The following is a 57,671-nucleotide window of genomic DNA, read 5'->3' on the forward strand; positions in this document are numbered from 1 at the left end:
TGGAACACTGAAGCTTCGCAACCTCAGCTTCCTCGGTTCAGACCAGATGGACAACCTCCTGAGACACCACACCTAGCCTCTAAGCCAAGCGCGGCACCGACGTCCCGGACGGCAGCGAAGGCGAACCCGGACGACAGCGAAACGTGGGCGGACGCAGCCGCCGCAAGCGAGGGCCCCGGGCGGCCGAGGGAAAGCGTTGCAGATGCCGAACGTGCAAGGGTTTGCCTCGCTGACCGCGCCCACGACGTCCCTCGACCCACTGCTCGGCTGGACCATTCACGACGCCATCTCGCTCCGTCAGCAGTTGAGGCAGCTTGGCGATGCTCTCGTGATCGAAGCGCAGGTCGCGCAGGGCTGCGCCGGGACGCGCCGCGCCTCCGATGCCGGTCTGGTGGTCGTGATGATCGTGATCGAAGGCCGGGAGCGCGGCGAGGACTCCACCGGCACGGTGCTGTTCGAACCCGGCGACGTGATCGTCTGGAACACGCGCGAGACGCTCGCCTTCGCCACGCTCAGTCCGCTGCGCAAGATGATGATCGCCTGCCCTGAAGCGGTGATCCGGAATTTTCACCCCGACCTGATCGGACGCGGCCGCCTGCATCTGCCCGGCCGACACGGCTTCGGCGCCGCCGTGTCCGGTTACTTCGAGGGCTTCGCCGGCACACTGGCCGAGATGGACGACAGCGAGGTCCATGCCGCTGTCGATGCCGGGCTCGAGATCGTCGCCAGGGCGGCCCGCCTGGTACGCCGCGACGCGGCACCGCGACGCGCATCCGCGCAGTTCGCGCGCATCATGAGCTACATCGACGCACAACTGCACGACCCCGATCTCGACAGCGCCGAGATCGCCGCCCACTTCGGACTATCCGTCCGCTCCGTACAATTGCTATTCGCCGAGCACGGCACCACGCCCTCGGAATGCATCCGCCAGCGCCGCCTCGACCGCTGCCGCCGCGACCTCGAAGCCGCGCGCCGAACCGAGAGCATTACCGACATCGCCCTGCGCTGGGGCTTCAACGACCCCTCGCATTTTAGCCGCCTCTTCCGCCGTCGATACGGCGTGCCCCCGCGCACGCTCGCGCGGAAGATGCCGAAGGGCTGACAGCCCGCAGCGATTTCATCTTCTCGCAACTGAACGGAATGGCTGGGATGGCCGGCTGGCGGAGAGAGTGGGATTCGAACCCACGGTACGGTTTCCCGCACACACGCTTTCCAAGCGTGCGCCTTAAGCCACTCGGCCATCTCTCCGGCGGCCCTCTCTTGGCGGGGTCGGCGGCGTTTTGCAAGCCGGGCGGGGGCTCAAGGGCTAAATTTCCCCCAAATCGCTGATAAAAATCATCAATCCGCCCTGGTCGCGGGCTCGATCGGGAGGCCGTGCCGCCCGGCCGGCCCATCATGAACCGGCCGGCCGGGCGGCACGACCACTGTTTTGCAGCCCGTCGGTCCGGCTGCCGACTGAGGGATTCGCGATGCCGTCATCCTCCCCTGCCCGTCTCGCCATCCTGCTGACGGCGGTGCTCAGCCTCGCCGCCGGCCCGGCCCGCGCCGATCAATGCACCAAGCAGGGCGTCGACGTGACCTGCGACGACGGCCGCAAGGGGGTCTGGCAGGGCGATGCGATCCTGTGGCCGGACGGGACGAAGTCGAGCCTGAAGCCGCACCCGTCCGTCATCGTCGGCAACAAGGCATCGGTGGTGGTGGGACCCGGCGTGTTCGTCGGACAGGGCAACGGGATGGTGCCGATGGACAATCCGAGCTCGCCGAACAAGCTGCGCTGCGCCGTGCTCGACGGCGTCTCCTACTGCCATTGAGCCTCGCCGCGCGGAGCGACGAGGAGCAAGTCCGGTTCAGTGATAGCGCGCGCCAGGCGACAGCATGCGGCCGGCCAGAAAACCCGCCGGAGTGGCAGGCAGGGGTTCGATCTCGACCTCGGCAGCGTCACCGTCCTGCAGCGCCTCGACGAAGTCGGCAAACCATTGCTGGATCGAATGGCGGCGCAGCTTCGTCATCATGATCTCATAGCGCATGCGGCGCTCGTTGAGCGGCATCGACAGCGCCATCGCGATCGTCCGCGCCATGCCGTCGATGTCATGCGGATTGACGATCAGCGCCGCATCGAGCTCGTTGGCGGCGCCGGCGAATTTCGACAGCACCAATACGCCGGGATCGACCGGGCTCTGCGCCGCGACATACTCCTTCGCCACGAGATTCATGCCGTCTTGCAGCGGCGTGACGACGCCGACCTGGGCGCTGCGATAGAGGCCGGCCAGCACGCCCTGACCATAGCCCTTGTTGAGGTAGCGGATCGGCGTCCAGTCGACCTCGCCATGGCGGCCATTGACCTCGCTGACGAGGCGCGCGACCTCGCTCTGCAGATTGCCATAGGCCTCGATCGATTCGCGCGACGGCGTTGCGATCTGCAGCAGCGACGCGGCGCGCAGCAGGCTCGGGTGCATCGTCCACATCCGGTCGAAGGCGTTGATGCGGTTGACCAGACCCTTGGAGTAATCGAGCCGGTCGACGCCGATGGCGAGCTTCTCGCCATTCAGGCTGCGGCGCAGCCGCGACACATCCGGATGCGCCACCGCCTTTGCCGCCTGCTGCGCAAACTTGTCGGCGTCGATGCCGATCGGGAACACGGCCAGACGTGTGCGGCCGTGCAGCGACCTGACCACGCCGTCACGCACCTGCAAGCCGAGATCGGCGCGGATGCAGGCGGTGAAACTCTCGCGATCATCCTCGGTCTGGAAGCCGATCAGATCATAGGCGAGCATCGCGGTGACGAGATCGCGGTGATTCGGCACGCTGTCGATGACGCTGCGCGCGGGCCACGGCGTATGCAGGAAGAAGCCGATCGGGCTCTTCACGCCCAGCGTGCGCAACTCCGCGCCGAGCGACAGGAAGTGATAGTCCTGGATCCAGAACAAGGTGTCCGGCTTCTGGAACCGGAGCAGCGCGCGCGCCACGAAGGCGTTGACCTCGCGATAGGAGCGATAATCATCATGCGAGACGCTGATCAGATCGCTGCGTGAATGCAGCGCCGGCCATAGCGCCGAATTGGCGAAGCCTTCGTAGTAGCCGGCATAATGCGCAGCCGGCAGATCCAGCAGCGCGAGCGCGCCTTCACCGATCTGCTCGATCTCCGCGATCGGTTCCGTCTGCGCGCCGTCGCGCACCCGACCCGAGGAACCCACCCATACTGCCCCCGATTTCTCCACAACGGGCAGCAATGCTGCCGCAAGTCCGCCGGTCATTGGCTCATTGGCTTTGCCACGGGCCACCCGATTCGAAACCACGACGAGGTTCACAGCTCCCTCCTGTTGGTCATGTCGGTTAACAGCTGTTCATCAATATGGTTCCGGGCCACCCTTTCAACCAATTGAAACCAAATTCGGGCATTCGCGCGGTGTAATCACAGCGTCAAATCAAGTCAGAACTGTTCTAATCAACAGCGACGCATTCAACATGCGACCGCTTGGCGAATGGAACTAACAATGTAGCGATGCGGAACCACTGCACGGATCGCTAGGTCGATGAATTAGTTCCACCGCCGGCGAGGCGCGCCAGGAATGCGCGCACGTCGTCCGGTGCGTCGAAATGTCCGTCGACGCCGAGCGCACGGCGGCCGACGGAGAACGAGAGGCCGGCGAAATCCGGCATGATCGCGAACACCGTCTCATCCGTAACGTCGTCGCCGATGAAGAACGGCTTGCGCCCCTTGAACGGTGCGTTCCGCATCAGCTCGCGCACGCCGCTCGCCTTGGTGAAGCCGGCATGCTTGATCTCGCACACACACTTGCCGGGCAGCACCTCGATCGGCGCCCCCGGCAACTCGGCGCGGATGCGCGACACTTCTTCGTAGATCGCCTTCTCAGCCTGCGGCGCGAGGCGATAATGCAGCGCCAGCGAGTAGCCCTTGTCCTCGAGCAGAATGCCGGGGCTGAGCCGGGCGATCGCAGCGAGCCTGCGCTTCAGCTCCTTGTCCAGCGGCGGCGCCTTGATGGCGTCCGCCTCGCCGCCGCCGCCGAGCCGCATCTCCGCGCCATGGCCGCCGACGGCGGGATAGACCTCCGGCGCGAAGATGAGATCGATGTCGTTGAGCGAGCGGCCCGAGACCAGCGCCAGCGCGCCGGAGGTTCGTTGCAGCAATGCGTTCAGGGTCTCGGCCAGGCCCGGCGGCACCCACACCTCGCGCGGCGTCGGCGCGAGATCGAGCAGGGTGCCGTCGATATCGAGCAGGATCGCCACCTCGCGAAGATGCGGCACGAGACTGGTGGGCGCCGGAACGATCTCGGCGGGCTCCGACGCAGGAGAAGCGATTAGATCGGAGTTTTCGGACATCATCAACTACTCCATGACAGCGAGCGGACGCGCCACCTGTTCGAGCGATTTGCGCTCGGCCGCGATGGCATAGCGCCAAGCGACGAGCGCCGCCACCAGCATCAGCGCGGCACCGAACAGATAGCCGCCGAACACCGCGCCGCGCGCCCCGCTGTCGAGCAGCGCGCCGAACAGCGCGGGGCCCGCGACGCCGCCGATCCCGGTGCCGATGGCGTAGAACAGCGCGATCGCGAGCGCGCGCACTTCCAGCGGAAAATTCTCCGACACGGTGAGATAGGCGGCGCTCGCCGCCGGCGACGCGAAGAAGAAGATCACCATCCAGGCCGCAGTCTGCGTCGCGGCGCTCAGCACGCCGATCGAGAACAGATAGCCGGTGAGCGCAAGCAGCACGCCGGAGACGCCATAGGTGAAGGTGATCATGGCGCGGCGCCCGAGCGTATCGAACAGGCGGCCGAGCAGCAGCGGCCCGAGCACGTTGCCGGCCGCGAAGGGCAGGATGTACCAGCCGACATGATCGGACTTGATGCCGTAGAAGTCGGTCAGCACCAGCGCGAAGGTGAAGAAGATCGCGTTGTAGAAGAACGCCTGGGCGATCATCAAGGTGAGCCCGACCAGGGAGCGCTGGCGATAAACTGAGAACAGCGTATGCGCGACCTCTCGTAACGGCGTGTGGCTACGCATCCGCAGCCGCATCCTCGGCAATTCCTTGGCGCGCGCCTCGCGGTCGTGGCCGGTGACGTCGCGCTCGATCTCCGCGACGATCCGATGCGCCTCTTCAGGATGGCCGTGAATCATCAGCCAGCGCGGACTTTCCGGAATCCACATCCGCATGACCAGCACGACGAGGCCGAGACAGGCGCCGATGCCGTAGGCCAGCCGCCAGCCGACATCCGGGCCGGTGACATCGGGATCGAGCAGCACGATGGCGCCGACCGCGCCGAGCGCGGCACCCAGCCAGAAGCTGCCGTTGATCATGAGATCGGTCCAGCCGCGATAGCGCGCCGGCACCAGCTCCTGGATCGTCGAGTTGATCGCGGTATACTCGCCGCCGATGCCGGCGCCGGTCAGGAAGCGAAACAGCGCGTAGGTCGCGATGTTCCAGGACAAGGCGGTGGCGGCCGTCGCGGACAGATAGAGCGCAAGCGTGATGAAGAACAGCTTTCGGCGGCCGATGCGGTCGGTCAGCCAGCCGAAGCCGAGCGCGCCGAGCACGGCGCCGGCGAGATAGGCGCTGTTGGCAAGCCCGATGTCGAGATTGGAGAAATGCAGCGCCGGGCTCTGCTTGAGCGCGCCCGACAAGGCGCCTGCCAGCGTCACCTCGAGCCCGTCGAGCACCCAGGTGATGCCGAGCGCCAGCACGACGCGGGTGTGAAAGGCGCTCCAGCGGAGATCGTCGAGCCGGGCGGGGATGTTGGTTTCGATGACGCGATCCCGGCCTGCCATGTCGCCCGGCGGAGCGCCGGATTGCGGCGCTGACGTGACGACGCGGAGGTTGGGACAGGATGCCTGTCGGAGTGCCATGGAATCCCAATGCGACGGCGCGGGTCGCACCGCATGCTCGACCGAGAGGATGAAGCAAATGCGGCAGCGAATGCCTGCCGCTGCGACTCAACGTCTCGTCGCGCGCAGGGTTCCCGGAGTGGGGCGGGGTTCGGCGCTCGACCCGCCTGGGGCCGCAGCGTTTCCTGGGTGAGGCCCAGGCGCGCCTCATTTCAGCTGTCGTCCCGGGCAAGCGAGCGAAGCGAGCGCGACCCGGCATCCATACCGCGTGATGCAAGATTGGGGCACGCGATCAATACCGCCCGCCACACATCTGCCGCGGCGTATAGATACCGGCGTTCGCCGGGATGACAGCGGAGGGTTTGGCCGCGGGCTCGCCAACGCACTTGCGAGCGGCGTGAAGACCAGCCTGTCGCCGCAAAACTCACGCCGCGCGGATGTTGGCCATGAAGCGGTTGAGCTCCGCGCGCAGCCGCGCGCTCTCCGAGGAGAGCGACTGGGCCGAGCGCAGCACCTCCTCCGAGGCTTCGCCGGTCTGGGTCGCGCCGCGATTGACCTGCGTGATGTCGGTGGCGGCGGCCTGCGTGCCCGCCGCGACGCTCTGCACGTTCCTGGCGATCTCCTGGGTCGCGCCGCCCTGCTGCTCGACCGCGGTGGCGATCGACGCGGCGATGGTCGAGATCTGACGGATCGTGCCGCCGATCTGCTTGATCGCGGTCACCGACTCCTGGGTCGCCGCCTGCATGCCGGAGATGTGGTTGGAGATGTCGTCGGTCGCCTTGGCGGTCTGCTCGGCCAGCGACTTGACCTCGGAAGCCACCACCGCAAACCCGCGGCCGGCATCGCCGGCGCGGGCCGCCTCGATGGTCGCGTTCAGGGCCAGCAGGTTGGTCTGCTCGGCGATCGCGGTGATCAGCTTGACGACGTCGCCGATCTCCTGCGCCGCACGCGACAGCTTGCCGATGCGCCCGTCGGTCTCCTCGGCCTGGGCCACGGCGGACTCCGCGATGCGGCTGGACTCGCGGACCTGGCGGCCGATCTCGTTGACCGAGGCCGACAGTTCGTCGGTCGCGCTCGCCACCGAGTGGATGCGGCCCGTGGCCTGGTCGGAGGTGCCGCTGACGCGGCTCGCCAGCGACTGCGTGGTCTCCGCGGTGCGCGTCAGGGTCGAGGCCGCCTGCTCGAGGTGCTCGGCCGAGGTCGAGACGTTGGACACGATCGAGCCGACGGCGGTCTCGAACTCGTCGGCGAAGCGGATGAGCTCGGCCCGCCGCGCGGCGCCCGCCGCCTTGTTCTGGGCGTCCTGCGTCGCAGCGTCGCGCTCGGCCTTGGCCACCGCCTGGACCTTGAACTCCTCGACCGCCGCCGCCATCTCGCCGATCTCATCGGCACGCCCGAGGCCGGGCAGCCGGACGTCGAAATTGCCCGAGGCGAGCTCGCGCATCGCCTTGCACATCGTGATCATCGGCTTGGAAATGCCGTTGCCGAGCATCAGCGCCAGCACGGCGCCGAGCGTCAGCCCGCCGATCGCCAGCATTGCGATCAGCCGCTCGATGTCCGCGATGGTGGTGTTGGTGGCGGCCTCGATGCGCTGCTGGTCGGAGGCGACCTCGGATTTCAGCCCGTTCGACAGCGCGATGATCTCGGTGCCGACGACGCTCATCTCCTGTTCGAGCTTGCCGAGCGCCTTCATGTTCTCCGACAGCTTGATGAAGGCGGCGCGGTACTGCTTGATCAGGTCGCCGAGCTCGGCGACACGCTGGGTGATCTTCTCGTCATTGGCATAGATCGTCACCAGCGAGGTTTCCAGGAAGCGCGTGCGCGCGATGGCGCCGTCGGCCGTCTTGGCATCGGGCTTGGCGATGTAGGTCCCGACCAGCGCGGACACGGTCAGGTACTGGCCGGTGAGGTCCTTGGCCGTGGTCTGCACCGACGGCAGGCCGGCCAGCGCGGCGGTGTCTGCCAGATCATCGAACTTGAAGCGGATCTTGTTGCCGATGAGGCCGATCTGGTCGGTCGCCAGCTTCGCGTTCTCGCGGGTCAGAGCAACGATGCTCGAGAATGTCTTGGCGAAGGCCTGAAACTGCGCCTGCAGCTTGCCGACCTGCGCCCGCCGCTCGGCGCCGGTCGCCACCATGGATTTGTCGATCGCGGCCTGGAGTGCCTGCTGGGCAGCGGTGGCCGCCGCCTCGTCGTCGGCTTTGCCGGTCAGGGCATAATAACGGGCGAGCGCCTGGTACGAGACCAGCTCGCGATCGATGGTGCGGGTGGTGTCGGCTTCGGCAACGCTGCCGCGATAGGCTGCCACCGCTGCGGCGACCCGCTCGAATCCCAGATAGGAGAAGCCGATGCTGGCAGCAGAGATCGCCAGCACAACGGCGAAGCCAAGGACGATCTTGCCGCGAAAACGCAGGGTCAGAAAATTGGCACGCCGCGACTGCGGCGCAAGCTGCGCAGACATTCCCACCCCCGACACGCCATTCTTTATATTGGCCAGAAACCAAGCCGCCCGGCGGCAACGCACCAGAGCGTGATCAAAACTACGTCACAATGGCTAAGGGGCGGTAAATGGACGGCATCGGCCTACGGCCTGCGCTTCACCTGCGCCGGTGCCGGCCTCGCGTGGCGCGCCACATGCGACCGGATCGCCGATGCCGCGCGCAAGACGTCGCAATGACATCGGAGACGAAAATTCGAGTTGCAAAGTCCTGAGGGCGCTGTTTCTAATCAGAATAAGAATAATTCATCGGGAGGTTACTCGTGTCGACAGTCAAACTGACGGTGAACGGCAAGGCGGTCTCGGTCGAGGCCGAGGATCGCACCCTGCTCGTTCACCTCCTGCGGGATCATCTGAACCTCACCGGCACCCATGTCGGCTGTGACACCAGCCAATGCGGCGCCTGCGTCGTCCATATCGACGGCCGTGCCGTGAAATCCTGCACCGTGCTGGCCGGCCAGGCCGCCGGCGCCAACGTCACCACCATCGAAGGCATCGCCAAGGGCGACGAGCTGCACCCGATGCAGGCGGCCTTCCGCGACAATCACGGCCTGCAATGCGGCTATTGCACGCCGGGGATGATCATGTCGGCCATCGATATTGTGCACCGCCACGGAGGCGAGCTCGACGAGAGCACGGTGCGTGAGGAGCTGGAAGGCAACATCTGCCGCTGCACCGGCTATCACAACATCGTCAAAGCCGTGCTCGACGCTGCCGGACGGATGAAGGTCGCGCAAGCTGCCGAATGAGGCCGGCGAGAGCCGCCGTTTACCGCAATACCGAGACCACGACCGCTGCGCGCGATGGCCGCGGCGGGACAACAGAACTCCGGTAGGGGAGAGATTCGCATGGGTATGGAAGGCATTGGCGCCAGCGTCGTCCGCAAGGAGGACAAGCGTTTCATCACCGGCAAGGGCCGTTACGTCGACGACGTCAAGCTGTTGGGCATGACCTTTGCCCATTTCATCCGCAGCCCGCACGCGCATGCCAAGGTCAAGAGCATCGACTCCTCGGCCGCCGAGGCGATGCCTGGCGTGGTCGCGGTGCTCACCGGCCGCCAGATCGTCGACGACAAGGTCGGCAACCTGATCTGCGGCTGGGCCATCACCTCCAAGGACGGCTCACCGATGAAGATGGGCGCATGGCCGGCGATGGCGCCGGAGACCGTGCGCTTCGTCGGCCAGGCCGTGGCCGTGGTGATCGCCGAAAGCAAGAACCTCGCACGTGACGCCGCCGAGGCAGTCGTGGTGGAGTACGAGGAGCTGCAGGCCGTCGCCGACATGCCCTCCGCGCTGAAGCCCGGCGCGCCGCAGCTTCACCCGGAAGCCCCCGGCAACGTCGTCTACGACTGGTCGATCGGCGACGAGGCCGCGGTCAACGCCGCCTTCGCCAAGGCCGCCAACGTCGTCACCCTGGAATTGACCAACAACCGGCTGGCACCGAACGCGATGGAGCCGCGCGCGGCGATCGCCGAGTACGATGCGGCCGAGGAGCATTTCACGCTCTATACGACGTCGCAGAACCCGCACGTCGCTCGCCTGGTGCTGTCGGCGTTCTACAACATCGCACCAGAACACAAGCTCCGCGTCATCGCGCCCGACGTCGGCGGCGGCTTCGGCTCCAAGATCTTCATCTATCCGGAAGAGATGGTCGCGCTGTGGGCCTCCAAGAAGGTCGGCCGTCCGGTGAAATGGACCGGCGACCGCACCGAGGCGTTCCTGACCGACGCGCACGGCCGCGACCACATCTCCAAGGCCGAGATGGCGTTCGATGCCGACAACAAGATCCTTGGCCTGCGGGTCAAGACCCACGCCAATTTCGGCGCCTACATGTCGCTGTTCTCGTCGTCGGTGCCGACCTATCTGTACGCGACCCTGCTGTCGGGCCAGTACAACATTCCGGCGATCTATGCCGAGGTGATGGGCGTCTACACCAACACCACGCCGGTCGACGCCTATCGTGGCGCCGGACGCCCGGAGGCGAGCTATCTGCTGGAGCGGCTGATCGAGACGGCGGCGCGCCAGTTGAAGGTCGATTCGGCCGATCTCCGGCGGAAGAACTTCATCACCCAGTTCCCGCACCAGACCCCGGTGATCATGGCCTACGACACCGGTGACTTCAACGCCTCGCTCGACGCGGCGATGAAGGCGATCGACTATGCCGGTTTCCCGGCCCGCAAGGCGGCGGCGAAGGCGCAGGGCAAGCTGCGCGGCCTCGGCCTGTCCTGCTACATCGAAGCCTGCGGCATCGCGCCGTCGAAGGCGGTCGGCAGCCTCGGCGCCGGCGTCGGCCTGTGGGAGTCCGCGGAGATCCGCGTCAACCCGGTCGGCACCATCGAGGTCCTCACCGGATCGCACAGCCACGGCCAGGGCCACGAGACCACCTTCTGCCAGCTGATCGCCGAACGCCTGGGCGTGCCGATCAGCCAGGTCTCGATCGTTCATGGCGACACCGACAAGGTGCAGTTCGGCATGGGCACCTACGGCTCGCGCTCGGCCGCCGTCGGTCTCACGGCGATCCTGAAGGCGATGGAGAAGGTCGAGGCCAAGGCCAAGAAGATCGCAGCCCACGCACTCGAAGCGTCGGAAGGCGACATCGTCATCGAGAACGGCGAGTTCAAGGTGACCGGCACCGACAAGTCGATCGCGCTGCCGATGGTCGCGCTCGCCGCCTACACCGCGCACAACCTGCCGGACGGCATGGAGCCCGGATTGAAGGAGACCGCCTTCTACGATCCGACCAACTTCACCTTCCCGGCCGGCACCTATATCTGCGAGCTCGAGGTCGATGAGGCCACCGGCAAGACGTCGTTCGTCAACTTCGTCGCGGCGGACGATTTCGGCCGGCTGATCAACCCGATGATCGTCGAGGGCCAGGTTCATGGCGGTCTGGTCCAGGGCATCGGCCAGGCACTGCTCGAGCACGCGATCTACGACAGCAACGGCCAGCCGGTCACCGCGTCCTTCATGGACTACGCGATGCCGCGCGCCGACGACGTGCCGTCGTTCAAGCTGAGCCACACCACGACCCTGTGCCCGGGCAATCCGCTCGGCGTGAAGGGCTGCGGCGAGGCCGGCGCGATCGGCGCATCCGCCGCCGTGATCAATGCGATCACGGATGCGATCGGCAACAACAAGCTCGAAATGCCGGCGACGCCCGACCGCGTCTGGCATGCGATCCACGGTTGATCATCGCTCCGGGGCGCGCGCAGGCGCGGCCCCGGAATGATCTCGATGAAAAATTCAGGGAGATTCCCATGTACGAGACGACCTACCATCGCGCCTCCTCGGTCGACGAAGCGGCGGCGCTGTTCGCCAAGGGCAGCGAAGCCAAGTTCCTGGCCGGCGGCCACACCCTGCTTCCGGTCATGAAACAGCGCCTCGCCAGCCCGTCCGATGTCATCGACATCGGCAAGATCAAGGACCTGATCGGCGTGCAGCTGTCCGGCGACACGCTCGTGATCAAGGCCGCGACCACCTATTACGACATCATGACCAGTGCCGACGTGAAGAAGGCGATCCCCGCGATCTCCTATCTCACCTCGGTGCTCGGCGATCCCGCCGTGCGTCACCGCGGCACCATCGGCGGCTCGATCGCCAACAACGATCCGGCCGCGGATTTCCCGGCGGCACTGATCTCGCTCGGCGCGACCGTAAAGACCAACAAGCGCACGATCTCGGCGGATGATTTCTTCAAGGGCCTGTTCACCACGGCGCTCGAGGACGGCGAGATCATCACCGAGGTGTCGTTCCCGGTGCCGGAGAAGGCGGGCTATGCCAAGATGCGCCACCCCGCGTCGCGCTTCGCGCTGACCGGCGTGTTCGTGACCAAGACGAAGGGCGGCGACGTCCGCGTCGCCGCCACTGGCGCCTCGCAGAGCGGCGTGATGCGCGTGGCCGCGATCGAGGCGGCGCTGAAGTCGAACTGGTCGGCCTCGGCGATCGACGGCGTCAGCATCCCGGCGAGCGGCCTGCTCAGCGACATCCACGGCTCGGCTGATTACCGCGCCAATCTGGTGAAGGTGATGGCGCAGCGCGCGGTGCAAGCCGCGGGCTGAGCGCGCGACGCTGAACATTCCGCAAAACGGCACAACAAATTCCACACGGCGCGCAGCGATGCGCGCCGTTTTGCTTTGCGGCATACGGCGCGCTTGCGTTGGCCGGATACACGCGGGACAATCGCGGATCAGGAAACGCATCGCGCGTGATGATGTCTGATTGATGCGGACAGCAGCCAAGCACACCCACCCTCCCCTGGAGGGGGAAGGTGAAGGTCGCCGCGACCATCTTTGTCCGATCGACCTCATCACGCGCCGAAGCACCGCAGGGACAAGACAACGTGCTCGACAAGACCGCCCCACAGACCGAGACCCGCGCCACCGGACCGCTCGCGGGCTTTCGCATCGTCGAGTTCGCCGGCATCGGACCGGGACCGTTCGCCTGCATGCTGCTGGCCGACATGGGCGCGGAAGTGGTGACGCTCGATCGCGTCGGCGCGCGCAAGACCATGAAGTCGGTCGCCGGTCGCGGCCGCAAGGTCATCGAGCTCGACCTCAAGGACAAGGCCGTCATTGCCGAGGTGCTCGACCTGCTCGCCGGTGCCGACGCGCTGATCGAAGGCTTTCGTCCCGGCGTGATGGAACGCCTTGGCCTCGGCCCCGACGTCGTGCTCGCGCGCAATCCCAAGCTGATCTATGGCCGCATGACCGGCTGGGGCCAGCAGGGACCGTTGGCGCAGGCGGCCGGCCACGACATCAACTACATCTCGATCACCGGCGCGCTGGCCGCGATCGGACCCAGGGAGCGGCCGGTGCCGCCACTCAACCTGGTCGGCGATTTCGGCGGCGGTGCGCTCTATCTCGTCGTCGGCGTGCTCGCCGCACTGCTCGAAGCCTCGAAGTCCGGCAAGGGGCAGGTGGTGGATACCGCGATGTGCGACGGCGCGGCCTCGCTGCTCGCGATGTTCTTCGACCTCACTGCGATGGGCCGCTGGACCGAGGGGCGCGAGCGCAACTTCCTCGACGGCGGCGCGCACTTCTACGGCGTCTACGAATGCGCCTGTGGCAAGTTCATCTCCATCGGCTCGATCGAGCCGCAGTTCTACGCGCTGCTGCGGCAGCATGCCGACCTGTCCGATCCCGCCTTCGACGCGCAGATGGACCCGCGCGCCTGGCCGGCGCTGAAGGAGAAGCTGGTCGCCGTGTTCAAGAGCAAGACGCGCGAGGAATGGTGCGCGATCATGGAGGGCACCGACATCTGTTTCGCGCCGGTGCTGACGATGTCGGAGGCACCGAAGCACGCGCACATGGCGGCGCGCGGCGTGTTCATCCAGCGGCATGGCGTGACGCAGCCGGCCCCGGCGCCGCGCTTCTCGCGCACGCCGTCGACGATACGGGAGCCGGAGGTGGTGGAGATTGGGGCTGTCGTGAGTGCGTGGAAGGCTGGCGGGTAAGCGATTGCGGCGCGGTCGCGCCGATCAACGCTGCGCGACAATCCCGATGCCAGTGAGTTGACGACGCCCGCGCCTCACCCTCGGTGTCGTCCCCGCGAACGCGGGGACCCATAACCACCGGCCGCAGTTTGGCGAAAATCGTCTGCGACTATGCCCTATCGATAGATCACGCGGTATGGGTCCCGGGTCGGCGCCCGACGCCGCTGGCGCGTCGTCGGGCTTGCCCGGGACGACAGTTGAGGGTTTGGCGACATCCTGCCTCCAATCACGCCGTCATTGCGAGCGCAGCGAAGCAATCCAGGGTGCGGACGGAAGTCTGGATTGCTTCGTCGCTCTGCTTCTCGCAATGACGGGCGCATCTCCTCCACCTACTCCGCCGCCTCCACCTTCAGCACGCCGCGGCGGATCTGGTCCTCTTCGATCGATTCGAACAGCGCCTTGAAGTTGCCTTCGCCAAAACCGTCGTCGCCCTTGCGCTGGATGAACTCGAAGAAGATCGGGCCGATCGCATTGGCCGAGAAGATCTGCAGCAGCACCTTGGTATGACCGCCTGCAACGACCCCCTCGCCATCGATCAGGATGCCGTTTCTCTTCAGACGGGCGAGGTCCTCGCCATGCTTGGGCAGCCTGCTATCGATGCGCTCGAAATAGGTGTCCGGGGGCGACGGCATGAACGGCAGGCCCGCGGTCCGCAGGCCCTCGACGGTCAAGTAGATGTCGCGGGCGCCGCAGGCGACGTGCTGGATGCCTTCGCCGCGATAGATCTTGAGATACTCCTCGATCTGCCCGGACTCGCCGGCATCCTCGTTGATCGGAATCCGAATCTTGCCGTCGGGGCTGGTCAGCGCGCGCGAGAACAATCCGGAGGCGCGGCCTTCGATGTCGAAGAAGCGGATCTGGCGGAAGTTGAACAGCTTCTCGTAGAAGCCGGCCCAGACATCCATGCGGCCGCGATGCACGTTGTGGGTCAGGTGATCGATGTAGTAGAGGCCGGCCCCGGTCGGGCGCGGGTTGCGCTCGCCGGTCCACTCGAATTCGAGATCGTAGGCCGAGCCCTTGGCGCCATAGCGATCGACCAGATACAGCAGGCTGCCGCCGATGCCCTTGAGCGCGGGCACATCGAGCGCCTTCCGTGATGCGGGCAGGTCGGCCGGCTCGGCGCCGAGCGCGATCGCCCGCGCATAGGCCGCCTTCGCATCGACGACGCGAAACGCCATCGATGGCGCGCACGGACCATGCGCGGCGACGAAATCGTGCCCGTGGCTGCCCGGCTCCTCATTGACGAGGTAGTTGATGTCGCCCTGACGATACAGCGTGATCGCCTTGCTCTTGTGCCGCGCCACCGCGGCAAAACCCATCAGCTTGAACAAGGCATGCAGCTCACCGGCATCCGGATGCGCATATTCGACGAACTCGAAGCCGTCGGTACCCATCGGGTTGTCGGCGGAGATAGTGGCGGGCGACGCATCGTGCGGAAACGGACCCATGGGGAGTTCTCCTTCGGCTTGATGCACCCATCATCTCCCGGATCGGGCGCACGGGGCATGCAAACCATTGTCATTCCTGAGAGAATATGCACGATCCGTGCACCATCAGAGGAAATGGCGCATGGTTTCTGTCGACACCTTCGATCTCCGCATCCTGGCTGCGCTGCAAAACGACGGCCGGCTCACCAACCAGGAGCTGGCCGATCTTGCCGGCCTGTCGGCCTCGCAGTGCTCGCGGCGGCGGATGCGGCTGGAGCAGGACGGCGTGATCGCGGGGTATCGCGCGCAGCTCGCCAGTCAGGCGCTCGGCTTCGAGCTGATCGCCTTCATCCAGATCACCTTGGCAACGCACTCGCCCGACAACGCGCAAAAGTTCCGCACGCTGGTGGACCGGGTCGACGACATCCAGGAGGCCTACGCGCTGACCGGCGATTCCGACTACCTACTCAAGGTCGTACTGCGCGATCTCAAGAGCCTGTCCGACGTCGTCAACAACGTGCTGATGCCGCACCAGAGCGTGGCGCATGTGCGCTCCTCGATCGTGCTCGATCGACTCAAGGAGAGCGCGAAGCTGCCGCTGGCGGCGCTCCCGCATGGCTGACGCCGCCGTGGCGCAAATCGAGGGAAATGCGTCATTCACCGTCATCGCTCGCTCTGCGACACTCGCCGGGTTTCAATTACCCGCGAGACGACCATGGCCCTGCAGCTTCGCCCCAACTGCGAGTACTGCGACAAGGACCTGCCACCGCAGGCGCAGGACGCGCGCATCTGCTCCTACGAATGCACCTTCTGCGCCGACTGTGTCGAGACGAAGCTGTTCAACGTCTGCCCGAACTGCGCCGGCGGCTTCGCGCCACGGCCGATCCGGCCCGCGCGAGAATGGCGGCCGGGCGTCTGCACGGTGAAGCAGGTGCCATCGGACAAGCGCGTGCATCTGAAATATGCGGCCGAGGACGTCGCGGCCTTCGTGGCTGGTATCAAGAGCGTGGCGCCGGAAGAGCGCTGATCTCTATCCCCGTCATTCCGGGGCGCGCGCAGCGCGAGCCCGGAATCCATACTCACGATCGAGATTTTGGATGGAAGGCTTAGCCACGGGCGGCTCGCGTCACCACATCCGCCTGTGGTTATGGATTCCGGGCTCGGCCCTGCGGGCCGCCCCGGAATGACGGCGGTGGGTGGAGTGGCTACTCGGCCGCGACGATCGTGCCTTCGACCTCGCCGAAGCCGACCCGATAGCCGTTGCCCTGGCACCAGCCGCGCATGACGAGGGAATCGCCATCTTCCAGGAACGTGCGCTTGATTCCACCAGGGAGCTCGACCGGCTCGGTGCCGTTCCAGCTGATCTCCAGCAGGCTGCCGCGCTGATGCTTCTCCGGACCGGAGATGGTGCCGCTCCCCAGGAGATCGCCGACGCTCATGGCGCATCCGGAGGAGGCGTGGTGCATCAGCTGCTGCACGCTCGACCAGTACATGTATTTGAAATTGGTCTGCGAGATGTCCTGCGCAGCGTTGCTGCCGGCAGCGCGCAGCGCCACGTCGAGTCCGAGATCGTAGTTCTGCGCAGACGCCTGCTGCAGATAGGGCAGCGGCGTCGGATCCTGCGCCGGCCCTTGAACGCGAAACGGCTCCAGCGCCTCCCGGGTCACCACCCAAGGGCTGATCGAGGTCGCGAAGACCTTGGCCTGGAACGGGCCCAGCGGCACATACTCCCACTGCTGGATATCGCGTGCGCTCCAATCGTTGAGCAGCACGAAGCCAAAGATCATCGCTTCCGCCTGCGCCTCGCTCAGCATCTCGCCGAGCGGCGACGACTGGCCGATGACGACGCCCATCTCGAGCTCGAAGTCGAGCCGCTTGCACGGCCCGAAGCTCGGCACCTCGGCGCTCGGCGGCTTCAGTTGCCCGCGCGGCCGGCGCACTTGGGTGCCCGACACCACCACGGTCGAGGCGCGGCCGTTGTAGCCGATCGGCATGTGCAGCCAGTTCGGCTGCAGCGCATTGTCCTTGCCGCGGAACATGACGCCGACATTGGTGGCGTGCTCCTTCGACGAATAGAAGTCGGTGTAGCCTGCAACGTGGAACGGCAGATGCAGCCTGACATCCTGGCGCGGCAGCAGCGCGCGGCTGCGCAATGGCTTGTCGTCGCGCAGACGTGGATTGTCATCGCGCAGCAGCGCGCTGATGGCCGCACGGGTCTTCGACCAAACGGCGGGGCCGAGCGCCATGAAGGCATTCAGCGAGGATTGCGCGAATACCTCGTAAGCCGGCGACAGATCGAGCAGGCCTTCATCCTCGAGCACGGCAAGATCGAGCACGACATCGCCGATGGCGACACCGACGCGGGGCTTCGGCGAATCGGCCGCGGAGAACACGCCGTAAGGCAGGTTCTGGATCGGGAAGTCGGAGGTCGGCTCGACCGGGATGAAGGAGCGGAGCGAAGGATCGTTGGGGTGAGGCAAGATGCGTCTCCAAACCACGTCGTCATGCCCGGGCTCGTCCCGGGCATCCACGTCGCAAGGCGTCAAGAAGGTCGTGGATGGCCGGGTCAAGCCTGGCCACGACGGTGTCGAAATAATTCGCTCTACGGCTTGGTCGGATCGAAACGCTTCTCCAGCCCGTTCCAGCAATCCGCGTAGTCGCTCTGCAGCGTGCCGGACTCCGCCGCATGCCTGGTGATGCGCTGCGGGAAGCGCGTCTCGAACATGAAGGCCATGGTGCCGGTGAGCTTAACCGGCTTCAACTCGCCATTGCTGGCATGATCAAACGCCTCGCGGTCCGGGCCATGCGGCAGCATGCAATTGTGCAGGCTCATGCCGCCGGGCACGAAGCCCTGCGGCTTGGCGTCATAGACGCCGTAGATCAGGCCCATGAACTCGGACATGATGTTCATGTGGTACCACGGCGGACGGAAGGTATTGTCGGCCACCATCCAGCGCTCGGGGAAGATCACGAAATCGATGTTGGCGGTCCCGGCGGTCTCCGACGGCGACGTCAGCACCGTGAAGATCGACGGATCGGGGTGATCGAAGCCGATGGCGCCGACCGGCGAGAAGGTGCGCAGGTCATATTTGTACGGCGCGTAGTTGCCGTGCCAGGCGACGACGTCGATCGGCGAATGCTTCAGCTCGGTCTTGAACAGCGCCCCGCCCCATTTGACGTAGAGCTCGGTCGGCGTGTCCTTGTCTTCATACGAAGCCACCGGCGTCAGGAAGTCGCGGGCATTGGCGAGGCAGTTGGCGCCGATGGGGCCGCGCTCCGGCAGGGTGAAGGCCCCGCCATAATTCTCGCAGAGATAGCCGCGCGCAGGGCCCGCCGGAATCTCGACCCGGAACTTGACCCCGCGCGGGATCACCACGATCTCGCCGGGCTCGGCGTCGATGCGGCCGAACTCGGTGACGAACAGCAGGCGTCCCTGCTGCAGCACGAACATCAGCTCGCCGTCGGCATCGTAGAAGTGCTGGTCGACCATCGACCTGGTGATGACGTAGACGTGCGTCGCCATGCCGGCCTGCGTCGCGGCGTCGCCCGCCGTCGTCATGGTCTGCACGCCCTGCAGGAACGTCACATCGCCGGACGGAATCGGCGCCGGATCCCAGCGCAGCTGCTGCACCGTGATTTCCTGCTCATGGCAGGGCGCGGTCCGCCACAGGCCGGCATCGACCTTCGCAAAGCGTCCGGAATGCTTCACCGAGGGCCGAATGCGATACAGCCAGGAGCGCTCGTTGGAGCCGCGCGGCGCGGTGAACGGCGAGCCAGACAGCTGCTCGGCGTAGAGCCCGTAGGCGCAGCGCTGCGGCGAGTTGCGGCCGATCGGAAGCGCGCCCGGCAGCGCCTCGGTCTCGAACGAATTGCCGAAGCCGGACATGTAGCCCGGCGTGACCTGTCCCGATGCGCGGTGCAACCGGTCAGGCGATGTGTTGATGTTCATCATCCTTCTCCTTGCAGGCGGGCCCACATCTCGCGGTCGCGCTCGGCGGTCCAGATCACGGGATCGTCGATGCCGCTGGCTTCGTCATAGGCGCGCGACACGTTGAACGGCAGGCAGTGCTCGTAGATGGCGAAGCTCGAGAATTTCGGATCCATCACTTCGCGCGTGGCGGCCATGGACTCCTTGAGGCTGCGCCCCCTGGCGACCGACATCTCGGCCGCGCCATACAGCGACGAGACGAAGTCGCGCGTCATCGCGATCGCCTCGCGCACCGTGGTCTCGCCCTTCAGCGCGTCGCCGCGGCCGGGCGCGATCGCCTTGGGATTGAAGTCGCGGATCTCGTTCAGGGTCGACGGCCATTCGCGCAAATAGGCGTCGCCGCAATAACAGGCCGAGTGATATTCGATGAGATCGCCGGAGAACATCACCTCGGCGTCCGGCACCCAGGCGACGATGTCACCGGACGTATGGCCCGCACCGAGCTGGATCAGTTGCACCTCGCGCTTGCCGAGATGGATCGTCATCTCGCCTTCGAAGGTGAGCGTCGGCCAGGTCAGGCCAGGAATGCTCTCGGCATCCTGGAATAGGCGCGGGAAGCGGCCGTATTCGGAGTCCCAGTCCTGCTGTCCCCGCTCCACGATCAGCCGGCGCGTCTCCTGCGACGCAACAATGCCCTGCGCGTGATAGGCCGAGGCGCCGAGCACGCGCACCGCGTGGTAGTGCGACAGCACGACATATTTGATCGGCTTGTCGGTCACCGTCCTGACGCGCTCGATCACCTTGTTGGCCATCGCCGGCGTCGCCTGGGCATCGAACACGATGCAGCCGTCGTCGCCGACGATGACCGCCGAATTCGGATCGCCCTCTGCAGTGAATGCATAGAGATCCGGGCCGATCTCCGAGAAGGTGACCTTCTTCTCGGCGAGATCCGTGGTCGATGCGAAACCTTTCGCCATCACTTCATTCCTTGTGTGCGCAGCAGCCTATTGCTGCTGCTGTTGTTGCTGTTGGCCGGCATCCGCCATGCTGCGTTTCGCCAGCGCGATCGCCTCGCCCAGCACACCGATGTCACCGATGTGATTGGCGAGGATCAGGACCAATGCCGCATCGAGGTCGGCGCTTTCGAGGTCCGAGAGGCCCCGATGGACTTCGACGATGGCGCGAAAGGCATCGTCGGGCTTGGCGAAATTGGAGGCGGTCGAGAGTGTCATCGTTGCGGCTCCTCAGCTCAGGCCGGAGGCGCGTGCGACCGCCGCCGCGATCGCGGCGCGGCGCGGATGCCGGAAGCGCGCCGCGACATAGCCGTCCGGACGCAGCAGATAGGATGTGCCGGGTTCGGCCCCGTAACGCTTGCCCGCGAAACCCTCGCCATCGGCAAGTCCATTCGGACCGCCGATGCTGACGACACCGACATCGTCGGGCACATCGATCGCCTCACCATTGGCAAAGGACAGCAGGGTGAAACGCCGGCCCTGAGCATTGAATGCATCGGTGAGATGAACGTGCCGTCCGTCTGCCGTCTCGAGCGGCGCATCCGGCATCGATGTTCCCGGACAAGGGCCACTGCGCCAAGCCTCGTCGTCTTCGGTCGACAGCGGCGTCTGGTAGACCGAGGGAACCGACAGCCGGCCGCCATTGACCATGCGCTTGCCGAATTCGGTGTCCCTGGCGAGCGCGAGCACCACCTTGCGCAGCCGCGCCTCCTGGTGCGAGTTCGGCGCCATGAAATCCGTCGCCCGCGTGGACTCGCGAATGTTTTCGTCGGCCGCTGCGCTTCGCTCCAGATGATAGGTTTCGAGCAGCGCCGCGGGCGAGGTACCGCGCAGCACGCGATCGAGCTTCCAGGCCAGGTTCTCGGCATCCTCCAGCCCCGAATTGGCACCGCGCGCGCCGAACGGCGAGACCTGATGGGCGGAATCGCCGGCAAAAACGACGCGACCATGAATGAAGCGCTCCATGCGCCGGCACTGGAATTTGTAGAGCGAGATCCATTCGAATTCGAACTGATCATGGCCGAGCATGCGCGCGATCCGTGGCCGCACATTCTCCGGCTGCTTCTCGACGTTGGGATCGGCATAGCGGCTGAGCTGCAGGTCGATGCGCCAGACATTGTCCGGCTGCCGGTGCAACAGCGCCGAGCGCCCGGCATGGAACGGCGGATCGAACCAGAACCAACGCTCGGTGGGGAATTCAGCCGTCATCCTGACGTCGGCGATCAGGAACTGATCCTCGAACACCTTGCCGGAAAAACCCGCGCCGACCATCTGGCGCAGCGACGAGCGCGCGCCGTCGCAGGCGATCACATATTGCGCCGACAGCCGATAGGGGCCATCCGGCGTCTCGATCGTCAGCACGACATGATCGTTGCGCTGCTCCAGCGCCGTCACCTTGTTGCGCCAGCGCAGCGAGATCTCCGGCAGCGCGTTGACGCGATCGACCAGATAGGCCTCGGCGTAGAACTGCTGCAGGTTGATGAAGGCCGGCCGCTTGTGCCCGGGCTCCGGCAGCAGATTGAACTGATAGAGCTCGGACGGACCGTGAAAGATGCGGCCGACGTTCCACACCACGCCCTTGTCGACCATCCGGTCGCCGACGCCGAGGCGATCCCAATATTCCAGCGAGCGCTTGGAGAAGCAGATCGCGCGCGAGCCCTCGCCGATACGGTCGGCATCATCGAGCACCACGACCGCATGGCCGCGCTGCGCAAGATCGATCGCGAACGACAGCCCGACGGGACCCGCACCCACGACGACGACCGGATGCGCGGCCGGCGTGGCCTGATCCTGGTCTTCGTGCCGACGATAGCCGAACTGAACCTTCGCCTGGCTCGCGCCCTGCCCCGGATTGGCTTGCACCATGGCTTGCTCGCCTTGTGGTTTTCTTGGACTTTCGAAACGACGACTTTCGAAGCGACCGACATTTCCTCGGGCGAGGCCATTCGGCCGTCTTGCCAGATAGTCTCACCTGCAACTATTCTAAAGCCGACGGCTTCGGCCGCGTCAACTCAAAAATCGGAGCGCGATCTTGGCGAAGCCATCCAGCGCGGCGTCCGGGCGGCAGGCGAAGCCGGTCGAGGATGACCGAAATGCCGCAGTGCCGCAGGAAGACGAGCGGCTCGACCTGTTCAAGTTCGCGCCATTCCGGCTCAACCGTCTGGCCGCCGAGGTCAGCGCGGCGCTCGCCATCGAATATCGGGAGCGCTATGGGCTCGACATTCCGGAATGGCGCGTGCTGGCGACGCTCGGCTTCCGCCGCGAGGCCTGCAGCGCGCAATATGTCGCGGCGTGCACCCGCACGCACAAATCGACCATCAGCCGGGCCGTGACGTCGTTGCTGGAGCGGCGGCTGATCGAGCGCGTCGAGAACGCCGAGGATCGCCGCGAGTTCCGTCTGCGCCTGACACGTAAGGGCAAGACGCTTTACGAGGAGCTGATCCCGCGTTTGCAGCAGCGCGAGCGCGAAATCATGGCATGCCTGTCGGCCGACGAGCGCAAGACGTTCGACCGCCTGATCGGCAAGATCGAGGAGAGCCTCGATCTGATCCAGACCAGCGAGGAGGCCGATGCGAAGCAGGCCTATTGAGCCGCGCTTCGTCGGGTGGGCAAAGCGCCGAAGGCGACCGGTGCCCACATCCTTCGTCAAACGACAGCGATGGGCACGGGGGCGCGCGAGACTGCCGTCGACGACGAGCAAGGCGCCGCGCGCCTTTGCCCGCCCTACTTGTTAGTCGCCGACGATCGCCGCCGCTCCTCGACTTCGACCACGTCGGCGCCCTCCCCACGCCAGCGCAAAATCTCCATCGCCAGCACCGGGTGATTGAAGCCCTTGAGATGCAGGTCGTCGATCGGCCTGGCATCGACCGACTGTTCGACCACGCCGAACACCCGGCGCGACACGATCACTTGTCCTGCCTTGGCCTCGTCGCATAGCCGCGAGGCGAGATTGGTGACGCTGCCGATCGCGGCGTATTCGAGCCGGTGCTCGAAGCCGACCTGGCCGAGCGTCGCATATCCCAGTGCGATGCCGACGCCGAACCCCAGGCTGTGGCCGCGATTTTTCCAGCGCTCCGTCAATTGGCCGATCTCGTCGCGCATTTCGAGCGCCATCTTCACCGCGCGCATGGTGTGATCCTCGAACGGGATCGGTGCATTGAACAGGATCATCACGCCGTCGCCGGCATAGCGATCGAGCGTGCCCTCATATTTGAAGATCAGCTTGCCGAGCGCGGCGTGATATTCACGCAGCACGTTCATCGCCTCTTCGGGCTCGGTCGTCTCGGTAAACGCGGTGAAGCCGCGCAGATCGCAGAACACCACCGTGACCTCGCGGCGGTGGCTTTCCAGCAGCGCATCATGGCCGTCCGACGACGCGATGATCTGCGCGACCTGCGGCGCCAGGAAGCGCTCCAGCCGTCTGATCCGCTCGATCTCCGCCAGTTGCTTCTCGACCCGCTCCTCGAGCGACTTGTTCCATTCGCGCAGCTGCTCGGTCTGCTCGGTGAGCTTTTCGGCCTGCTGCTGCACCGTCGCGTGGGTCAGCGCGAGCTCGCGGCCCTTCTGATCGACCTCGGTGAACAGTCGTGCGTTGCGCATCGCCAGCACGGCCTGGTTGGCAAACGTTCGCATCAGTCCGATCAGGTTCGGCGGGAACGTGCCGGCCGACCGCCGGAGCACCACGAGCGCGCCGAGCACGCCCTGCTGATCGACCAGCGGCGTGAACAGCACGGCGTGAAAGCCGGCGGCGACCGCGACGTCGCGCAGCGGGTGATCGGGCGCGTTTTCGAGCTCGGCGATCGCGATCGGCTCGCCGCTGCGCACGGAGTCGGAGAGCAGGCTCGTCCGCTCGTCGAGCACATTGTGCGGGCCGTCCCGGTCGACACCCTTGGCCTCCACCAGCCTGAAGCGGCGTTCGGCGGCCTCATAGGAATAGATCAGCACGGCGTCGGTCTTGGTGATCTCCAGCGCCCGGGCCGCCACCGTCGGCAGCACGGCATTGAGATCGAGCGAGGAGGCCACCGCGCGGCCGACCTCCTCGAGCACCTTCAGCTCATTGATCGACTGAGCCAGATCGCGCGTGCGTTCCTCGACCTTGGCTTCCAGCACGGCATAGGACTGCGCGAGCTGGCCGGCCATGCTGTTGAACTGATCGGCGAGCTCCTCCAGTTCGTCATGCGTCTTCACCTCGATGCGCTGAGCGAAATCGCCGGCGCCGAGCTTGCGCGCGCCGGCGCGCAACGCGGTGATCGGGACGAGCATGCGTCGCGCCAGCAGCGAGCCCGCGAGGATCGCAACGGCAAGACCGAGCGCAATCAACAGCGCACCGCGCAACAGCTGATCGCGGATCGGCGCCAATGCGTGCGCGGTAGACTGTTCGAAGAACACGGACCAGCCGAGCTTGGGGAGCGTCGCGACCGCCGAGAGCACGGCGTGCCCGGCGCTGTCCGTGCCGGAGGCCAGCGGCTGGCCATCCGGCGTGAGCACCGCCGCGACCTGCGGCAGCTTGGAGAGGTCCTGACCGACCGCCGGCCCCCTCGCCGAGCTCGCCAGCACCTGGCCGCGCGGATCCACCACGTAGGCGGTGCCGACCTTGCCGATCTGCGCCTCGGTCATGAAGTCTTCGAGAAAGTCGAGGTCGATGTCGGCCACGGTCACACCGGCATTGAAGCCGGAATGCGCGACCGAGATCGACATCGTCGGCTGCGCACCCTTGAAGGTCACAGCGGAGAAATTGCTGCCGTGCGTGACCGTGTCGGTGAAGCGCAGGTCGCGCGACAGATCGTTGCCCGAGGAGAACGCGATCGAGGTGCGTGAGACCCGGAGCTGCTCGCGACCCTGGCCGTCGAGCTGATAGAGCTGCCGCACGGCCGGCGCCTGGCTCAGCAGTTGCACATAGTCGGCGCGGCGGAGCTCCAGCGTATTGGCGCTCGCCCGCGTCACCCAGCTGATCTGTCGCTGCAGATCCGAGAGCGCCTGATCGATCCGCCGGGCGCTGGCGTCGGCCTTTTCGGCCATGGCGGCGGTCAGGCTCGCCTTGGTGGACTGATAGCTGATCCAGGTTTCGGTCGCGCCATTCACGGCCAGGACGAACACGACGAGCCCGACCAGCGACACGACGTATTTGGCGAACAGGCCCTGCCGCAACGACCAGCCTCTGTTCTCGACCTCGTTCATCCGGACCCCTCACGCGCGTCATCGCCGAGGTCAGCCTCGGACAAGCGCGTCCGCTGCCGTCCTCGCGGCAGCGACACCTCGGAGACGGGACCGCTCGAGTGCGAGACGGTCCGTCGCCGGCATCCGTTTAGCACAGAATGACAAGCAGAGCCGCGCGCAGTGCGCGCACCCGCACCGGCCGTTGTTTGCGCGGTTGGCCTTGAACCCCTCCACCGCTCGGAGGAGATCCCTCCGGATTCGGTTGCCTGCGGTTCTATATTACCTATTGAAGATTCGCTTCAGTACATCGTTCATCGGCTGGCTGTCCTGCGCGCCGTCCTGCCGAGGCTCGGCGGGGGCGGCCTCCGCCGGGCCCTGGCCGGCATCGCCCGAAGACAGCGGAACAGCGCCGCCCTGGGGCGCAACCAGCGTACGGCCGCGGCCCTTGGCCTGCGGCTGCGCGCCCTGCTGCAGCCCTTGCTGAATCAGATTGCCGATCGCCGATCCGAGATCACCGCCGAGCAGGTCGGATTGGCCGGCCGCCGGGGCCTGCGCGTTCGGAGCCACCGTCGATGGCGCGCCATTCGAACCGGCGTTGGGCGCAGCATTTCCGATGAGGCCGCCGATGCCGTTGATCAGATTGTTCAGCCCGGCTCCGTCTTTGCCGAACAGGCCTTGGCCCATCTGCTTGAGCCTGGCGTAGGCAGCATCCGGATTGTCGAGGATGCCGGCGATGTCGGGGTAGAAGCGCGGCTGACTCCAGGGGCCGTCGATGACGACGGGAATCCCAAGGCCGATCGGCTCCGAGGTGCGGCCCTGCCCCTCGGTCGTCATCACGAGCTTCGGCTCGACGCGCATCGCCAGCGCCCGATTGCCCAGATCGATCGTCCCCGCACCGGTGACCTTGACCAGCGGTCCGACCAGGTTGAGGTCACTGGTGGCGGCCTGCCCGCGCTCGACCTGGAACGAGGCCGAGAGCTGCGTGAGATCGGTCGTCAGCTCCTTCGAATCCTGCCATCCCGATAGCGGATTGGCCGTCAATGAGCGGATCATCTGCGCGACGTTGATGCCGCGGATCGCGCCGTCCTGGAACAGCAGGAACGCCGAACCGCTCAGGTTGCTCATGAGAGCCTGCTGGCTGGCGCCGCTGGAGCGCAAGGCCAGCTTGCCCTGCATCCGCGCATCGAGCTTGTCGAATCCGGCGACGCTCGAGAGCAGCGGCAGCGCGCGGATGCCGACGAGATCGCAGTGCATCGCATAGGCCGGATTGCCCGTGGAGGCGTCGATCACGACCTCGCCACTGGCCTGCCCGTCATAGGCGCCAAGATTGGCGACGGTCGCCTTCAGCAGGCCGCCGGCCAGCGAGGCTTCGAGATCAAGCGGACCGAGGCGAGCCCCGGAGAGAACGACATCCGTCGCCGACAGCTTCACGCGCGCATCGACGTAGTTGAGACCGCGCAAGTCGATTGCCGCCGTGCTCCATCCCGACACGCCGGCAGAGCCCTGCCCCGCAGGCGCCCCCAAGTCGAGCCGGCGAACGTCGAGATCGACCTTCACCAGCGGCTTGCTCGCGAGATCGACCGAGGCCCAGCCGTTGAAATCGCCATCGCCAAGCGTACCGCTGAGGCCGTTGATCATCACCACCGGGCCATTCAGCCGAACGTCGGCGCGGCCAGCAAGGACTCCGCGAAATGCATTGGCCATGTCGATCTTGAAGTCGACCGGCAGCGTCTGGCGGTCGATTGGCAGTGCAGGCGCCGCCGCTGTGACGTCGAACGTCACCGGGCGGCCGCCGGCACGGGCCGCGCCCGTGATCTTGACCTTGCCGTCGGACAGAGACGCCGTCGCGCCGATGCCCTCGAGCCGATTCTCGACGCGGTCGCGCGGGTTGGAGAGGATGACAGCGCCGTCCCTGACGGTGACCCGTTCGATCCGGACCGCAGGCACCGCTTCCGACTTCGCCGAGGCACGGCTGCGCGGCGCGTTGTCCCGCAGCCGTTCGCGCAGCAGCGGCAGATAGAGTGTGGGCTTGTCGATGATGATCTCGCCGATGTCGGGCCGGCCGGACCACAGGCTCGACAGCGCCACGTCGGCCTGCAGCGTGCCGATCGTCAGCCGATTGTTGCCGTCCCGCTCCTTCGGATCCTGCAGGGTGATGTCCGTCAGGGTCGCATGCAGCGACGGCCACAGGCTGACGCTTGCCGAGCCGGCGATGCTCAGGCGATAGCCGGTGTCACGCTCGACGCGGTCCTGGATGGCGACCGTGAGGAAGCTCGCCGGAAGTCCAAAAGCGAGCGCCAGAGCGAGCACGACGATGACGGCGCCAATCAAACCGCCTGCGATCTTCAATGCCTTCATGTCGATGTCCCAAGCGCAAGGCGCGAGCGGTCTCCACGGGTTAGCGTGCGGCAACGCCGACCCGGTTCAATCCGAATTTTTCTCGGAACGAAGACCGCTCCGAGAGCGACCAACATAGTCGTGAGCACGTGCGCCATTATGTGACTTATGACACACTTCCGCCCGGGCGGATTCTGTAACTCGGGCTTTGAACCACTGCCGAAGGTATAGTGATGAGCAAGCAGGCCGAATTTGCGGTCATTCTGAAGATGAACCCGATGTTCGCCGACCTCGGCGCGGACGAGCTGCAGCGAATCTCGAGCCTCTGCCACACCCAGCATCTGTCGTCGGGCGAGGTGCTGTTCCAGAAGGGCGATCCCGGCAATGCCCTGTTCGGGGTGCGGCGCGGCCAGATTCGCATCGAGACCGGCGCCACCGACGGCAGCCGACTGACCCTCAACTTCATGGGACCCGGCGATCTGTTCGGCGAGGTCGCCGTGCTCGACGGGCAGGAGCGCACGGCGGACGCCACGGCCGGTGAAGCGTCCGAGCTGTTCGTGCTTCGCCGCGAGGATTTCCTCAGCTTCCTGGAACGCGAGCCCAAGGTAGCGATCAGGATCATTCAGCTGCTGTGCCAGCGCATCCGCTGGCAGAGCGAGCGAATGGAGGAATCGGTGCTGCAGCCGCTGCCGGTCCGGCTGGCACGCCGGCTGTGCGCGCTGGCGGAGGATTTCGGCTCCGAGGTTCATATCTCGCAGGAACAGCTCGGCGTCTTCGTCGGCGCGGCGCGTGAAAGCGTGAACCGCCAGTTGCAGGCCTGGCGCAAGGACAAGATCCTGGATCTGCAACGCGGCCGCATCCTGCTGCATGACCTGACGAAGCTGAACACGATCGCACGCAACGAGTAGCAAGCCGGGCGCCCAGCTTCGTTCACCGCGAATTTGTCGATTGCGGGTCCGGTCCATGGCGGGAACCGCCCGTCGTGCATCGTTTGGTATCGGCATCGGCCAAACATGATCGCAATTGGGCCACCACGCCTCACAATTTGCGACATGAACTCTTTTTAACAATTCTAACAGGGTTCAATCCGGCGGCGGAGAGTTCCATTTGCTCGCGCGCGGCTGCGCGCGGGTGGAGCTTTGCGCGCCAGGCGAGCGTGGTTGGAAGTAAAGTCATGAGTCTTGCGTTGCCGGCGATCGCGATCGAGGCCAGTGGTTCGGTTGGCCGTTGGCGCAAAGCTCTCGCGGTCTGGATCGACGCCGTGGAGGATGGTTGGGCCGTTCCGGCCTTGATCGTCGGGTTCGTCGCGGTCTGGATGGTGTATTTCTCGATCGCCTATCTGGGAGGCGATCTCCACCAGGACGTGATCGAAACCTGGTCGCTCGGACGCAGCTTCGACTGGGGCTCGACCAAGCATCCGCCGCTGATGGGCTGGGCCGCGCGGGCCTGGACCACCGTGTTTCCGCTGACCAACTGGTCGTTCAACCTGCTGGCGCTGACCAACGCGGCGGTCGGCCTCTGGGCCGTCGACCTCATCACCCGGCGTTTCGCGCGCGGTGACAAACGTCTGGTCGTACTGCTGCTGCTCATGCTGCTGCCGGTCTATCAACTGCATGCGCAGCGCTTCAACGCCAACGCCGTGCTGCTGTCGAGCTGGCCGCTGGCGACGTGGTGCTTCCTGCGCTCGTTCGAGACGCGTCACGTCGGCTGGGCCATCGCGGCCGGCCTGACCGCGGCGCTCGCCATGCTCGGCAAGTACTACGCGGTCTTCCTGATCGCGGGCTTCGCGGTCGCAGCGTTGTGTCACGGCGAGCGTCGCGCCTATTTCACCTCGTCCGCGCCCTGGATCGCGGCGCTGTCCGGCCTGGCCGCGCTCGCACCTCACATCTATTGGCTCGCCACGACCGGCGCCCAGCCGTTCTCGCATGCGATCGAGCATCACGTCGGCAAGACCGCCGCGGCCGCCCTGGTCGAGGGCAGCGGCTTCCTGTTGGCGATGGCCGGCATCGCCGGTATCCCCGGCCTCATATGGCTCGCCATGACGCGGCCTCGCCCCACCCGCCTGCTGAACGATGCGCTCAGCCTCGAACCCGGGCTCCGGCTGCTGGCGACAATCAGCATCGGGACCGTTGTGTTCCCCACACTGGTCTCGGTCGTGTTCGGCACCGACATGCCGCCGCTGTGGGGCCTGCAGGGCGTCTTCCTGTTCGTCATCGTGATCGTGTGCGGCGCGAGCTATCACGCTCCCCGCGACATCACGATCAATCTCGCCGCGGCGACGATCGCGATCGCGGCATTCGCGGCCACCGTCGTGGCGCCCCTCCATGCATTGTACCGGAACTACGTTCCGTTGAACGAGGGCCGCAACTTCTATGAGCCGGCCGTGACCGAGCTCGACCGCCTGTGGCGGACGGCGTCGAACGGCGTCCTTCCCGCTGTCGGCGGCGACGACGGCCTTGCTTTTGCCGCCGCGTTCTACAGTCCCGACCATCCGCGCTATGAAATGGCGCTGGTGCACCCGCACGAGCTGCAGCCTCCGTCCAAAGTGCTGACCGCGCAGGGCTGGGCGGCGCTGTGCTACGACTCCGACATCTCCTGCATCTCGGGCATGCAAGCTGCGGCGGCGCAGGCGCGACGTTCGGTGCGGGCCGACTTCACGCTCCGGACCAAGCTGTTCGGCCTGGAGGGCGCGAGCCAGGGCTTCGTTGCCCTGATCGTTCCGCCTGAGACCGCCGCGCCGCTCGAGAGCACGCCGAGCGAGGCCCACGATCTCAGCGCACGCCGCCGCATGCCCTCGACCGCGAACTGAAACAGCTCGTTCCGGCACGTCATCTCATTCCGCGGCCGGCGACATCGCCGACGGCGGCGGCTTTGGCTGATGCCCCACCTCCGGTTCATGGCCGGACTGCGCCTCGTCGGCGGCCTCGCCGGAGGAGACGATCAGCTTGCGGCCGAGCCGGGCGAACAACGCGCCGACATCGTCCATCACCAGGAACATCGCCGGCACGAACAACAGCGACAGCACGGTCGAGAACACCAGCCCGCCGATCACCGCCAGCGCCATCGGCGAGCGGAACTCGCCGCCGGCACCGACCGCGAGCGCGCTCGGCATCATGCCGGCGACCATCGCGATCGTGGTCATCACGATCGGACGCGCCCGCTTCATGCCGGCATCGATGATCGCCTCGTCGCGCCTGATCCCGGCATGGATCGCCTCGACCGCGAACTCCACCAGCATGATCGCGTTCTTGGTGACGATACCCATCAGCATCATCATGCCGATATAGACCGGGATCGTGAGCTGCTTGCCCGTGAGCATCAGAGCTCCGATCGCCCCGCCGATCGACAGCGGCAGCGAGAACAGGATCGTGATTGGCTGCAGGAAGGTGCCGAACAGCAGCACCAGCACGGCGTAGACGATCATCAGGCCCGCCGTGATCGCCGTGATGAAGCCGGAGGCCAGCTCGTTCAGGCTTTCGGCGTCATCGGACGGGATCAGCTTGACGCTGGCAGGCATGCTCTTTCTGACCGGCAGCTCATCGATCTGCTTGGTTGCGTCACCGAGCGCCGCCAGCCCGACGAGGTCGGCGGCGACGGTCGCCTGCCGCCCGCGATCGTAGCGGCTGATGCTGGTCGGCCCCTGGTCGAGCTTGATGTCGGCGACCACCGCCAGCGGCACGCCGCCCTTTTCGCCGTACTGGCCGAGCGGCACCCGCAACTGTTCGAGGATCTTCACGTCGCTGCGCGCTGCATCCTCGAGCTGCACCCGGATCGGGACCAGCCGGCCGCCGGCGTCATACTTCGCCAGCGCCGGTCCGACATCTCCGATCGTGGCGACGCGGATCGTCTGCGACAGGCTTTCGGTGGACACGCCCAGACGAGCGGCCAGGTCGGCGCGCGGCTGCACCCGCAATTCCGGCCGGTCGAGCGAAGTGTCCGACACCACGTTGGAGATGATCGGAATCCGCTTCATCTGCGAGGCGAGCTCGCTCGCAACGTTGTCGACCAGCTTGGGATCCGAGCCCGTCAGCACCAGCTTGATCGGGCGCAGACCGTTTTCGTCGGTGAACCAGAAACGGATGTCCGGAATGGTTTCGAGATCCTTGGTGATCTCGAGTTCGAGCTCTTTCTGGGTGATCTTGCGCTCGGTCTTCGGCGTGTAGTTGACGATCATTCCGGCGCGACGAACCTCCATCGCGCCCTGAAGCCGGCCGCCGTCGACGAACACGCTGCGGACCTCTGGCCGCTTGCGCAGGCGCGCGACGATGTCCTCGGTGACCTTCTCGGTGTAGGCGAGCTGCGCGCCTGGCGGCAGCTCGATCGCGAGCAGCGATCGCGCCGCGTCCTGGGCAGGCAGGAACCCTTGCGATAGCAGCGTCGTGCTCCAGATCGAGCCTGCGAAGATGCCGATGCCCAAGAGAACCGTGACAAAGTAGTGCTTCACCGACCATGTCACGATGCGCTGATACGCACGCAGGATGAATCCCGGCGGCGGATCGTCATGGTCGTGATGCTTGAGGAAGTAGGCCGCCAGCATCGGTGTGACGAAGCGCGCCGCCAGCAGCGAGAAGAACACCTGCACCGAGACGGTGATGCCGAACTGCTTGAAGAACTGGCCGGCAATGCCGGACATGAAGCTCGCCGGCGCAAAGATCGCGATGATGGTGAGGCTGATCGCGATGACCGCGAGCCCGATCTCGTCGGCGGCATCGAGCGCGGCGCGATAGGGCGACTTCCCCATCCGCATGTGGCGCACGATGTTCTCGATCTCGACGATGGCGTCGTCGACGAGAATGCCGGTCGACAGCGTGATCGCCAGGAACGAGACCATGTTCAGCGAGAAGCCGAGGATGTCCATCGCCCAGAAGGCGGGGAAGATCGACAGCGGCAGCGAGATCGCCGCGATCACCGTGGCCCTGAAGTCGCGCAGGAAGAGGAGCACGATGATGACGGCCAGGATCGCGCCCTCGAACAGGGTCGAGATCGCGGCCTCGTAGTTGCCTTTGGTGAACTCGACCGAGGTGTCGATCAGCTTCAGATCGACGTCGGGATGGGCGGCCTTCACCTGGTCGATGCGCTTCTGCACGGCGGCCGCGACGACCACGTCGCTGGCTCCCTTGGAGCGCTTGATGCCGAGCGCGACCACCGGCTCGCCGTTGAAGCGCGCAAAGGTACGGCGATCGGCGATCGTGTCGGTGACCGTCCCGAGATCGGCGAGCCGGACCTCGCCGCCGCCGAACAAGGGAATCATCGTGTTGGACAGCTCGTTCAGCGTTTTCGCGCCGGCAAGCGTGCGGATCGCCTGGTCGTTCTTGCCGATCTCGGCGCGGCCGCCGGCGACGTCGACATTGGTGCCGCGCAGGCTCTGGCTGACATTGACCGCGGTGAGCCCCATGGCCTGCAGCCGGTCGGGATCGAGCGAGACCAGGATCTCGCGCTCGACACCGCCGATGCGCTCGACCTGGCTGACGCCGCGCACGCCCTGCAGCTCGCGCTTGACCACGTCGTCCACGAAGAACGACAGCTGCTCCGGCGTCTTGCCCGGCGAGATCGCCGCATAGGTGACGATCGGCAGGCCGATCTTGTCGACGCGCGAGATCAGCGGCTCGGTGACGTTCTGCGGCAGATCGGAGCGCACCCGGGTCACGGCGTCCTTGACGTCGTTGATGGCGCGATCGGTGTTGGTCTCGAGCGCGAACGTAATCGTCGTCACCGACAGGCCGTCGGTGATCAGCGACTGGATGTGGCGCGCGCCCTCGACGCCGGAGACGCCGTCCTCGATGATCTTGGTGACCTGGGATTCAAGCTCCGAGGGCGCCGCGCCGAATTGCGCCACCGCGACCGAGATCACCGGAATGTCGGCGTTCGGCAGCCGCGTGACCGCGAGCTTGGTGAAGCTCATCCAGCCCAGGATCAGCAGGATGATGGAGAAGAGGATCGATGGCAGCGGGTTCCGGATCGACCATGCCGAAATATTCAGTGCCATCAGCGTACCCGCGTGCGATCGATGTCTTCGGCAAACATGGTCTTGATCTGGTCGCCGTCGTGCAGCGAGCTGCCGGCGTCGGCCACCACGATTTCACCCTCTGTCAGACCGTCGAGGATTTCGCTCGATGTATCCGACACCAGGCCGACCCGCACCCGGCGGGTCTCGATCGTGTTGCCCTTCACGACCTGGATGGTGAGATGATCGATCGCCGTGTTGGGCACGGCGACGCCGCAGCTCCGCCGGGCATCGATATTGGCGCGCGCGAACATGCCAGGCTTGAGCGACGGACTGCTGGTCAATGCGATGCGGACATGGCCCAGCTGGGTGGTCCGGTCGACCTGCGGTGCCACCACGCGCAGGCGGCCGACAATGTCGGGAAGGTTGTCACGGGTGATGCGCACCGGCGCGCCCGCGCCGAGCTTCAGGAGATGAATGCTCGGAACTTCGGCGTCGAGCTCCAGCTCGTTGTTGACGGCGATACGGAACATCGGACCGGCCTGCGGCGAGGCCGGCGCACCGGCGATCGTGCGGACCTCGGTGACGAGTCCTGCCGCCGGCGCACGCAGCGACACCGGCCGGTTCGCGGCCGCCGCCGGCGCTCCCGGCTGCGGCGGTGGCGGCGTCAGGCGCGCCAGCTCCTGGTTCTCGGTGACGGTGTCGCCCTCCTTGACCAGGACGTCGATGACTCGCGAGCCTTCCTGGTCGGCGCCGACCACCGCCTCGCGGCGGGCCATGACGAAGCCGGTGACGCGCACGAGATCGGAGAAGCAGGCCTTCACCGCCTTGGTCACCAGCACCTGGGCCTGCATCGGCGGCTCCTCGGCAGCGTGATGGGAACGATGCTCGTACCAGTAATAGCCGGCGAACAGAGCCACGAAGACGACCGCGCTGGCCGCGGTCTTGAGGGATTTTGGCAGCTTCATCGGCAGGTGGATCCGGTCGGCGCGAGATGCGGGTTATGGATGCTGCGAATTTGGCGCGGGGCGCCCCGACAAGGCGATGCGCCCCACAATCCTGCGGGACGCATCCGTTCACTTCGATCTCCGGCCACGCGACCCCCGACGGCGCTTGATGGACGCGGCGCTACTTGGCCGCCGCCGTCTTGCTCTGCATGTTGACGACCTGAACGCGGCGGTTCACCTCGGCGAGCGGCTGGCTCGGATCCTTCAGCTTGCTCTTGCCGTAGCCCACCGTCACCAGGTCGGCGCCGGCGATGCCGAACTTCTCGACCAGATAGCGCTTGATCGAATCGGCGCGGCGCTCGGAGAGGTCCTGATTGTAGGCCTCGCCACCGGCGGCATCGGTATGACCGGCGACGACGAAGGTCGACCCCTTCAGCTCGGCGTTCGTCAGCGCCCGGCCGAGCGCCTGCACCGACGGCAGCGACTTCTGGCTGATGTTGGCGGAGTTGTAGTCGAAGGTGATCTCGAGATCGATGTTCGGCTTGGTCCTGGCGACCGCCGCGATCTCCTCGCGCTCGGCTGATGACAGCGAGCGCGTCGAGCGGCCGCGAATGCTCTGCAGGAACTTGTCCTGTTCCGGCGCGACCGCAGGCGCGGCCTCGGACGGTGGCGACATCGACAGTCCGCGGGTCAGCGGCCTCTTCGGCCCGGCCAACGCGCGGACGATCTGATCCTCGCTGACATCATCGGCCGCGAACGCCGGCATCGCGCTCAGCGACGCGGCTGCGCTCAGGACCGTCGCGGCCAGGAGAGCCGTCAGGCCGGCGGTCCTGGTCGAATTCGTTTTCGGTGCGGTCATTGCCATCCCTCCTCACGCGAACTGATCATCCCGGTGTCCGTCGCGAAGGCCCGCTCGCGACACCCGGCTGTCCGCTGTTATGTCGGTCCGGCCTGCCGCATGGTTCGAGCCGGCCGGCCGACGCGCGCAAGAAATCAGCGCACGCCGTAAGCTTCGAACTCGCGGACGATGTTGGGGTCCATCGCCTTGGCGTTGGCGATGTCGAGCGCGCCCTCCTGCGCGGCACCGTTGCGCTGCTTGGCGAGGCCCCGGCCGTACAATGACGACGTCAGCCGCGGATTGATCTTCAGCGCCGCATCGAAATCGGCGATCGCGTTCTTGACCGCGCCGCTCTTGAGGTTGACCAGCCCGCGGCTGTCGAGAGCGTCGACGAAATTCGGCCGCAGCCTCAGCGCCTCGTTGCAATCGCGCAGCGCAGGCTGCAGCTCGCCGACGACGGTGCGGGCCCAGCAGCGGTTGTTGAGCGCCTCGACGTCCTTCGGATTGATCCGGATGGTGTCGTCGAAATCGCGGATCGCCTGCGCGTAGGCGCCCTTGCTCGCATACACCTGGCCGCGCCGGTACAGCGCACCGGCATCCTCCGGATTGGCCGCGATCTTGGCGCTCAGGCTCTTGATCGTCGGATCCTCGGCGAACGGATCCTGCGCGGGCGCTGCCGGAGCGGCGGGGGCCGCGGGCGCAGCAGGCGCGGCGGGTGCCACGTTCGCGATCACAGGAGATGGCGCCGGCGGCGCTGGAGCAACCGGCGGCGGAGGCGGCGGGGTATCCACCTTCTGCACCGGCGTCGGCTGCGGCGCGGGCGGAGCCGGCGGCAGCGGTGACGGCACCGGCGGCGCCACCACGACCTGTGTCGGGGTCGGCGCAGGCGCAGGTGCAGGTGCGACACTGCTCTCGGCCGGCGGCGTCGGCCTGACGCCGTTGCCCGGCACGAAGGAGAAGTCCTCCGCCAGCGACGACGAGATCCACGGCACCTGCTCGCTGCGCGACGCGCGGGTGACGCCGACGCGGGTGCGGTTCAGCGTCTCCTCGGCGGTGAGATCGGGAACGCGGATCTCCTTCAGGAGCTCCTGCACGAACAGGCTGCGATCGCGCCCGCCATCCGTCACGACAGCGGACAGCGCCGCCGAGTACATCACCAAAGTACCGCTCGGTGCGATGACCGGAGCGAGCCCGGCCGAGGCGGTGCGGAACCTGCGCTCATAGGGATTGCGGCGGGAGGCATCGAGCAGCGCGATCTTCACGCCGGCGCCGCGGCTGTTGATCTCCTGCAGCACCTGCTCGAGGCCGATGCCGTCGCGCCGCACGTCGGCCTCCTGCCAGATCTGCGCGTCGACCGGGATCATGTAGCTCTGCCGGCTCGACTGGATGCCGTAGCCGGAGAAGAACAGCAGCGCCACCGAGCCCGGCTTGATCTTGCCATAGAGCCGATCGAGGCCGCGGCGCATCGCGTCGCCGCCGGCATTCTCCAGCGTCTCGACGCTGAAACCGTCGCGCTTCAACTCGTCGGTGAGATCGCGGGCATCGTTGACCGGTTCCTTGAGCGGCGCCTCGGCATCGGGATATTTCGCATTGCCGATCACCAGCGCGAAGCGGTCGCCGGCCGCGCGCGCGGGCCAGGAGACCACGGCCGAGACCACGGCCGAGAACGCGACGGAGAACATCAGGCCGAGCGGCAACAGCAGGCGGAAAGTCATCACGATGGCGGTCCAGCGGTCAGCAATCAGGCGCCGTCCAGCTTGCGCCGCGGCGACCATATCCCACGCGTCAGGCATTATCAAATCGCCGTGACGGCACGTCAACCGCTTGCAGAGGTTGACGAATCGTCTGAGGCGACGACCGCCCGCAGGAGCCTCTTGCGAGCTGCGGGTCATGACACGAGCGGACCATGCAACGATCCCAATGGCTTGAAATGTGAGATGCCTCACGCTGTGTCGCGGCAGCGCGCCGTCCGGTTCGACGAGCACCGCGATTGACCTCGATGCGATTGACCTCGATCCCTGCCGATGGCTCGATGGCGGCCGTGCCCAACCAACGAGAAGGCCATCATGGGGAACGCTGCCGAGATCTACGCGCTGCGCTATGCGACGATGTCGCCGCGCACGCCGCACATGAACTTCCTGCAGCCCGATCCGCACGACAGCACGGCGCAGGACCTCGACTATTTCGTGTGGCTGATCCGCCGTGACGGGCGCGACATCCTGGTCGATACCGGCTTCAACGTCGCGGAGGCCGAGATCCGCCACCGCACCCTGACGCGCGATCCGATCGACGCGCTCGCTTCCTTCGGCGTCGACGCGGGCGGCATCCGCGACATCATCGTGACGCACCTGCACTACGATCACGCCGGCAATCTCGACCGCTTCCCGAACGCGCGCTTTCATCTGCAGGAGCGCGAGATGGCGTATGCGACCGGCCGCTGCATGTGCAACGGCATGCTGCGCTACCCGTTCACGGTCGAGCACGTCACCACCATGGTGCGCCACGTCTATGGCGACCGCGTCACCTTCCACAACGGCGACGGCGAGGTCGCGCCCGGCGTCACCGTGCACCGGGTCGGCGGCCATTCCGACGGGCTGCAGGTGGTGCGCGTCGACACCGCGCGCGGCCCGGTGGTGCTCGCCTCCGACGCCGCGCATTACTACGCCAACCTGCAGCGCCGCAGCCCGTTTCCGATCGTGCTCAACATCGGCGACATGATCCAGGGCTGGGAGATCATCGAGCGCCTCGCCGGGCATCCGGATCGATTCATTCCGGGCCACGATCCGCTGGTGACCGAGCTCTATCCGCGCGTGAGCGAGACGGCCGATGCCTACGCGCTGCATGTGGCGCCGTCGCGGTCGTTTGCGAGATAGTGGCGCGGCAGGACCAGGTGACGTGACACGATGAGCGTCGTTTCCGCCATCTCGAAGCGCTGCCGATTTGCTGCGCCGTCATCGTCCGGCTTGATGGTAGCCCGGAGACATAGCCGACACCTGATTCGGCGCACGGGCTGTGCAAACAAATATGCCCCCGCGTTCTCGCGGCGCGTTTCGCGTCCGAGCTGTGATCATCGGGACACCCTCTTGAAGCAGAGGGCGCAGGGAGAGCCAGGCCTCGGCTGAGGCCTGCGGTCCGCCTGCGAGAAAAAATGCAGGCGGCAGAACCACAGGTACAGCCGGAATGACCCGGCCCTCCCTGCGCGATGGCTTTACGATTTATACGCAGTCTCCTCGGTGACCGGCTTGTTTGCCACCGTGGCGACAACGCGCGCATGACGCGCATTGCGCGGACCTCAGCGTCGGGAGGCCAGGACCCTGCGACTTCACCGTCCGCGGCGTGGCGTACGTCGGCATGCTCTCAGCACGCTGCACCACATCGCGGCCATCGCATCCCACCCCAACGCGTCGTGACGTTCGCGAAAGCGCCCCTCTTCAACGAGGCGGGACGGGCGTAAATCTCCACCCGATTTGCCCGACGGCGCAAGCGATTTCTTTTTTACCGAACATCTGGACAGGGCAAATCAGCTTGAAACGGCTAGACAAATTCGTCTTTTGCGACCAAGGATTGAGCGGTATTTCGATGAGACGATTTGGCCGCGATGGGGGCATTCTGTGGTTTCTCAGATCGCCGGCAGGACGACATCAAATCGAGAGCCTTGCCACCGGAAATCTGCTCGATGCGCAACATCAGTCAGGATGCATTCCGTCGCATCCGCCTTCCCTTTCCCCCAGGCGAGGTTCGGCGGGAATTGATCGGACGGCTGGAAGCAAGCTTTACCCAAGCCGACCGCCTCGAAGCCGAGGCGGCGCGCGCACGGGCGCTGCTCGACCGGCTGGAGGCGGCGATCCTGACCAAGGCATTCAAGGGCGAGCTGGTGCCGCAGGACCCGAACGACGAGCCGGCCAGCGTCCTGCTCGAGCGCATCCGCGCGCAGCGCGCGGCGGCCGCGCCCCCGAACGGGAAGCGAGGTCGGCGGGCCCCCCTGTCAAATGATCGGCTTTCGTTTTGAACGGGGGCGACCGCCCCCTCGAAGCGGCCGTCAGCGACTGACGAGCACTTGAGGAACTGGGTTTCGCATCAGCATGTACGTCTCCGAATAGAGCGAGCCGCTGACGTTGCTCATCGGTGCGGCGCCGATCAAGACCTCCTTCTGCTGTGACTCGCTGTCGGGCAGGATCACGTGGAAACGCAGGCAGGCCAGCATGAGATCGCCGTTCTTCGGCGCGGGTGTGAGATCGAAAGCAGTTAACCTGCCGTCCCGGACCTCGTAGCTGATCGCACGCGTGGGCCCCGAAAAGCCCGACGCGGCGGCGCCAGCTCCACCGTCCTCCAACGTGTCGAGCGCGAGGAGACTCATTTCACCTGGCTTGATCACCAGAGGCGTGAAGACATAGTTCAAAAGCGCCTTCATTCCATGCTCATCGCACGACGGCTCTGGCCTCTCGTTGCCGGGACGAAACCAGACGGTGAGGTTGATCTTGGTAACCGCCACAGGCCGGTTGCCAGCGTTGACGAAGACGAGATTTTAGCTCAGCCCGCTCAGCTCCTGCGCTTTCGACGACACCGACATGAATGGGATATTGTTGATGACCACGCGGAGGTCGTCCCTGGTCCTCACCACGGTCGCATACAGGCTCGCCGCCGATAGCAACAGCGCCAGCCACGCCACCGGCGAGCCGATCCACTTCGACCAATCGACACCTGGCTTGGGCGGCGGCCACAGGCGGTCGCGCAAATGCTCCGGGGTCATGTTCGGGCCAGCTTTCCGGTTGCGGTGGACGCGATTATGCGCGCTGGATGGGCGTTGGCAATGTCCGGGCGGCGGCGTAGCGCGTGCTTGTTTGGCTTTGCTACCGTCTCCTCATGAGTTGCGTCGTCATTGCGAGGCGCAGTTGCGCCGAAGCATTCCAGAATGGCCCCGCGGACATCGTCTGGATCGCTTCGCTGCGCTCGCAATGACGTAGGGTTGGCATGGTGCGCTCAGCCGTCGTCCCGGGCAGGCAGCATCGCGCGATGGCGCGGCGTGGCACTGACTAGGGCCCCCACGCGCCGCAGCGGTTGTCGGGGCGCGGTGTCAGCGCCCCGTCTGCCTCAAACGACTTCCTGGGGTTATGGGTCCCGGCTCAAGGCCGGGACGACGGCGGAGGTTGCCGATGCGGCTTGGGTCCATTGAAGGCCGGTGGAAATCGCAGCCACGTTCAATGCAGCTCCACCTTCGCCTTCTTCGCGAGGTGGTCGCCGAGGAATCGCACGTCCCAATTGGTCAGCCGCACGCAGCCATGCGACTCCGACTTGCCGACCTTGGACGGCTCGGCGGTGCCGTGGATGCCGTAGCCGATGCCGACCGACAGGCCGATCCAATAGGCGCCGACCGGGTTGTTGGGGCCGGGCTTGATGGTGAACGGCTTGCGCGCCTTCACACCCTTGAACTTGTAGTCGGGGTTATAGCGGTAGTTCGGGTTGGCATCGATCGAGATCACCTTGAAGCTGCCGACCGGCGTCGGCTTCTCTTCGCTGCCGACCGTGGCGGGAAACACCGCCACCAGCTTGCCGTCCCGGTCGAACGCCTGCACGGTGCCGGCGTCCTTGCTGATGTCGAGCCGCATGATTTTCGGCGCGGCGTCGTCCGGCTTCATCACATTGGCGACGGAGATCTGCTCGCCCTCCTTGTCGAAGCCGGCCTTCGGATTGAGCGCCGACAGCAGCGCTTCGCTCATGTGGAATTTCTCGGCCAGCGCCTCGCGCGGCGAGGTGTAGCCGAGCGCCGGCAGGTCCTTCATGTCCTCCATGTGATGCGGCAGCTTCTTCAGGAACGGCCCTTTCACATCGTCGCGGGTGATCGTGTAGGAGACGATGGCAGGCGCCTGGTCGCCGCGCAGCAACGCATCCCACAGCTCGGGCTTCAGCTTCGCATCACCGGCAAGGCCCTGATCGCCCGCAAGCCCCTTGGCGCGCGCGAACGCGGCGAGCGCCTTGCGCGCATTGTCGCCGAAGCGGCCGTCGATCTCGCCGGGCGAGACGCGCGCGCGATCGAGCAGCACCTGGGCGCGGATCGCCACTGGGTCCATCTTCTCCTCGGCCGGCGGCCGCTTGCGCAGCTCGGCACCGTTGACGGCGTCGGCGGTGAGCTCGGCGGAGACCGCAGGCGTGACGACGACGGCGCAGAGCAGAAGCGGTATCCAGGGCCGAAGCATGAGCGTGAGTCTCAAGTGGAGATGGCTGACATCGGCAGCGTCAACGTGGACGCTGCCGAGAAGTTCGGGGGGCGTCGGCTGAACGTCGCGGCGTCCTGGCGCGACTACCAGGGACGCGGGTCGGCTGGCCCGGCGGCTGCGCGTCTGCTATCCCGACCGCGGCCGCTGAATGAATGGATTTTCGCGAGGATCGGTTTCGCATGGGACATGCCGCAATTGCCGCCACGATGCGCCGGATGCCGATGCTCGCCGCCGCCGGCCTGCTGGCCATGATCCAGGCTGCGGCGGCAGCCGAGGACACCGCGCCGAGGGGCGCCGCGGTCAGCGTGCTCAAGGCGACCAAGGCCTGCTTCGACAACACCGTCGAGGTGTCCGGCATGGTGCTGGCGCGCGACGAGACCGCGGTCAGGCCCGACCGTCCCGGACTGAAGGTCGCGGAGGTGCTGGTCGATGCCGGCGACACCGTCACGGCCGGACAGAACCTGGCGCGGCTGACGCCGCCGGAGGGCGGCACGATCATGATCCAGGCGCCGGTGGCGGGCACCATCCTGTCGTCGAGCGCCACCATCGGCGCGTTTGCCTCCGGTCGCGGCGAGGCGCTGTTCTCCATTCTCGCCCGCAACGAATATGATCTCGTCGGCCTGGTGCCGAGCGCGCAACTCGCCAAGCTCGCGGTCAACCAGACGGCGCGGATCCGCATCGTCGGGGCCGGCGAGGTCGAAGGCAAGATTCGAAGGGTCGCGCCGACCGTCGAGCCGAACAGCCAGCTCGGCCAGGCCTTCATCGGCATCAACGGCACGGCGCGGCTGCTGGTGAATTCGTTCGGGCGCGCCGTGATCAAGATCGGCCAGAGCTGCGGCGTCGCGGTGCCGCTGACCGCCGTGCTGTACGACCCGGACGGCACGGTGGTGCAGGTGGTCCGCGCCCAGCGCATCGAGACCAAGCGGGTCGAGATCGGCCTGATGGCCGGCGGCCAGGTCGAGATCCGCGACGGCCTGGCCGAGGGCGACGTCGTGGTCACCCGCGCCGGCGCGCTGCTGCGCGAAGGCGATCCGGTGCGGCCGGTGATGGCGAGCAATTGACGGACACGGCCGAGTCCTGCGAGACATAGCGGGGAGACCGCGCCAGACGCGGTCCGCTCCCCTCCCCCGTGCGGGGAGGGGTCGGGGGTGGGGGTTCTCCGAGTCGCACTCGACGTGATAAGCGCGCGAGCTCCAGGGAAATCTTCAGCGATCTAGGACAGGGCCATGCGGGGAATCGCTATCCCTGCCAAAGCGGCTTGTAGGGAAGGCTCAAGCCAACGATGCGCGGCGCCTGCGAACCCCCACCCCCAACCCCTCCCCGCAAGGGGGAGGGGAGCTGACCGTCAGCTTGGTGAGAGCGGGGCAGACGCTCCGAGCGTCAGATGCGTTGGACGAGAGATGGAAAACCGCCGCCTCAACTGCCGGCGTTCGCGACGTCGGCGCTGAAGCGGATGTCCTCGACCAGCGAGGACGACACGGTCGGCACCTGCTCGCCGTCGGAGCTGCGCGCGATGGCGTTGCGGGTCTTGTTGAACACCGCCTCGGCGCTCGGGCTCTTGCCGAGCTGATTGAGCAGCTCGCCGACCAGCACGCTGTTCTGGCCCTTCGGATCGTCCAGCACCTTGCCGGGCGTCGCCGACGACAGGATCAGCGCATTGGCAGGCGCATTGATCGGCGCCAGGCCGTGCGAATAGGCGCGGAAGCGGCGCTCATAGGGATTGCGGCGCGCGGCGTCGATCACGACCAGCTTGGCGCGCGCACCCTGCTCGCGGACCGTATCGAGCAGGCCCTCGATGCTGGTGCCGTCGCGGCGCACGTCGGCCTCCTTCCAGATCTTGGCATCGACCGGGATCATGTAGCTCTCGCGTCCCGCCTGGATGGCGTAGCCGCCGAAGAACAGCATCACGACCGAGTCGGGCTTGATCCTGGCCTTGAGGCGCTCGACAGCGCGGATCATGTCGTCCTTGTTGGCATCCTCGACGACATCGACGTCGAAGCCGTCGCGGCGCAGCGCGCCGGTCAGCGCCCGGGCATCGTTGATCGGCTGGACGAGCGGCGCATTCGCATCGGGGTAATGACCATTGCCGATGACCAGCGCGAGGCGCGCGCCGTTGCCGGTCGCCACGCTGCTCTGCTCTGAGGCTGCCGCCTTGGGCGCCTCGAGCGAACGCTTGTTGAGGGCAGCATGCGCACCGATCGCGAGCGACACCGTGCAGAGAAGCGCGGCGGCGATCACGGCCGATCGGCGGGAGAGAGAAGGCTGCCTTGCGGTCATCACGTCAATCCTGGTCCGAGCCTGCCCAAGCGTGACCAAAGGGGCGCACCCTTTGGTCGCGCTGGCGCCTCTGAGGTTTGAGGGGTTGCGAGACGATGTGTCGTCGAATTGCGCGCAATTTGCGGCACCGCAACGAGGAAAGGCTTAACCCGAACCCGCATCCCAAGCAACATCGGAACAGCCTTGACTTTTCAAGCACTTGAAGAGAAACGCAAATTTAACCATGGCGCCGATCTCCAAAGGGCCCTGGGCGGACCGCCGGGAAGCCATATTGCCGCCCAATCCGCCTCGCGCCGTGACCGCCGTCACGTTGTCTTTGGCCGTCCAGCGTGTCAGTTTGCCTCATGCATGCGCGTGACGCGCCGTTGCCGGGCGTCTCGAGCAGCGCATGCCGTTCGTCCCGCCTCCGACAACCCGCGAGTCCTCGCTTGAGTTTCCAGTATTTCGCCGGCGCGGCCTGCCGCGCACTGACGGCCCGGAAGGATGGGCCGTCGCTGTACGAGGTCTGCGATCCCATCCTGCGCCGGCCCGGCAGCGGCGACCCGCATCTGTCGAAATTCTACCGGACCGCGCTGGGGAACCCCGCGCTGCGCGCATTGCTGCGCCGTGCCGGCCTGCCCGAGTTGAACGATCCCGCTGTTCTCAATGCGCTGCGCGACGCGCTGGTTCTCGCCCGCGACAATCCGACGCCGGACTGGGAGCAGGTCGGCCGCCCGATCGCCGATCTGGTCGACAGCGTCGCCTTGCATCACCCTGCCCCGCCGCGCCGGACCGCGGCGGCGGCCATGCCGCCGGAAGGCGAGATCGACCGCGTGATCCGGGCCTGTGGCGCCGACCTGCTCGGCTCGTTCAGCCGCAATGGCTTCATCCCGACCTATGCCGCCTTCAACCTGATCGGCGATCCCGACATGAAGGGCCGCGAGGTCAAGATGGCGCTGCAGGGGCTGGACGCGCGCGGCTACAAGAACTCGACGTTGCTGTTCAACCTCGCCCGCGTCTTCATCGCGCGCTCGCCGGCGGCGGCCGTCATCAATCCGCCGTGGCGCGGCATCGCCGAGCCGATGTGGGAGCCGGTGCAGATCCGCCACCGCTCGGCCTATTACGACGCGTTCTTCACCGAGGCGCTGCTGAGCTATCTGGAGACGGGCCTCGCCTCGTCGGAGCAGACGACCGCGGCGCGCACGGCGATTTCGGCCATGGTCGAGTTCTGCCTGACCGTCAGCCGCGAGGAGGTGCGCGGCGCGGACGGCAAGAGCTACGACGTCGTCACCGCGCTGGCGCCGCCGCCGCATCCGCGCTTCTCGCGCTTCTTCACCCAGATCAAGCAGGACCTCGGTTTCGGCGTCTACGTGCCGGATTGCGACACCACGGCGTGCTCGTTCTCGGCCGCGACGCAGGCCGGCTCGGACGATCCGATGCTGAGCCAGCCGCTGCTGGATTTCTATGCGGGCTACCAAGTGCGCGCCGGCGGCAACGAGCCGCGCGTGACGGTGCCGATCAACGACAACATCGACTATGAAGGCGGCGTCGCGACCTGGATCGACAGTCTGGCCGGCGAGCGGCCCTACGGCAATGATCTCGATCCGACGCTGAATCTCGACGTGCTCGAAGTGTCGTTCCGCAATCTCGGGCGCTGGCAGGTCCTGGAGACGCAAGCCCGGCTCGACGTCGTCAGGCGAATCGTCGGCTTCCAGCAGCGGCTGGTTCTGAGCGGCGCCTTCGCCGACCCGCGCGCGCACATCTATTATCTGCCGGAGCTGTATTGCGCCTATTTCGGCCGCTGCTACCACGCCTTCATGGCACTGCCGCCCGCCGCGCGGCGGGCGATCGATCCCGACGGCGCGTTCGAGCTCATTCGTCTGCGCGTGCTCGCTTATGTCGAGGACGAGCTGATCGGCCGCGAGATGAACCCGTTCGACGCTGCGCTGGCGTTGATTGCGCTTGGACATCTCGGCGGCGCTGCGGCGAGCTTCGCGCCCGCGGTGCATTGCATCGTGACGTCGTTCGGCGAAGGTGGCCGGCGGCATCCGTACCGCGCCTATGAATGGAACAAGATGAAGACCCCGACCCGCATCCTGGTCGGCGGCCCCGAGGTGACATCTGCCTTCGTGCTGATGGGCCTGGCGCTGGCGCGAAGGGTCGTGGTGCGGTGAGGCCGAAGCTCTGTGTCGACGGTGTCGGTCCACTCCCCTCCCCCTTGCGGGGAGGGGAGCGCACGACCGTCGTTGTGATAGCTTGAGTCGAAACGTCCCCACCATCGCGTGAAGTTGAGCGGGTCAGGCAATCACGGCGCTGGAACAACCGGGCGATCCGCCGCACAATTGCCCCAGCCCTCCCATCCCCAAGGACGATCCGCGCCCGTTCATGTCGATGAAACCAGCCCTGCTCGCGCTCCTGCTGCTGCTGCCGTCCGTCGCGTCCGCGGCCGACATCGCCGGGATTCCCAAGATCCGTGAGGCCGATGGGATCACGATCGGGACCACCCGCATCCGGCTCGGCGGCATCGACGCGCCCGCCGTCGATCAGCTCTGCCTGAACAAGAACGGCGAGCGCTGGACCTGCGGCGTGGCCGCGCGTGACGAACTGATCAAGCACACCGACGGCAAGAGCTGGACCTGTCATCCGCGTTCGATCGATCGCCGCGGTCGCCAGGTGGCGCGCTGCGACGTCGACGGCGAGGACATCCAGAAATGGCTGGTGCGCAGCGGCTGGGCGCTGGCCTATCGCACCATCTCGCACGACTACGAGCCCGACGAGGCGGAGGCGCGGGCCGCCAAGGCCGGCATGTGGCAGGGCGCATTCATCGCGCCGTGGGACTGGCGCGTGCGCAACAAGAAGACCACGATCCTCGGCGCCACCAAGCCGCCGGAGAGCGCCCGCAACATCCTGCTCGCCTCGGCTTCGGGCCCGGTGGCGCCGTCGCCGGACTGCACCATCAAGGGCAACGTCAACGGCGCCGGCGAGTGCATCTATCATACGCCGAAAAGCCGTTGGTACGCTCAGATCAAGATGCACGTCGCCAAGGGCACGCGCTGGTTCTGCTCGGTCGAGGAGGCCGAGGCCGCCGGCTGCCGCGAGACGAGGCGCTGACGACCTGACGCGCCGGCCTGCCGGGGCATGCCAGCCCCCCGGCTTCTCCGGCTTTTCTTAATGCGCCGCGCCACGTAAAACGACCATGGGCCAGCCGTGTGCGAGAGCCCGCCACCACCCTCAACCGCCAAACCACATCGCCGAGGACACTGACAATGACCGTTCGCGCGGGCCGGGAGTTTCTGGCCATCCCGGGACCCACCACGATGCCCGACGAGGTGCTGCAGGCGATGCACCGCCCGGCGCTCGACATCTACTCCAAGCAGATGGTCGAGCTGACCGACGGCATCATGTCCGATCTCGGCCGCCTGTTCGCGACCAAGGGCAAGACCTACATCTACATCGCCAACGGCCATGGCGCCTGGGAGGCCGTGCTCTCCAACGTGCTGTCGCGCGGCGACAAGCTGCTGGTGCTGGAGAGCGGCCGCTTCGCGATCGGCTGGGGCCATGCGGCGCGCGCGATGGGCGCCGAGGTCGAGGTTCTCAGGGGCGACTGGCGCCGCGCGGTGCGCCCGGCCGAGGTCGAGGCGCGGCTGCGCGCCGACAAGGAGCACACCATCAAGGCCATCGTGGTGGCGCAGATCGACACCGCCTCGGGCGTCGTCAACGATGTCGAGGCGATCGGCCGCGCCATCAAGGCCGCGGGCCATCCGGCGCTCTATATGGTCGACACCGTCGCCTCGCTCGGCTGCATGCCGTTCGAGATGGATGCCTGGGGCATCGACGTCGCGATGTCCGGCTCGCAGAAGGGCCTGATGACGCCGCCCGGTCTCGGCTTCGTCGCGGCGAACGCGCGCGCACTCGAGGCACACAAGCGCGCCAACATGCGCACGCCCTATTGGGACTGGAGCGAGCGCGAGGGCGCCGAGCACTATCGCAAATATGGCGGCACCGCCCCGGTTCATCTGTTGTTCGCGCTGCGCCAGGCGATGGACATGCTGTTCGCCGAGGGGCTACCGCACGCCTTCCGGCGCCATGCGCTGCTCGCCGAGGCCGTGCGTCGCGCCGTGGCGAAGTGGAGCGAGGGCCAGGTGATCGGCTTCAATATCGCAGACGCCGCGGAGCGTTCCAACACCGTGACCACGGTGCTGGTCGGCGGCGGCTATGATCCGGCCGTACTGCAGACCTACTGCAAGGAGCAGTGCGGCGTCGTGCTCGGCACCGGGATCGGCGACCTCCAGGGCCAGGCGTTCCGCATCGCCCATATGGGCCATGTCAACGCGCCGATGGTGCTGGGCACGCTCGGCGTGATCGAAATGGCGCTGGTGGCGTTGAAGATTCCGCATGGCCGCGGCGGCCTCGACGCCGCGATCCAATGGCTCGGCGAGAGCGTGACCCCGTAAAGGACGACATGACCGACAGCAGCACAAGTGCGCCGGTGGCGCCGCGCCGCCCTTATTCCTTCACCCGCCACGGCATCACCGTGAGCGACGATTATGCCTGGCTGAAGGATGCGCGATGGCAGGAGGTGCTGCACGATCCGTCGCTGCTCGACGCCGACATCCGCGCCTATCTCGAGGCCGAGAACGCCTATGCGGAATCCGTGCTCGGCCATACCGCACCGCTGCAGAAGAAGCTCGTCGCGGAGATGCGCGGCCGCATCAAGGAGGACGATTCCTCGGTGCCATCGCCGGACGGGCCCTACGCCTACTTCCGAAAGTACCGCGAGGGCGGCCAGCACGAGCTGTTCTGCCGCACGCCGCGCAACGGCGGGGCGGAGACCATCGGGCTCGACGGCGATGCTCTGGCGCGCGGGCATGAGTATTTCAAGTTCGGCGGCAGCCGGCATTCGCACGACCACAAGCTGGCCGCCTGGAGCGCCGACACCAAGGGCTCGGAATATTTCACCATCCGCGTCCGCGACTGGGACGGTGGAAACGATCTCGTCGATCTCGTCGAGGAGACCGACGGCGGCGTGGTGTGGTCGCGTGACTGCAAGAGCTTCTTCTACGTCAAGCTCGACGACAATCACCGCCCGATGCAGGTGTGGCGGCACAAGCTCGGCACCAACCAATCAGACGATTTGCTGGTCTATGAGGAGAACGACACCGGCTGGTTCACCCATGTGCACGAGTCGACCTCCGGCCGGTTCTGCGTGATTGCCGGGGGCGACCATGAGACCTCGGAGCAGCGGCTGATCGATCTCGATCATCCCGATGCGCCGCCGCGTCTGGTCGCCGCGCGCGAGAGCGGCGTGCAATATTCGATCGCCGATCGCGGCGACGAGCTGCTCATTCTCACCAATGCCGACGGCGCGATCGACTTCAAGATCGTGACCGCGCCGCTGGCCGCGCCCGAGCGCGCCAATTGGCGCGACCTCATTCCGCATCGCGCCGGCATCTATGTGCTCGACCACGATCTCTATGCCGGCCACCTGGTGCGGCTGGAGCGCGCCAATGCGCTGCCGTCGATCGTGATCCGCGATCTCGCGTCCGGAGAGGAGCACGCGATCGCCTTCGACGAGGGCGCCTATTCGCTCGACGCGATGGGCTCCTACGAGTTCGACACCACCAACCTGCGCTTTGCCTATTCGTCGATGACGACGCCGTCGGAAGTGTGGGACTACGACATGGTGACGCGGGCGAAAACCTTGCGCAAGCGCCAGGAGATTCCGTCAGGGCACAATCCGGCCGACTACGTCACCACGCGCATCATGGCCAAGGCCCAGGATGGCGCCGAGGTGCCGGTGTCGCTGCTGCACCGGCGCGACTTCAAAGCCGACGGGTCAGCGCCGCTGCTGCTCTACGGCTACGGCTCCTACGGACATGCGATGCCGGCGTCGTTCTCGGCCAACCGGCTGTCGCTGGTCGACCGCGGCTTCGTCTATGCCATCGCGCATATTCGCGGCGGCACCGACAAGGGCTGGGGCTGGTATCTCGACGGCAAGCGCGAGAAGAAGACCAACAGTTTCGACGATTTCTCAGCCTGTGCGCGGGCGCTGATCGCGGCCAACTACACGAGCGAGAAGCGCATCGTCGGCCATGGCGGCAGCGCCGGCGGCATGCTGATGGGCGCAGTCGCCAACCGCGCGGGCGAGCTGTTCGCCGGCATCGTCGCCGAGGTGCCGTTCGTCGACGTGCTCAATACCATGCTCGACGACAGCCTGCCGCTGACGCCGCCGGAATGGCCCGAATGGGGCAACCCGATCGAGAGCGAGAAAGACTTCCGCACCATCCTGTCCTACTCGCCCTACGACAACGTCGCCGCCAAGCCGTATCCGGCGATCCTGGCGATGGCCGGCCTGACCGACCCGCGCGTCACCTATTGGGAGCCGGCGAAGTGGATCGCCCGGCTGCGCGCGACGATGACCGGTGGCGGGCCTGTCGTGCTGCGCACCAACATGGGCGCCGGCCACGGCGGCGCCTCCGGCCGCTTCAACCGCCTCGACGAAGTCGCGATCGCCTATGCGTTTGCACTGTGGGCGGTGGGCTTGGCGGATAGAAGCGCGTGAGCGCGGCGACTGACAGCAACAGCGAGATGTGTAGCGGGATCTCGCCCGACTAACAGTGTCGTCCCTGCGAACGCAGGGACCCATAGCCACCGTCCCCGGTTGTTGGGCAGGCTGGAGCTACTTTCTTCGTAGTCACATCCGCCTGTGTTTCTGGGTCCCGGCTCAAGGCCGGGACGACAGCGGAGTGTGTGACGGTTACCTGCCGTTCTTCGCGCGCCACGCGGCGAAATCCGCCGGCGTCTGCGGATCGGTCGCCGGATAGAGGCCGAGGATGGAGCGGCCGTTCGCGACCTGCTCGGCAACGAAATCTTCGAACGCGGTCATCTCGAACGTCTCCTCGGCGATCTCGTCGGCGAGATGGGCGGGGATGACGATGACGCCGTCGGAATCGCCGAGGATGACGTCGCCCGGAAACACCGGCGCGTCGCCGCAGGCGATCGGGCCGTTGATCTCGATCGCATGATGCAGGGTGAGATTGGTCGGCGCGCTCGGGCGCTGATGAAACGCGGGGATGCCGAGCTTGGCGATCTCGGCCGCATCGCGAAACCCGCCATCGGTGACGACACCGGCGACGCCGCGCTGCTGCAGGCGGCTGACCAGAATCGCGCCGGCCGAGGCGGCCCGCGCGTCCTTGCGGCTGTCCATCATCAGCACGGCGCCGGGCGGACAATCCTCCACGGCCTTGCGCTGCGGATGGGCACGGTCGCGAAACACCTCGATGGTGTTGAGGTCCTCGCGCGCCGGGATATAGCGCAGGGTGAAGGCCTCGCCGACCATGGTCGGCTGCCCCGGATTGAGCGGGTGGACGTTCTGGATGCACTGGATGCGCAGGCCGCGCTTGAACAGCGCGGTCGCAACGGTGGCGGTGGAGACGGTCTTGAGCTTGTTGCGGGTGGCGGTGCTGAGTCTGGTCATGCGGTCGGTGCTCGCAGTTCTCCCCTCCCCCTTGCGGGGAGGGGTTGGGGGTGGGGGTCCACATCAACGGTGTCGCTTGGGGTACCCCCCTCCCCGACCCTCCCCCGCAAGGGGGGAGGGAGCGCACCGGGGGCGCGGAAACAGCGCGGGCTAACGCGGCGCTACTAATAAATCGCGGGCTCCCCGACCGGAGCGCCGAAGCCGGTCTCGAGGAAGTCGAAATCGCAGCCGTCATTGGCCTGCTTGATGTGGCGGGCGAACATCCAGCCATAGCCGCGCTCGAAGCGCGGCGTTGGCGGTGTCCAGGCGGCGCGACGGCGCGCCAGCTCGTCCTCCGGCACATCAAGATTGATGGTGCGCGCGGCGACGTCGAGCGTGATGCGGTCGCCGTTCTTCACCAGCGCCAAGGGACCGCCGACATAGGCCTCCGGCGCGACGTGCAGGATGCAGGCGCCGTAGCTGGTGCCGCTCATGCGGGCGTCCGACAGCCGCACCATGTCGCGCACGCCCTGCTTCACGAGCTTGGTCGGGATCGGCAGCATGCCCCATTCGGGCATGCCCGGCCCGCCCTGCGGGCCGGCATTGCGCAGGATCAGCACGTGGTCGGCAGTGACGTCGAGCTCGGGATCGTCGATCGCCTTTTTCATCGACGGATAGTCGTCGAATATCAGCGCCGGGCCCGTGTGCCTGAGGAAGCGCGGCTCGCAGGCGGAGGGCTTGATGACGCAGCCGTCCGGCGCGAGGTTGCCCTTGAGCACGGCCAGCGCGCCCTCGCGGTAGATCGGGTTGGATTGCGGACGGATCACATCGTCATTGTAGACGCCGGCGCTCGCGATGTTGTCGCCCAGCGTGCGGCCGTTGACGGTCATGCAATCCAGATGGAGATGCTCCGGCATCCGGCTCATCAGGCCGGGCAGCCCGCCGGCGTAGTAGAAGTCCTCCATCAGATAGGTGTCGCCGCTCGGCCGGACATTGGCGAGCACCGGCACCTTGCGGCTCGCGGCCTCGAAATCGTCGAGGCCGATATCGGCGCCGGCGCGGCGCGCCTGCGCGATCACGTGGATGATCGCGTTGGTGGAGCAGCCCATCGCCATCGCGACCGCGATCGCATTCTCGAACGCTGGCCGCGTCTGAATCTTCGACGGCGTCAGGTCCTCCCACACCATCTCGACGACGCGGCGGCCGCACTCCGAGCTCATGCGGATGTGCTCGGCATCGGCGGCGGGAATCGACGAGGCGCCGGGCAAGGTCATGCCGATGGCTTCGGCGATCGCGGTCATGGTCGAGGCCGTGCCCATGGTCATGCAGGTGCCATGGCTGCGCGCGATGCCGGCCTCCATCGCATTCCAGTCGGCGTCCGACAGTTTTCCGGCGCGGCGCTCGTCCCAGTACTTCCAGGCATCGGAGCCGGAGCCGAGCGTCTTGCCCTTCCAATTGCCGCGCAGCATCGGTCCTGCGGGGAGATAGATCGCCGGCAGGTTCATGCTGGTGGCGCCGAGCAGCAGCGCCGGCGTGGTCTTGTCGCAGCCGCCCATCAGCACGACGCCATCGACGGGATGGCTGCGCAACAGCTCCTCGACGTCCATCGCCAGCATGTTGCGATAGAGCATCGTGGTCGGCTTCAACAGCGACTCCGACAGCGACAGCGCCGGCAGCTCGATCGGGAAGCCGCCGGCCATCAGCACGCCGCGCTTGACGTCGTCGACCCGCTGCTTGAAGTGCATGTGGCAGGGCTGCGCGTCGGACCAGGTGTTGATGATGGCGATGACCGGCCGGCCCTTCCACTCCTCCTGGGCGTAGCCCATCTGCATCACGCGCGAGCGATGGCCGAAGGAGCGGAGATCGTCGGGGGCGAACCAGCGCGCGCTGCGCAATTGATCGGGTTGCTTGCGCTCGCTCATGATTGCGTCCCCCAGGTCAGCACGGTCCGGCGCTCGATGGTGCGGAAGACCAGGTTCTCGACCACGAGGCCGATCACGATCACGGTCAAGAGGCCGGCGAACACGGCCGGAATCTCCAGCAGGTTGCGATTCTCGAAGATGAACCAGCCGAGGCCGCCCTGACCCGAGGACACGCCGAACACCAGCTCGGCCGCGATCAGGGTGCGCCACGCAAACGCCCAGCCGATCTTGAGGCCGGTGAGGATGGCGCCGAACGCCGCGGGGATCAGGATGCGGATCACGTAGGAGAAGCCATTGAGGCCGTAATTGCGTCCGACCATGCGCAGCGTGTTGGAGACGCTCTTGAAGCCGGAATGGGTGTTGAGCGCGACCGGCCACAGCACCGAATGGATCAGAACGAAGACGAGGCTGCCGCTGCCGAGCCCGAACCAGATCAGGGCGAGCGGCAGCAGCGCGATCGCTGGCAGCGGGTTGAACATCGCTGTGACGGTCTCGAGAAAATCAGTGCCGATGCGCGTCGAGATCGCGAGCACGGTCAGGATGGACGCCAGCACGATGCCGGCGGCATAGCCCATGAACAGCACCTTCAACGACGTCCAGGCGCGCATCGGAATGGTGCCGTCGCGCACCTTCTCCCAGAGCGCGACGATGGTGTCGGAGAAGGTCGGGAACAGCAGCGGATTGTCGAGATAGCTGCCGTAGGCCTGCCAGATCGCGGCGAGCACGACGATGATCAGGGTCTTGCGCACGAAGCCGTCGTTCCACAGCAGCTCGAGCATGCTGAGCTTGCGCTCGACCTCGGCCGGGGACGCGCTCACCGCAGCCGTGTCGCGCAGGATAATCTTTGCGTCAGCCATGGGAGCGACCCTCAATGTGCCGTTGCGGGTTCAGAAAACAGCAGGTCATGGATCTGCTTCTCCAGGCGTGCGGCACTGCCATCCTCGGCCGAGACCTTGTCAACGTCGATGACCTCGGCCTTGACCCGGCCCGGATGCGGCGACAGCAACAGGATGCGGTTGCCGATCTTGATGGCTTCCGCGATCGAATGCGTCACGAACAGCACCGTGAACTTGGTCTCGTTCCAGAGCTGCAACAGCTCGTCCTGGCAGGTGCGCCGCGTCAGCGCGTCGAGCGCCGCGAACGGCTCGTCCATCAAGAGAATGTCCGGCTCCATCGCCATGCCCCTGGCGATCGCGACGCGCTGCTTCATGCCGCCCGACAGCGTATGCGGATAGGCATCGACGACGCGCGTCAGCCCGACCTTCTCGATATAGGCGCGGGCGCGGCTCTCAGCCTCCTTGCGCGGCATGCGCCGCGCCGTCAGCAGCGGGAACATCACGTTGGCGAGCACGGTCTTCCACGGCAGCAGTTGATCGAACTCCTGGAAGATCATCATGCGGTCGGCGCCGGGACCGGTGATCTCGCGGCCGTTGATGCGCATCCGTCCCTCGCTCGGCTTGATGTAGCCACCGACCGCCTTCAGCAGGGTGGACTTGCCGCAGCCGGACGGTCCGAGCAGCACGAAGCGATCGGAGCGGTCGACGGAGAAGCCGACGCGTTCGGTCGCCGTGATCACGGCGCTGGAGGTCTTGTAGCGCAAAGTGACGCCATCGACATCGAGCAGCGCAGACATCAGTTGCCCTTCAGATCATGGGCGACCGGCAGGTAGTAGTCGGTCCAGGCCTTGGGCTGGGTCTTGATGGTACCGATCTTGGCGAGATGCGCGGCGAACTTCATCGTGCCCTGCGGCTCCAGGTTCCACTCCATCATGCCGGGCTCCTTGAGCCAGGCGAGCAGATCCTCGACCGAGGTCTTGTCGCCGGTGATCTCCTTGTAGATCTCCACCGCCGTCCGGGTATCGCTGCGGATCAGGTCTTGCGCCTCCTTGGTGGCGTCGCGGACCGCCTGGATGATCTTCGGGTTGGCGTCCGCGAACTTCGTCGTGGTGAAGAACTGCGCCTGGCTGAGCGGTCCACCCATCACGTCGGGCGAATTCATCACAACGTGCGCGCCGGGGACGTTCTTCAATTCGAGGAACGTATAGGGCGGAATCGAGAAATGGTTGTGCACCTCGTGCTGCGGGTTCGACAGCGCCGTATAGGCGTCGGGGTGACCGAGCTGCACGGTGTTGGCGTCGAGCTTGTTCCACTGGTCGGCGCCGAACGCCTCGGCGGCCGCGATCTGCAGCACGATGGCCTGGGTCGAGACCTTGACGGTCGGCACGGCGATCTTGTCGCTGGGACCGAAGTCCTTGATCGACTTGATGTTGGGATCGCGGCTGATCAGGGTCATCGGCTGGGCCGAGGTCGCGACGATACCCTTCACGCCGCCGCGGGTACGGTCCCACAACAACAGCAGATTGCCGGTGCCGGTGTTGAGAATGTCGACGCTGCCCGACAGCAGCGCATCGGTCTGCGCGCCGCCGCCGGAGAAGGTCAGCCATTTGGTGGTGACGCCGGGCACGCCAAGCGCCGCGGCATGCTTCTCGATCAGCTTGTTCTTCTCGATGATGTGGCTCGGCATGTAGAAGATGCCGGGCTGGCGCGACAGCGAGACCTCGGTCTTCTGCTGGGCCTGCGCGGCGTCATTCCAGGCCGCCGCGACCAGCAGCGCGGCCAGCAGGCCGGCGGCTCGTGCGGCCGAGCGCCCGAACTTCTCGAACATGGGACATCCCTCCTCGCGTGCCGGCTCCTTCTTGACGGCCGGCGGAGAGATGCACTAATGCATTAGTGCATCTCTGACAAGGGCTGTTCTGCCCTGCGACATTCGAGCCGGACGTCCGACCAAATGGCATTGCCCGCGACGCCTGCTGCGGTTCTCCCGCCCGAACGGCTCGATCCGAGCCGGCGCGCGGCACCGCAAGTCTTCGAGCGGTTGCGCGACCAGATCATCGCGCTGGCGCTGCCGCCGGGAGCGCCATTGTCGCGGCCGGCGCTGCAAGCCGAGTTCGGCCTCAGCTCGACACCGATCCGGGACGCGCTGATGCGGCTGGCCGAAGAGGGCCTGGTCGACGTCTTCCCGCAGCATGCGACCCTGGTCAGCCGCATCGACGTGGCTCGCGCGCAGCAGGCGCAGTTCCTGCGCCAGGCGCTGGAGCTCGAGATCGTGCGGCTGCTCGCGCTGACACCGGCGGCGGCCCCGATCGACGAGCTGCATGCCCTGATCGCCCAGCAGAGACGGTTCGCCAAGGACGGCAACTTCACCTCGTTCACGATCGTCGACAACGCATTCCACGAGCGGCTCTACACCGCCGCGGACAAGCACGAGCTGTGGAGTCTGGTCCGCAGCCGCAGCGGTCACATCGACCGGCTGCGCCGGCTGCATCTGCCTTCGCCCGGCAAGGCGCAGACTATCCTGCGCCACCACAAGCAGATCGTCGACGCGATCGCCGCGGGCCGGCCGGACGAGGCGCAGACGCATCTGCGCGAGCACCTGACCGGCACGCTGAGCGACCTCGCGACCATTCGCGGCCGCTGGCCGGACTATCTCAGCAGCTAGCGGCCTGCCCAATCGGAGGACATAAGCGGTGTCACGCCGCACCCCGGCACGTCGCTCCTGTGGCCACTCCGTCCCGTGCAGGTCCGCATTGTCTCCACCCGTCGCGCCGCCCGGGATCGTCGACCTTAGACATGTGCTTAAATATTGTGCATTCAGCGGGACTGCCCTCGCCGGAACGAGGCGATTATGAAGCGCTCCGCGCCCTGCAACTACGGCGCGAGCGCCTCGAATGCAGGCACGGCGCCCGGATGGTCCACCCTTCGCCCGCACGGGACATCGATCACCGCGTCCCATCCTGCATGTGACTTGCGCGGCGAAGCGCTTGCGGCGCGCCGCGAATTGGGCAAAACCTTTACAACTGACCGTTGGTCTTGCTGCCAGCCAATCGGGAGATGCGGAGCGTGGCGAAGATTCTGGTCGTGGACGACGATCCGCTCATGCAGCTGACAATTCAGCGCGTGCTCGAACGCGCCGGTCACGTCGTCGGAATCGCCGGTGACGGCCAGAAGGCGCTCGTCCGCTTCAAAAGCGAGAGCTTCGACCTGGTGATCCTGGACATCTTCATGCCGGGCATGGACGGGCTGGAGGCGATGCGCATGATCCTCAAGCAAACGCCGGGTGTTCCGATCATCATGACCTCGGGACGTCCCCACACCCCGACCTCGATGTCAGAGCCCGACTATCTTGCCATGGCCACCAAACTGGGAGCGGTTTCCGCATTGCCCAAGCCGTTCAAGCCGGCAGCCCTCCTGACGATGGTTTCCGATTGCCTGGCATCGGCAGGCGATCAGGCTACTCGACCCAGGCCAGGCCACAATGCTGTTCCGAACTCCTGACAGCCGAAGCGAAGAGCCCCTGCTGAGCGGCGCGCAGCCCGCGAGCGAGGGTCCGCGGCTCGGCGGCCG

The 57,671-nt window shown here is 66.4% G+C and carries 46 protein-coding genes and 1 tRNA gene (1 of these 47 running past the window's edge); 21 read left to right on the top strand and 26 right to left on the bottom strand.

Annotated features, from left to right (window positions below; genetic code table 11):
- Positions 1 to 400 precede the first annotated feature (400 nt).
- Entirely contained in the window at positions 401 to 1,102 is a 702-nt protein-coding gene (locus QX070_RS29910; RefSeq protein WP_409999187.1) for a helix-turn-helix domain-containing protein, read from the top strand.
- A 56-nt stretch (positions 1,103 to 1,158) separates the two neighbouring features.
- Here QX070_RS29910 and QX070_RS29915 read toward each other — a convergent pair.
- A tRNA-Ser gene (locus QX070_RS29915) sits at positions 1,159 to 1,248 on the bottom strand.
- A gap of 221 nt (positions 1,249 to 1,469) precedes the next feature.
- On the opposite strand from QX070_RS29915, the gene QX070_RS29920 reads away from it, so the two are divergent.
- Entirely contained in the window at positions 1,470 to 1,811 is a 342-nt protein-coding gene (locus QX070_RS29920; RefSeq protein WP_315740746.1) for a hypothetical protein, read from the top strand.
- A 36-nt stretch (positions 1,812 to 1,847) separates the two neighbouring features.
- Here the strand turns inward: QX070_RS29920 and QX070_RS29925 are convergent, their stop codons facing one another.
- The 4 genes from QX070_RS29925 to QX070_RS29940 all read right to left on the bottom strand — a co-directional run bounded on the left by QX070_RS29925 (position 1,848) and on the right by QX070_RS29940 (position 8,302).
- The gene (locus tag QX070_RS29925) at positions 1,848 to 3,308 is read right to left on the bottom strand and encodes a trehalose-6-phosphate synthase (RefSeq protein WP_315740747.1); all 1,461 of its coding nucleotides are present in this window, start codon (positions 3,306 to 3,308) and stop codon (positions 1,848 to 1,850) included.
- 217 nt (positions 3,309 to 3,525) lie between these two features.
- Positions 3,526 to 4,344, bottom strand: coding sequence for a trehalose-phosphatase (gene otsB, locus QX070_RS29930; protein WP_315740748.1), 819 nt, complete (start codon positions 4,342 to 4,344; stop codon positions 3,526 to 3,528).
- 3 nt (positions 4,345 to 4,347) lie between these two features.
- Positions 4,348 to 5,862 carry an MFS transporter gene (locus QX070_RS29935; RefSeq protein WP_315740749.1) on the bottom strand — a complete coding sequence of 505 codons (1,515 nt, stop codon included), beginning with the start codon at positions 5,860 to 5,862 and terminating at the stop codon, positions 4,348 to 4,350.
- A gap of 403 nt (positions 5,863 to 6,265) precedes the next feature.
- Positions 6,266 to 8,302, bottom strand: a complete 2,037-nt coding sequence (locus QX070_RS29940) for a methyl-accepting chemotaxis protein (protein ID WP_315740750.1) — start codon at positions 8,300 to 8,302, stop codon at positions 6,266 to 6,268.
- A 299-nt stretch (positions 8,303 to 8,601) separates the two neighbouring features.
- On the opposite strand from QX070_RS29940, the gene QX070_RS29945 reads away from it, so the two are divergent.
- The 4 genes from QX070_RS29945 (at position 8,602) to QX070_RS29960 (ending at position 13,789) form a co-directional block, all read left to right on the top strand.
- Positions 8,602 to 9,087: a (2Fe-2S)-binding protein gene (locus QX070_RS29945; RefSeq protein ID WP_315717018.1), complete on the top strand. Its 486-nt coding sequence runs from the start codon at positions 8,602 to 8,604 to the stop codon at positions 9,085 to 9,087.
- 99 nt (positions 9,088 to 9,186) lie between these two features.
- Positions 9,187 to 11,526 (top strand): xanthine dehydrogenase family protein molybdopterin-binding subunit, encoded by a 2,340-nt coding sequence (locus tag QX070_RS29950; RefSeq protein ID WP_315740751.1) that lies wholly within the window; start codon positions 9,187 to 9,189, stop codon positions 11,524 to 11,526.
- A gap of 68 nt (positions 11,527 to 11,594) precedes the next feature.
- Entirely contained in the window at positions 11,595 to 12,395 is an 801-nt protein-coding gene (locus QX070_RS29955; RefSeq protein WP_315740752.1) for a xanthine dehydrogenase family protein subunit M, read from the top strand.
- Positions 12,396 to 12,676: 281 nt separating this feature from the next.
- Positions 12,677 to 13,789: a CaiB/BaiF CoA-transferase family protein gene (locus tag QX070_RS29960; RefSeq protein WP_315740836.1), complete on the top strand. Its 1,113-nt coding sequence runs from the start codon at positions 12,677 to 12,679 to the stop codon at positions 13,787 to 13,789.
- 368 nt (positions 13,790 to 14,157) lie between these two features.
- Here the strand turns inward: QX070_RS29960 and hppD are convergent, their stop codons facing one another.
- Positions 14,158 to 15,276 (bottom strand): 4-hydroxyphenylpyruvate dioxygenase, encoded by a 1,119-nt coding sequence (gene hppD, locus QX070_RS29965; protein WP_315740753.1) that lies wholly within the window; start codon positions 15,274 to 15,276, stop codon positions 14,158 to 14,160.
- Between the two features lie 121 nt (positions 15,277 to 15,397).
- On the opposite strand from hppD, the gene QX070_RS29970 reads away from it, so the two are divergent.
- Positions 15,398 to 15,877: an Lrp/AsnC family transcriptional regulator gene (locus tag QX070_RS29970; RefSeq protein ID WP_315740754.1), complete on the top strand. Its 480-nt coding sequence runs from the start codon at positions 15,398 to 15,400 to the stop codon at positions 15,875 to 15,877.
- 93 nt (positions 15,878 to 15,970) lie between these two features.
- The gene (locus tag QX070_RS29975; protein WP_315740755.1) at positions 15,971 to 16,282 is read left to right on the top strand and encodes a DUF1272 domain-containing protein; all 312 of its coding nucleotides are present in this window, start codon (positions 15,971 to 15,973) and stop codon (positions 16,280 to 16,282) included.
- A gap of 178 nt (positions 16,283 to 16,460) precedes the next feature.
- Here QX070_RS29975 and fahA read toward each other — a convergent pair whose 3' ends face one another.
- The 5 genes from fahA to QX070_RS30000 all read right to left on the bottom strand — a co-directional run bounded on the left by fahA (position 16,461) and on the right by QX070_RS30000 (position 22,062).
- Positions 16,461 to 17,735, bottom strand: coding sequence for a fumarylacetoacetase (fahA, locus tag QX070_RS29980; protein ID WP_315740756.1), 1,275 nt, complete (start codon positions 17,733 to 17,735; stop codon positions 16,461 to 16,463).
- Positions 17,736 to 17,857: 122 nt separating this feature from the next.
- Complete coding sequence (gene hmgA, locus QX070_RS29985) at positions 17,858 to 19,204, bottom strand: homogentisate 1,2-dioxygenase (RefSeq protein ID WP_315740757.1); 1,347 nt, start codon at positions 19,202 to 19,204, stop codon at positions 17,858 to 17,860.
- The gene (locus QX070_RS29990; RefSeq protein ID WP_315740758.1) at positions 19,204 to 20,160 is read right to left on the bottom strand and encodes an MBL fold metallo-hydrolase; all 957 of its coding nucleotides are present in this window, start codon (positions 20,158 to 20,160) and stop codon (positions 19,204 to 19,206) included. The genes hmgA and QX070_RS29990 overlap by 1 nt, the downstream gene beginning before the upstream one ends.
- 27 nt (positions 20,161 to 20,187) lie before the next feature.
- Positions 20,188 to 20,415: a DUF2783 domain-containing protein gene (locus tag QX070_RS29995; RefSeq protein WP_315740759.1), complete on the bottom strand. Its 228-nt coding sequence runs from the start codon at positions 20,413 to 20,415 to the stop codon at positions 20,188 to 20,190.
- 12 nt (positions 20,416 to 20,427) lie between these two features.
- Complete coding sequence (locus QX070_RS30000) at positions 20,428 to 22,062, bottom strand: FAD-dependent oxidoreductase (RefSeq protein ID WP_315740760.1); 1,635 nt, start codon at positions 22,060 to 22,062, stop codon at positions 20,428 to 20,430.
- Positions 22,063 to 22,228: 166 nt separating this feature from the next.
- Between QX070_RS30000 and QX070_RS30005 the strand changes: the two genes are divergently transcribed.
- Entirely contained in the window at positions 22,229 to 22,786 is a 558-nt protein-coding gene (locus tag QX070_RS30005; protein ID WP_315740761.1) for a MarR family transcriptional regulator, read from the top strand.
- Between the two features lie 134 nt (positions 22,787 to 22,920).
- Here the strand turns inward: QX070_RS30005 and QX070_RS30010 are convergent, their stop codons facing one another.
- Both QX070_RS30010 and QX070_RS30015 read right to left on the bottom strand, forming a co-directional pair.
- Positions 22,921 to 25,374: an adenylate/guanylate cyclase domain-containing protein gene (locus QX070_RS30010; RefSeq protein ID WP_315740762.1), complete on the bottom strand. Its 2,454-nt coding sequence runs from the start codon at positions 25,372 to 25,374 to the stop codon at positions 22,921 to 22,923.
- A 258-nt stretch (positions 25,375 to 25,632) separates the two neighbouring features.
- Positions 25,633 to 27,711, bottom strand: coding sequence for an AsmA family protein (locus QX070_RS30015; protein WP_315740763.1), 2,079 nt, complete (start codon positions 27,709 to 27,711; stop codon positions 25,633 to 25,635).
- A gap of 212 nt (positions 27,712 to 27,923) precedes the next feature.
- Between QX070_RS30015 and QX070_RS30020 the strand changes: the two genes are divergently transcribed.
- Complete coding sequence (locus tag QX070_RS30020; protein WP_315740764.1) at positions 27,924 to 28,598, top strand: Crp/Fnr family transcriptional regulator; 675 nt, start codon at positions 27,924 to 27,926, stop codon at positions 28,596 to 28,598.
- A 266-nt stretch (positions 28,599 to 28,864) separates the two neighbouring features.
- The gene (locus tag QX070_RS30025; RefSeq protein ID WP_315740765.1) at positions 28,865 to 30,499 is read left to right on the top strand and encodes a glycosyltransferase family 39 protein; all 1,635 of its coding nucleotides are present in this window, start codon (positions 28,865 to 28,867) and stop codon (positions 30,497 to 30,499) included.
- A 24-nt stretch (positions 30,500 to 30,523) separates the two neighbouring features.
- Here QX070_RS30025 and QX070_RS30030 read toward each other — a convergent pair whose 3' ends face one another.
- The 4 genes from QX070_RS30030 to QX070_RS30045 all read right to left on the bottom strand — a co-directional run bounded on the left by QX070_RS30030 (position 30,524) and on the right by QX070_RS30045 (position 37,134).
- On the bottom strand, positions 30,524 to 33,676 hold the full coding sequence (locus QX070_RS30030; RefSeq protein ID WP_315740766.1) for an efflux RND transporter permease subunit: 3,153 nt from the start codon (positions 33,674 to 33,676) through the stop codon (positions 30,524 to 30,526).
- Positions 33,676 to 34,602, bottom strand: a complete 927-nt coding sequence (locus tag QX070_RS30035; RefSeq protein WP_315740767.1) for an efflux RND transporter periplasmic adaptor subunit — start codon at positions 34,600 to 34,602, stop codon at positions 33,676 to 33,678. The genes QX070_RS30030 and QX070_RS30035 overlap by 1 nt, the downstream gene beginning before the upstream one ends.
- A gap of 160 nt (positions 34,603 to 34,762) precedes the next feature.
- The gene (locus tag QX070_RS30040; protein WP_315740768.1) at positions 34,763 to 35,440 is read right to left on the bottom strand and encodes an OmpA family protein; all 678 of its coding nucleotides are present in this window, start codon (positions 35,438 to 35,440) and stop codon (positions 34,763 to 34,765) included.
- 134 nt (positions 35,441 to 35,574) lie between these two features.
- On the bottom strand, positions 35,575 to 37,134 hold the full coding sequence (locus QX070_RS30045; protein WP_315740837.1) for a caspase family protein: 1,560 nt from the start codon (positions 37,132 to 37,134) through the stop codon (positions 35,575 to 35,577).
- Between the two features lie 351 nt (positions 37,135 to 37,485).
- Here QX070_RS30045 and QX070_RS30050 point away from each other — a divergent pair, with 351 nt between their 5' ends.
- Positions 37,486 to 38,292, top strand: a complete 807-nt coding sequence (locus QX070_RS30050; protein WP_315740769.1) for an N-acyl homoserine lactonase family protein — start codon at positions 37,486 to 37,488, stop codon at positions 38,290 to 38,292.
- Positions 38,293 to 39,008: 716 nt separating this feature from the next.
- Positions 39,009 to 39,428: a hypothetical protein gene (locus QX070_RS30055; RefSeq protein WP_315740770.1), complete on the top strand. Its 420-nt coding sequence runs from the start codon at positions 39,009 to 39,011 to the stop codon at positions 39,426 to 39,428.
- 30 nt (positions 39,429 to 39,458) lie between these two features.
- On the opposite strand, the gene QX070_RS30060 is transcribed toward QX070_RS30055, so the two are convergent.
- The 3 genes from QX070_RS30060 to QX070_RS30070 form a co-directional block, all read right to left on the bottom strand.
- Positions 39,459 to 39,830 (bottom strand): hypothetical protein, encoded by a 372-nt coding sequence (locus QX070_RS30060; RefSeq protein ID WP_315740771.1) that lies wholly within the window; start codon positions 39,828 to 39,830, stop codon positions 39,459 to 39,461.
- 114 nt (positions 39,831 to 39,944) lie between these two features.
- Positions 39,945 to 40,169 (bottom strand): hypothetical protein, encoded by a 225-nt coding sequence (locus QX070_RS30065; protein ID WP_315740772.1) that lies wholly within the window; start codon positions 40,167 to 40,169, stop codon positions 39,945 to 39,947.
- A 448-nt stretch (positions 40,170 to 40,617) separates the two neighbouring features.
- Complete coding sequence (locus tag QX070_RS30070; RefSeq protein ID WP_315740773.1) at positions 40,618 to 41,613, bottom strand: L,D-transpeptidase family protein; 996 nt, start codon at positions 41,611 to 41,613, stop codon at positions 40,618 to 40,620.
- A gap of 200 nt (positions 41,614 to 41,813) precedes the next feature.
- Between QX070_RS30070 and QX070_RS30075 the strand changes: the two genes are divergently transcribed.
- Positions 41,814 to 42,695, top strand: a complete 882-nt coding sequence (locus QX070_RS30075; protein ID WP_315740774.1) for an efflux RND transporter periplasmic adaptor subunit — start codon at positions 41,814 to 41,816, stop codon at positions 42,693 to 42,695.
- 355 nt (positions 42,696 to 43,050) lie between these two features.
- On the opposite strand, the gene QX070_RS30080 is transcribed toward QX070_RS30075, so the two are convergent.
- On the bottom strand, positions 43,051 to 43,911 hold the full coding sequence (locus tag QX070_RS30080; protein ID WP_315740775.1) for a caspase family protein: 861 nt from the start codon (positions 43,909 to 43,911) through the stop codon (positions 43,051 to 43,053).
- 428 nt (positions 43,912 to 44,339) lie between these two features.
- Here QX070_RS30080 and QX070_RS30085 point away from each other — a divergent pair, with 428 nt between their 5' ends.
- From QX070_RS30085 to QX070_RS30100, 4 genes are all read left to right on the top strand, one after another.
- Positions 44,340 to 46,064 (top strand): hypothetical protein, encoded by a 1,725-nt coding sequence (locus QX070_RS30085; protein ID WP_315740776.1) that lies wholly within the window; start codon positions 44,340 to 44,342, stop codon positions 46,062 to 46,064.
- Positions 46,065 to 46,275: 211 nt separating this feature from the next.
- Positions 46,276 to 47,001, top strand: a complete 726-nt coding sequence (locus tag QX070_RS30090; RefSeq protein ID WP_315740777.1) for a thermonuclease family protein — start codon at positions 46,276 to 46,278, stop codon at positions 46,999 to 47,001.
- Positions 47,002 to 47,156: 155 nt separating this feature from the next.
- Positions 47,157 to 48,344 carry a pyridoxal-phosphate-dependent aminotransferase family protein gene (locus tag QX070_RS30095; RefSeq protein WP_315740778.1) on the top strand — a complete coding sequence of 396 codons (1,188 nt, stop codon included), beginning with the start codon at positions 47,157 to 47,159 and terminating at the stop codon, positions 48,342 to 48,344.
- An 8-nt stretch (positions 48,345 to 48,352) separates the two neighbouring features.
- Positions 48,353 to 50,452: a S9 family peptidase gene (locus QX070_RS30100; protein WP_315740779.1), complete on the top strand. Its 2,100-nt coding sequence runs from the start codon at positions 48,353 to 48,355 to the stop codon at positions 50,450 to 50,452.
- A gap of 195 nt (positions 50,453 to 50,647) precedes the next feature.
- Here the strand turns inward: QX070_RS30100 and QX070_RS30105 are convergent, their stop codons facing one another.
- The 5 genes from QX070_RS30105 to QX070_RS30125 form a co-directional block, all read right to left on the bottom strand.
- The gene (locus QX070_RS30105) at positions 50,648 to 51,367 is read right to left on the bottom strand and encodes a ribonuclease activity regulator RraA (RefSeq protein WP_315740780.1); all 720 of its coding nucleotides are present in this window, start codon (positions 51,365 to 51,367) and stop codon (positions 50,648 to 50,650) included.
- Between the two features lie 164 nt (positions 51,368 to 51,531).
- The gene (gene araD / locus QX070_RS30110) at positions 51,532 to 53,268 is read right to left on the bottom strand and encodes an L-arabinonate dehydratase (protein ID WP_315740781.1); all 1,737 of its coding nucleotides are present in this window, start codon (positions 53,266 to 53,268) and stop codon (positions 51,532 to 51,534) included.
- Positions 53,265 to 54,125 carry an ABC transporter permease gene (locus tag QX070_RS30115; RefSeq protein WP_315740782.1) on the bottom strand — a complete coding sequence of 287 codons (861 nt, stop codon included), beginning with the start codon at positions 54,123 to 54,125 and terminating at the stop codon, positions 53,265 to 53,267. Before QX070_RS30115 ends, araD begins: the two co-directional genes overlap by 4 nt.
- 11 nt (positions 54,126 to 54,136) lie before the next feature.
- Positions 54,137 to 54,901 (bottom strand): ABC transporter ATP-binding protein, encoded by a 765-nt coding sequence (locus QX070_RS30120; protein WP_015663656.1) that lies wholly within the window; start codon positions 54,899 to 54,901, stop codon positions 54,137 to 54,139.
- A complete protein-coding gene (locus tag QX070_RS30125) occupies positions 54,901 to 55,932 on the bottom strand; it encodes an ABC transporter substrate-binding protein (RefSeq protein ID WP_315740783.1) in 1,032 nt (343 codons plus the stop codon). The genes QX070_RS30120 and QX070_RS30125 overlap by 1 nt, the downstream gene beginning before the upstream one ends.
- Positions 55,933 to 56,055: 123 nt before the next feature.
- Here QX070_RS30125 and QX070_RS30130 point away from each other — a divergent pair, with 123 nt between their 5' ends.
- The 3 genes from QX070_RS30130 to QX070_RS30140 all read left to right on the top strand — a co-directional run.
- Positions 56,056 to 56,766, top strand: coding sequence for a GntR family transcriptional regulator (locus QX070_RS30130; protein WP_315740784.1), 711 nt, complete (start codon positions 56,056 to 56,058; stop codon positions 56,764 to 56,766).
- A 401-nt stretch (positions 56,767 to 57,167) separates the two neighbouring features.
- The gene (locus tag QX070_RS30135; protein ID WP_315740785.1) at positions 57,168 to 57,602 is read left to right on the top strand and encodes a response regulator; all 435 of its coding nucleotides are present in this window, start codon (positions 57,168 to 57,170) and stop codon (positions 57,600 to 57,602) included.
- Positions 57,583 to 57,671, top strand: the 5' portion of a protein-coding gene (locus QX070_RS30140) for a PAS domain S-box protein (protein ID WP_315740786.1). It continues 3,523 nt past the right edge of the window; only the first 89 of its 3,612 coding nucleotides appear in the window; the start codon lies at positions 57,583 to 57,585; its stop codon lies off the right edge, out of view. The genes QX070_RS30135 and QX070_RS30140 overlap by 20 nt, the downstream gene beginning before the upstream one ends.

It is taken from the genome of Bradyrhizobium sp. SZCCHNR1093 (assembly GCF_032381175.1).
GTDB lineage: Bacteria > Pseudomonadota > Alphaproteobacteria > Rhizobiales > Xanthobacteraceae > Bradyrhizobium.

Bases quoted from the DNA above. Each gene is read 5' to 3' on its own strand.
- QX070_RS29910 (WP_409999187.1), top strand. From the start codon at position 401: ATGATCGTGATCGAAGGCCGGGAGCGCGGCGAGGACTCCACCGGCACG.
- QX070_RS29920 (WP_315740746.1), top strand. From the start codon at position 1,470: ATGCCGTCATCCTCCCCTGCCCGTCTCGCCATCCTGCTGACGGCGGTG.
- otsB (WP_315740748.1), bottom strand. From the start codon at position 4,344: ATGATGTCCGAAAACTCCGATCTAATCGCTTCTCCTGCGTCGGAGCCC.
- QX070_RS29935 (WP_315740749.1), bottom strand. From the start codon at position 5,862: ATGGCACTCCGACAGGCATCCTGTCCCAACCTCCGCGTCGTCACGTCA.
- QX070_RS29940 (WP_315740750.1), bottom strand. From the start codon at position 8,302: ATGTCTGCGCAGCTTGCGCCGCAGTCGCGGCGTGCCAATTTTCTGACC.
- QX070_RS29950 (WP_315740751.1), top strand. From the start codon at position 9,187: ATGGGTATGGAAGGCATTGGCGCCAGCGTCGTCCGCAAGGAGGACAAG.
- QX070_RS29955 (WP_315740752.1), top strand. From the start codon at position 11,595: ATGTACGAGACGACCTACCATCGCGCCTCCTCGGTCGACGAAGCGGCG.
- hppD (WP_315740753.1), bottom strand. From the start codon at position 15,276: ATGGGTCCGTTTCCGCACGATGCGTCGCCCGCCACTATCTCCGCCGAC.
- QX070_RS29970 (WP_315740754.1), top strand. From the start codon at position 15,398: ATGGTTTCTGTCGACACCTTCGATCTCCGCATCCTGGCTGCGCTGCAA.
- QX070_RS29975 (WP_315740755.1), top strand. From the start codon at position 15,971: ATGGCCCTGCAGCTTCGCCCCAACTGCGAGTACTGCGACAAGGACCTG.
- hmgA (WP_315740757.1), bottom strand. From the start codon at position 19,204: ATGAACATCAACACATCGCCTGACCGGTTGCACCGCGCATCGGGACAG.
- QX070_RS29990 (WP_315740758.1), bottom strand. From the start codon at position 20,160: ATGGCGAAAGGTTTCGCATCGACCACGGATCTCGCCGAGAAGAAGGTC.
- QX070_RS29995 (WP_315740759.1), bottom strand. From the start codon at position 20,415: ATGACACTCTCGACCGCCTCCAATTTCGCCAAGCCCGACGATGCCTTT.
- QX070_RS30000 (WP_315740760.1), bottom strand. From the start codon at position 22,062: ATGGTGCAAGCCAATCCGGGGCAGGGCGCGAGCCAGGCGAAGGTTCAG.
- QX070_RS30010 (WP_315740762.1), bottom strand. From the start codon at position 25,374: ATGAACGAGGTCGAGAACAGAGGCTGGTCGTTGCGGCAGGGCCTGTTC.
- QX070_RS30015 (WP_315740763.1), bottom strand. From the start codon at position 27,711: ATGAAGGCATTGAAGATCGCAGGCGGTTTGATTGGCGCCGTCATCGTC.
- QX070_RS30020 (WP_315740764.1), top strand. From the start codon at position 27,924: ATGAGCAAGCAGGCCGAATTTGCGGTCATTCTGAAGATGAACCCGATG.
- QX070_RS30025 (WP_315740765.1), top strand. From the start codon at position 28,865: ATGAGTCTTGCGTTGCCGGCGATCGCGATCGAGGCCAGTGGTTCGGTT.
- QX070_RS30030 (WP_315740766.1), bottom strand. From the start codon at position 33,676: ATGGCACTGAATATTTCGGCATGGTCGATCCGGAACCCGCTGCCATCG.
- QX070_RS30035 (WP_315740767.1), bottom strand. From the start codon at position 34,602: ATGAAGCTGCCAAAATCCCTCAAGACCGCGGCCAGCGCGGTCGTCTTC.
- QX070_RS30040 (WP_315740768.1), bottom strand. From the start codon at position 35,440: ATGACCGCACCGAAAACGAATTCGACCAGGACCGCCGGCCTGACGGCT.
- QX070_RS30045 (WP_315740837.1), bottom strand. From the start codon at position 37,134: ATGACTTTCCGCCTGCTGTTGCCGCTCGGCCTGATGTTCTCCGTCGCG.
- QX070_RS30050 (WP_315740769.1), top strand. From the start codon at position 37,486: ATGGGGAACGCTGCCGAGATCTACGCGCTGCGCTATGCGACGATGTCG.
- QX070_RS30060 (WP_315740771.1), bottom strand. From the start codon at position 39,830: ATGAAGGCGCTTTTGAACTATGTCTTCACGCCTCTGGTGATCAAGCCA.
- QX070_RS30065 (WP_315740772.1), bottom strand. From the start codon at position 40,169: ATGACCCCGGAGCATTTGCGCGACCGCCTGTGGCCGCCGCCCAAGCCA.
- QX070_RS30070 (WP_315740773.1), bottom strand. From the start codon at position 41,613: ATGCTTCGGCCCTGGATACCGCTTCTGCTCTGCGCCGTCGTCGTCACG.
- QX070_RS30075 (WP_315740774.1), top strand. From the start codon at position 41,814: ATGGGACATGCCGCAATTGCCGCCACGATGCGCCGGATGCCGATGCTC.
- QX070_RS30080 (WP_315740775.1), bottom strand. From the start codon at position 43,911: ATGACCGCAAGGCAGCCTTCTCTCTCCCGCCGATCGGCCGTGATCGCC.
- QX070_RS30090 (WP_315740777.1), top strand. From the start codon at position 46,276: ATGTCGATGAAACCAGCCCTGCTCGCGCTCCTGCTGCTGCTGCCGTCC.
- QX070_RS30095 (WP_315740778.1), top strand. From the start codon at position 47,157: ATGACCGTTCGCGCGGGCCGGGAGTTTCTGGCCATCCCGGGACCCACC.
- QX070_RS30100 (WP_315740779.1), top strand. From the start codon at position 48,353: ATGACCGACAGCAGCACAAGTGCGCCGGTGGCGCCGCGCCGCCCTTAT.
- QX070_RS30105 (WP_315740780.1), bottom strand. From the start codon at position 51,367: ATGACCAGACTCAGCACCGCCACCCGCAACAAGCTCAAGACCGTCTCC.
- araD (WP_315740781.1), bottom strand. From the start codon at position 53,268: ATGAGCGAGCGCAAGCAACCCGATCAATTGCGCAGCGCGCGCTGGTTC.
- QX070_RS30115 (WP_315740782.1), bottom strand. From the start codon at position 54,125: ATGGCTGACGCAAAGATTATCCTGCGCGACACGGCTGCGGTGAGCGCG.
- QX070_RS30120 (WP_015663656.1), bottom strand. From the start codon at position 54,901: ATGTCTGCGCTGCTCGATGTCGATGGCGTCACTTTGCGCTACAAGACC.
- QX070_RS30125 (WP_315740783.1), bottom strand. From the start codon at position 55,932: ATGTTCGAGAAGTTCGGGCGCTCGGCCGCACGAGCCGCCGGCCTGCTG.
- QX070_RS30130 (WP_315740784.1), top strand. From the start codon at position 56,056: ATGGCATTGCCCGCGACGCCTGCTGCGGTTCTCCCGCCCGAACGGCTC.